We start from the raw sequence: 41,199 nt of genomic DNA on the forward strand, positions 1-41,199 counted from the left end.
GTTCCAGCATCTTATTCACCACCACCTCTATTTTACCTCATACAAATGAAAAAGCCCAGCAATAGCTGGACTTTTTCGACAGACTGAAAGAACCGCCGAAAGGCGGTTCTTTTTCATGCCGTGCTTTGCGCGGCTATTCTTCTGTCGTAATTGCGACCTTGATGACATGGTCGCGCTTGCCCTCGAACAGCGCGTAGGCAGCGTCGATTTCCGAAAGTGGGAAAATATGCGTGATGAGCGGGGTCGTGTCCAACTCTCCCGCTGCAATCAGTTGTAGGATTTCGGCGCAGTCGCAGCTGTCCACGCCGCCGGTTTTGAAGGTCAGATTTTTGCCGTACATATCAGGCAGCGGCAGCACCTGCGGTTGGTCGTACAGCGCAACGATCGTGACGATTGCGTTCGGGCGCGCGCATTCCCATGCCAGCCGGAAGCTGTCGTCCGTGCCCGCGACCTCGAGCACGACATCCGCGCCGCCGTGACCGCTGTTGTGCCGCACAAACTCCAGCGCATGCGCAGGCGAGACGGTCAGCACATCCGGATAGTGTTCCTGCACGAAGCGCCGTCGCACGGGATCGCTTTCGCACACAATGATGCGGCGCGGGTTGCGCAGCATCGTGCAAAGCAGGGTACAGATGCCGGTCGGTCCTGCGCCGATGATGAACACCGTGTCACTGGGTTGGATTTCCGAAATGCGAGCGGCCCAGAAGCCGGTCGCAAGGATATCGCCCGTAAAGAGCGCCTGACGGTCGGATACGCCGTCTGGAATGCGGTTCAGTCCCTGATCGGCATAGGGGACGCGGACGTATTCCGCCTGTCCGCCGTCGATGCGGCAGCCAAGTGCCCAGCCGCCGTCCGGGTCCTCACAGTTGTTGACAAAACCGTTCTGGCAGAAAAAGCAGTGTCCGCAAAAGGTTTCCACATTGACCGTGACCCGGTCGCCGGGTTTAACGGTTTGTACGGCCTCGCCCACCTGCTCGACCACGCCGACCATCTCATGCCCGACGGTAATGCCGGGGACGGCGCGCGGCACCGAGCCGTGCTTGATGTGCAGGTCGCTGGTGCAGATGCTGGACAGGGTGACACGAACGATCGCGTCGCGTACATCGCGCAGAACCGGTTTGGGTTTGTCGAGCAGGGCAAAGTGCCCCGGTTCCACATAGGTGTATGCAAGCATGCTTTTCTCCGCCCCTTTCCGATTGCATTTATTATAGAGCACGGCGCGAATAAAGTCAAATGCAGGCGGTTTTGGGGCGAAGGGAAATGTGTGCGCAGCTGACAGGATGCGGGATTCGTGGTATAATGATGCAATCAAACAGAAAAGGAAGGATTACCATGCCGGATAGGATAACCGTACTTCATTTCAGCCCGACGGGCGGAACGCGCCGCGCGGCGCTGCTTCTGGCACAGCGCATTGCCTCAGAGGTGGAGGAAATCGACCTTACCCTGCCGCAGCTGCCCGAAAAAGAGTTTGCGCCGCAGGATGCGGTGCTGGTTGCCGGGCCGGTTTACGGCGGTCGGCTGCCCGCCCTGATGGTGGAGCGGCTGCGGCGGTTCACAGGCGGCGGCGCGTGTGCTGTTTCCGCAGCCGTTTACGGCGGCCGTGCTTATGAGGATGCATTGGCAGAGTTGGACGATCTGCTGGAAGCGCAGGGCTTTTGCGTGACGGCGGGGACGGCGCTGTTGGCGGAGCACTCCATCGTTCGTGATCTGGCGTCGGGTCGGCCGGATACGCAGGACGAAGCGCAGCTGGCCGAATTCGGCGCACGCATTGCCGAAAAGCTCGATAAGGGAGAGAAGAGCGTGCCGCAGGTGCCGGGCAACCGCCCCTATCGGGAGTGGGCCGGTATGCCGGTTGTCCCTGTGGCGGGTGATGCCTGCACGGGCTGCGGGACATGCGCCAAATCCTGCCCCGCACAGGCGATTTCTTTGGAAAATCCGTCGCAAACCGATCAGACACGGTGCATCACCTGTATGCGGTGCGTGGCGGTCTGCCCGACAAAAGCGCGTACCTTGCCCGCGCAGGTGCAGGGAATGCTGTCGCAGAAGCTTGCGCCGTTCATGCAGAAACGGCCGGAGAATGAACTGTATCTGTAATATGCAAAAACATGCAAACGAGGCTGACCCGGATCGGGTGCAGCCTCGTTTGCTGTAAAGAGGAGAGAGAATCATCCGCGCACCATGTTACGGTAGCGTCCAAGCGCATCGTTCCAGCTGCTGTCGTGCGCGGCATCGCGATGGTCAGGCAGCGAATAGGTTTCCTGCAAATATTTGCCGAGAAAAGCGGAAACTTTGACTGCACCGGCATAGTTGAGGTGATCGCCGCGGTCGCGCGTATCGCGCGCCCAATCGATCGGTACCTCCTTGGGCATGGTGTTGAGATCGAGGTAAGTCAGATCGTTTTCCTCTGCAAATGCTGCGATACTGTTATGCCGCGCCTGATTCCAGTTGATGGTGCTCGGGGTGCTGACCAAGATCAGTTCCGCATTTTTTTCCTTGCACAGCGCAATCATGTCTTGCAGACAGGATTCATTGAGCGTAGGAATGGGAGTGGACGCGTCGGTCGGCAGCATATAGTTCTTGGTGTTTGCAGCGGCCACGGCCGGATTATAACGGAAGCCCTTGAGGTCGTCCGTCCAGGTGTATTCCACCGGACGGCCGAAGTCGTTGACCTTGAGCGATTTCCAGCGGTCGTGATAGCGCAGAATGGAAAACAGGTTTTTGGCGCGGGAGAGCAGATAATCGTTCAACTTATACGGACGGAAAATCGCGTTGGTTTCCAGCACAACGACCGAAGGGCTTTGGCGGTCGAGCGCCTGCCGCAGAAAACGGTAAGAGTCGTAGAGCGGCTGGGCTGGCGTGCTGCAAAGATAGGAGCGGAAACCGCGCTCTTCCCACATCTGCATGGGGGAGATCGAGCTGTAAGCCTCGCTGTCACCTACCACCAGCACGTCGATGGAGTTTTCCTTTTCGCCCAGTATACCTCTGGCCAGCATTTCGGCGTCGTTGACGCCAAACGTCTTGTGGTTGTTCTTGGGCATGAACAGGTAGGAGGCTGCTACCATGAGCGCGCACAGCAGCGCCAGAAAGCAGGCGCTTTTGATAAGGAGCGCAATCTGTTTTTTCAAGTGTAACACACCTCCTTAAAATGCGGCATAAATCGGATCAACCGGCACATAACCGACACCATATGCGCCGAAAATGACCAGAAAGAAGAACGCGGCGTAATAAACCGACCAGCGCAGCACGACCGGACGGCTGGCGATCGTCTCCCGCAGGGGGATGCCGCGCTCCCGCAGGATGCCGACCAGCAGAATGAGTCCGACGGCAACTGCGACGATGACAAAGTCCAGCTTGTCCATGCCGAGGGTCAGGAAGCTGCGGTCGAGGAAAGAACTGAGCGTAAAGTCAATCACCATCGTGTGGAACATCGCCAGTCCGGTGCGCAAGCCGTTGGCACGGAAGAACAGCTCGCCCACGCAGACCAGCAGCGCAGTGCGAACGATCTGCATGATGCGGTAGGGCAGGCAATTGCGGTCAATGTGTAGAAAGCTGGTCACGCGCTGTGCAAGCGGGTCAAACAGACTGCCTGCGAGAATAAGCGCGAAGTGATACAGGCCGAAAAAGATGTAATGCCAGCCCGCGCCGTGCCACAGGCCGTTGCACAGCCAGACAACGCCCAGCGCAAACGAGCCGGAGAGCAGCGGGCCATAGTGGTTGCCCAGACGGCGGCGCGCCGCGCCCGTCAGCTTTTTCAGCGGGCCGGACATGGACAGCGGATAAAAGATATAATCCTTGAACCATGTGCCAAGCGTGATATGCCAGCGCATCCAGAACTCGGAAATGCTGCGGGAGAAAAACGGCTGACGGAAGTTTTCAGGCAGGCGCACGCCGAAGATCTCGGCGCTGCCGATGACAACGTCCATCGTGCCGGAGAAGTCCATGTAAAGCTGGCAGGTGTAGCACACCATGCCCAGTGCGATCACGCCGCCATCATACAGGGCGTAATCGTTGAAAACGGTTTTGATGAGCAGGTTAAGTCGGTCGGCAATGACGATTTTTTTAATCAGGCCGAACAAAATGCGCTGCATGCCGAAGGTCAGGCCCTGCCAGGTGACCGGGCGACCCTCCCACAGCTGCTGCGCGGTCTGCCCATAGCGGCAGATCGGCCCTTCCATGATCTGCGGGAAAAAGCCGAGGAAGAGTGCGAGACGCGCCAGATTGCGGTCGGCGCGGATCGTGCCGCGGTAGACATCGAGCAGATAGGAAAGGGCCTGCAGGGTATAAAATGAGATGCCGATGGGGAGCAAAAACGCGGGCACGGGCAGCGAAACCGGAAGACGCAGTGCGTGCAGCAGCGTATTGAGGTTGGTGCTGAAAAAGGCCGCGTATTTGAGTGTAATCAGGATGCCGACATGCAGGAGCGACGCAAACAGGAGGATACGCCGCTGCCGCCGCATGAAGCGCTGCCGGATGGCTTTGCGTTCGGCGGGGGCGGCAGCGGCAAGACGATAGTCGCGATCCTGCTGTTCGGCAGAAAGCCAAAGGCCAAAATGGTGAATGGATGCAGTAGAAAACAGCAGAAATACCAACAGCTTGCCGCTGACCGACCAGAAAAACACATAGCTTGCCGCCAGCAGCGCAACCCAGCGCAAGCGCTGCGGCAGGATACGGTAAACGAGCACCGCCGCCGGCAGAAAAACAGCCAGATACAGCAGCGAGCAGTAGGATGTCATAGCTTAGCCTTCCTCCTGTAAACGGACGATCATGGTCCACATATCCTCAGCGGAATTAAAGTTGGCGGGGATGATCTCCACGGTCGGGATGGTGATATCAAACGCTTCTTCCAACTCGGCGACCAACGCAAGAATGGTCAGCGAGTCCAGACAGTGCGAGTCGATCAGATTGCGGCAGGTGGCGTAATCCACGCCGGGCTGAAGTTCCTCCAGAATAGCAAGCAGTTGTTCCATGATAATCAGTCCTTTCATATGCGGGTGAGTTGATTTCGTCGGTGGGCAGCGCGTCGCGTACGAGAAGCGAGCGGCCGTCCGGCATCAGCAGCACGATGCGCGGCAGCGCGCGGCTGAGGAAAAGGGAAATGCCTTCGGTCATGCAGTAGGCGCCGGTGTTCAAAAAAGCGAACAGGTCGCCGCATTTGAGGTCGGCCACGGGTAACTGCTTGACCAGAATATCGTTGACTGTGCACAGCGAACCGCACAGATTCCACGGCTGTGCCTCGCCCAGACGCGGGGGATACAGCTTGTGGGGCGGCAGCTGCATGGCCATGCGCTGTCCGTAATAGACCAGATGGTGAATGCCGCCATCCAGAATGGCGTAATTCTGACCTTTGTTATGCTTGACATCGACTACGCGGGTCAGGTAAGTGCCGCAGCTGGCGGCAATGCTGCGCCCGAGTTCGAGTGTGACATGTGCCTTGCAGCGCAGATTTTTCAGCATATCAGAGAAGCCTGCGAGAAATTCGGCCTCGTCAAAGCTTTCGGGGGAGAAATACTGCACCGGGAAGCCGGGGCCGAATTCCAGTTCATGTACGATAAAGCCCAGCTTTTCCGCCAGTGAGCAGGCAAAGTCGCCCAAGGTGTCCAGCTCGCGCTGCAAGCGCTTGAGCGAAGCCTTCTGCGTGCCGGAAAAGTATTGCAGGCCGCGGATCAGCACAAAGGGATGGTCGGCGCGGCTGCGGATGATCTGGATGATCTCCTCCTCTTCCAGCCCGAATTGGCTGCCGCTCGTCAGGCGCAGCAGCACATGAATGGTGACGCGGTAACGCGCGGCCAGTTGGCTGAGCAGCGCAAACTGGCGGGCGGATTCTACCGTGAACAGGCGCGGGCCGGTTTTCTGCGCAATCATGCGCTCAATATCCGACGGAGTTTTGTATACGCCTGAGATAACCTGCTCTTCGGCAGGGATTTGCAGACGGCGGCAAATGGCCGCTTCTCCGGGGGAGCAGACTTCGAACCGTTCCACGATTCCGCACAGCTCGCGCAGCAGAAAGGGATTGGCTTTGATCGCATAGCACAGGCCGACACCGGTCGGCAGGCTGCGCCGCAGAAACGCGACACGCTCCCGCAGGGTCTTCACATCGAACACATACAGCGGCGAGCCGTATTGTGCGGTGAGGTTTTCCATTTGATGTTCGGTCATACAATCTCCTTTCTTGCCATGGCAAGCAGTCGCTTGCGGTCGGTTTTGCCGTTTTCGGTCAGCGGCAGGCTGTCCAGCGGCTCGAGTGTGCGCGGCAGCATGAATACGGGCAGCTTTTGTGACAGCGCACTGCGTACCGCTGTTTTGTCTGCCGTGCCGGTGTAAAAGCCGTGCAGCCGTTCCTTCTGCGCGTCATAGACGCAGCAGCATCGGCTTACGCCGTCGATCTTCTGCACCGCACGTTCGATTTCTTCGAGTTCGATGCGGTGTCCCATGTGTTTGATCTGAAAATCTTTCCGACCGAGGAAGTACAGCTCGCCTTCCGCACTCCATCGCCCGAGATCGCCCGTGCGGTAGATCGGCTGCAAATAGCGGCTGTGGCCGGGGTGTTGGGTGAATACGCGGGCGGTTTGCTCGGGGTTGTTGTAGTACCCGAGTGCAAGCGCCGCGCCGCTGACACAGATTTCGCCCGCCTGATCCGGCGTGTTTATTTCCTGTCCCGCCTCGTCCAGCAGGAACACCCGCTCGTTCGGGAACGCTGTCCCGAGCGGGATGCCCGCTGCATAATCTCTATCACTCTCTATCCTATGGTACGTGCAGTTGCACGTGATCTCGGTGGGGCCGTACAGGTTGACGAAATCCGCGTGCGGCAAATGCTCCATCCAGTTTTTCAGGTGCTTGGGCGGCATCACTTCACCGCTGAACAGCACCTTGTTTACCGTTTCCGGTGTGCGATAGTCCAGTCCGTGGAAGGAGGACACCAGACACAGCGCGGAAACCGCCCAGATGAGCGTGGTGATTCGGTGCGTGCAGAGCGCATCCATCAGCGCGGACGGCTGGGAGAAGAGCCGCCGCGGCAGCAGGACGAGCGTGGCACCGGTGTACAGTGCGGAATAAATATCCTTGACCGAAACATCAAAGTCCAGCGGCGCTTGATTGCCGATGATATCGTCCGGGCCGATCTGAAACAGTTCGGTAAAGGGAGGGATAAAATCCAGCACGGAGCGGTGGCTGACGACCACGCCCTTGGGCGTGCCGGTCGAACCGGAGGTGAAGTTGCAGTACAGTGGGTCGCAGTCGATGGCGCTGCGGCGAATACGCGCCAGCAGCGCGTCGTCAGGCTGCGTTTGCAGCAGTTCTTCCACCAGAAGAATGGTTCCCGCGCCGGGCAGCTGCGCGGCCAGCGCCGCGTGTTCCCGATCGGTCACGATGCAGGGGGCTTGCAGGACCGACAGGATCTGCGTCAGCCGCGGCTGCGGCAGCGCGGGAGAGAGCGGAACATAAAAGCAGCCTGCGTACGCCGCACCAAAAAAGGCATACAGGGCTTCGCGGCTCTTGTCCAGCAGCACCGGGATCGGTGCAGTGGGGGAGAAGTGCGCGGCGAGCGCAGTGCCGCAGCGGCGGCTATGTTCCAGCAGTGTGTCGAAACGGTCTGCACCGTTTTCGTCAATGACTGCGGTTTTTTCCGGCCGCGCGGCGGCGGTGTGCTCTAAAAGTTCCAGGATGTTGTTCATCATTACCTCATCTTTGCTTCGTGCCGGTTTTCGGCGAAATGGTTACTTCTTGTTGGTGGACGGTGTGGAGGCCGCCTTCTGGGAAGAAGTCGTCTGATTGGAGGACTGTGCAGACTTCTGGGAGACAGTGGACTTCTTGGCGCTCTTCTTGGAAGAAACGGTGCCGCCGGACTGCTTGACGGCTGCCTTTTTCTTGGTGGAAGAGCTGGACTTGCTCTTGGCATCAGCATTAGTCTTGCTCTGCGCGGTGTCGATGGCGGTCTGCGTCTGGGTGGTTTCCTCCTGTGCGTTACCGGCATCGGGCTTGTCCATGGAGCAACCGGTCAGTGCCGGAAGCGCCATCAGCATGGCGAGGGAAATGGCGGCAACGCCCTTGGCGGTTTTATGACTCATTGACTTCATTTGTAAGATCTCCTTTGCGGTTTGGTGAAGAGCGGTTGCTCTTGATGATGTTAAGATACAGCAGCATTATTTACAGACCCTTTAGCAAACCTAAAAAAATCTAAAGAAAACAAAAAACAGGACAGACCCGGCAAAGGTCTGTCCTGTGGAATAATAGTTGCTTTTATGGTGTCGGTTGTTTGGGCAGCGTCAGTTCAAATTCGGTGTGCCAGCCGTCATGCGGCGGACGCACCAGCCGAATCGAGCCGCCATGCAGCTCGGCTACTTTTTTTACGATCGCCATACCAAGCCCTGTGCCGCCGCCTGAGGTTCTGGCACGGTTACTGGTGACAAACGGCTCGAATATGGTATCTGCCAGCTCGGGGGGGATCCCAACGCCGGTGTCCGCTATTGTCAGACGAACGGTGTCAGATGTGTCCGTCAGTCCGAGAAACAGCGTCGTTCCGGCGGGATTGTATTGCAGCGCGTTTCCAGTCAGATTTTCAAGCAGCCGTCGAAGCAGGCGGGGATCGAAAGCGGTCATGACCGTTGTATCCGGTAGATCAAGCGACAGAGTAAAGCCGCGGGACTCGATTTCGGGATACTTTTCCGCCAGATAGCTTTTGCAGAATTCGCACAGGTCGGCGGTTTCAGCCTGCAAAACATAGTCCGGATGGTCGAGGCGGACGTAATCAAACAGAGAGTTCATCAGCACGGTGCTGTCCGAAGCTTTGCGGCAGATGGTTTCCAGATACTGCCGCTCCTTGTCGGGCGGCACTACGCCGTCGACCAGCGCCTGTGCATATCCTTGAATGACGGTCAGCGGCGTTTTCAAATCGTGAGACAGGTCGGCAAGCATGCGCTGTTTATCCTCATTGGCGGCCTGCTTTTCCGCGCTGACCTGTTCCAGACGGTCGAGCAGATGGGTAAAGCTGTCGGTCACTTGTCGGAACTCGATGGGAAGCGTATCGATATTGACCTCCACGCGGCGGCCGGCACCGTATGCGACGATCGCCTGATGCAGCGGCAGGATGGCGCGGCGGATCTTGCGGCTGAACAGAATGGCAAGCAGGACGATCAGCACCAGAATGATGGGCAGGGAGAGCAGCGACAGTCGGTTGGCGCTTTCCAGTGCGCGCAGATAGGCGCTTTCAGTAAAGCGTGGGCTGACAAAAACCAGCGTGCGCTCCTCGCCAGCGGTGGTGGAGTAAACCGCTTTGGTGATTTCCCACTGTCCCTGATAGATACCTTGCAGCAGTTCAAACTCCCGGTCAGATAGTTCCTCAGGCCAAGGGAACAGATCCCCTTCGATAATTTGATAATCTTCATCGACGATGCAGTAATTGAGGAAGTCTGTCTCGCCGGTCTCGTAGTTATAATGATGCAGTGCAATATAATAGTATTCGCCGTCCGGCATGTTGGGCATCTCCTGCACGGTATAATACAGGTCGGAATCGTATTCGTTGATCATCCAGAGATCATCCGAATGAAAATGCTCTTTGAATGCATTGTCCGAAGCATAAAGCATACGACTGTCCTCGTCAAACACCATAAACGCGCAGCCGCGGAAGCGACGCATGGGAATGGAGGCAAAGTCGTCTGTCTTCAACGCCTCGTCATATTCCAGCATATTGACGATGGAGGGGAAAGCGTTGTCCAGCCGCATAGAGATCAGGGCATTGACCGCGGTGTTGATTACAAACACAAGCAACGAGCAGATGATAAAATAGGTGATGCAGGTGCGCAAAAAGCTTTTGCCCAGCAGCAGTTTATTGGTCTTCAATTTTGTATCCCAACCCCCTGACTGTTTTAATATATCGCGGATTAGCTGGATCGTGCTCGATTTTAGCACGCAGGTTGGAGATATGCACCATCATGGTACTGTCATCGCTTTCGTAAAAGGTGCCGCCCACGCATTCGTACAGCTGTGCGCGGGTGAATACCCGGCCGGGACAGCGCATCATTTCCGCGATGATCTTCAGCTCGGTGGAGGTCAGCGGAACGGTGAGGCCGTTTTTACGCAGTACAAATTTATCCGTGTCCAGCTCAAGCTCACCCACGGAAAGCACACGCGGCGCAGCGGCGGGCACGCTGTCGGCGCCCAGCTGGTAGTACCGGCGCAGCGCTGATTTGACATAGGCCACTACCTCGAGCGCGTTGAACGGCTTGGTGATGTAGGCATCCGCGCCGATGTTCAGCCCGAGCACCTTGTCTGTATCCATGCTTTTTGCCGACAGAATGATGATGGGCAGGTTGCTGAATTCGCGCACGCGCTGGATCAGCTCATAGCCGTTTAAGCCAGGCATCATGATATCCACCAGCGCCAGCGAGACCCCACCCGCGCGGATCAGCTCGAGCGCCGCGGCACCGTCCGTCACGGACTGCACGGAAAATTCGCTGCCCAGATATAGGGTCAGCAGCTCGATGATATCGCGGTCGTCCTCTGCGATCAGAATGTTATATTTCAAAATTCTCTCTCCGTTTCGCCGCCCGACAGATAGCGCTGCCGGAAAATCCTTTTATTGACAGACACAATACTTGCTTTTTCTAATACTACTATAATCTGTTGCCAATGGCAATAGCGAGAGCGGGAAAAGGATTGACAGAGCCTTTTGGCAGGGTTTAAGATTGATAGAGGAAAGAAAGGATGTATGGAAATGAGGAAATCGTATGAAATTGACATGACGCGCGGGCCGCTGCTCAGTCGGCTGCTGCTGTTTGCGCTGCCGCTGATTTGTTCGGGCGTGCTGCAGCTGCTGTTTAATGCAGCGGATATCGTTGTGGTCGGTCGGTTTGCTGGCAGCCATGCGATGGCTGCGGTTGGCGCTACCAGCTCATTGATCAGCTTGCTGGTCAATTTTTTTATTGGTATTTCAGTCGGCGCAAATGTGCTGGTGGCGCGTTTTTGCGGGGCAAACGACTTTGATGATGCGCAGGAAACCGTGCAGACCGCTTTGATCACTGCGGTGGCAGGCGGCGTGATACTGGTCGTGGCGGGTGTCTGCTTGGCGCGTCCTATACTGGAATGGATGGCAACCCCGACTGAGGTGCTCGATCAGGCGGTTTTGTACATGCGTATCTACTTTATCGGCATGCCCGCGACTATGCTGTATAACTTTGGCGCGGCGATTCTGCGCGCGGTGGGCGATACCCGGCGACCGCTGTATTTTCTGCTGCTGAGCGGCGTGGTGAATGTGGTGTGCAACCTGTTTTTCGTCATTGTGTTGGGCATGGGTGTCGCTGGTGTTGCGACGGCGACCGTCATTGCGCAGGTGATTTCTGCGACGCTGATCGTGTTGTGCCTGATGCGGGTGGACGGCATGTGCAACGTCAATCTTAAGCGGATGCATTTTCATGCGGACAAATTTGCCCGCATCATGCAGGTCGGTTTGCCCGCGGGGCTGCAAAGCGTGATTTTCAATATTTCGAATGTATTGATTCAGTCGTCGATTAACTCGTTCGGTGCGATCGTGGTTGCGGGCAATACCGCGGCCAGCAATATTGAAGGCTTTGTTTATACTTCGATGAATGCACTGTATCAGACTTCGCTCAGCTTCACCAGCCAGAATCTCGGCGCAAAGCAATATCATCGCATTGACAAGGTGTTGGTGCGTTGCTTGATTATGGTTATACTGATCGGCTTGGTGATGGGCAACGGCGTGCATTTGCTGGGAGAAAGCCTGCTGGGCATTTATTCGACCGATGCCGAGGTCATTTCCTATGGTATGATGCGTTTGGGCGTGGTAAGCGTTACCTATTTCCTGTGCGGCATGATGGATGTGGTTGCGGGCAGTGTGCGCGGCCTCGGATATTCCATTTTGCCGATGCTGGTGTCGCTGGCTGGTGCTTGTTTGTTCCGTATCATCTGGATTTTTACTATTTTTCAGTGGCAGCACACGCTGTTCAGCTTGTATGTGTCCTATCCGATTTCGTGGGCGCTCACCATCTGCGCGCATCTGGTGTGCTATTTTGTGGTGCGGCGGCGTGTGTTCCCGAAGGGTGAAATACAAAGCGCCTGATCTCTATCTGAGAAGAAAGCGCGCAAACCTTGTGGTTTGCGCGCTTTTTGCATGCTTTTTGCGCGCTAAATGTGGCTGCACCTGTTCAAAATGACAAAATCTTCGGCGCAGGGCAAAAAAAGCTGTGCAGGAAGCAAGGTCTGTGCTATAATGTGTCGTAAGCTGTCTTGACAGTGCGCTTGACAGATGGCAAATGCGGTAAAGAAGGGGTAGCATGGACAAGATAAAGGAATTTCTCAAACGCAAGGATATCGTGATCTCGGTCAAACGGTATGGCATTGACGCGCTTGGGGCGATGGCGCAGGGCCTGTTCTGTTCGCTGCTGATCGGTACAATCATTGACACGGTGGGCAAGCAGTTGGGCATCTCGTTCCTGACTATGCCGGTTGCGACAATCAATGAGGTATCTTACACCGTCGGCGGACTGGCTTCCGCAATGAGCGGCCCCGCCATGGCAGTGGCGATCGGTTATGCGCTGCACTGTCCGCCGCTGGTGCTGTTTTCGCTCATCAGCGTGGGTTTTGCGTCCAATGCGCTGGGCGGCGCGGGCGGACCGCTTGCGGTGCTGTTTGTGGCAATCATCGCGGCGGAGCTGGGCAAAGCAGTCGCGGGAGAAACCCGCATTGATATTTTGGTCACGCCGCTGGTGACCATTGGCGTAGGTGTGGCGCTGGCTGCATGGTGGGCGCCAGCGCTGGGCGCGGCGGCGATGCAGGTGGGCAGTCTCATCATGTGGGCGACCAATTTGCAGCCGTTCCTGATGGGTATTCTGGTATCCGTGCTGGTTGGCGTGGCGCTGACGCTGCCGATTTCCTCCGCAGCGATCTGCGCGGCGCTTGGGCTGACCGGTCTGGCAGGCGGCGCGGCGGTTGCGGGCTGCTGCGCGCAGATGGTCGGCTTTGCGGTCATGTCATTCCCGGAAAACCGCTGGGGCGGTCTGGTATCGCAGGGCATCGGCACCTCCATGCTGCAAATGGGCAACATCGTGCGAAATCCGCGCATCTGGATCGCGCCCATATTGACTTCGGCCATCACCGGGCCGATTGCAACCTGCCTGTTCCGGCTCGAGATGAACGGCCCTCCGGTGTCCTCGGGTATGGGCACCTGCGGATTGGTCGGACAGATCGGCGTGTATACCGGCTGGCTGGATGATGTGGCAGCAGGGGCGAAGGCGGCGGTCACGGCGCAGGACTGGATCGGCCTGCTGCTGATTTCGTTCGTACTGCCCGCGGTGCTGTGTCCGCTCATCAATCTGGCGCTGCGCCGCATCGGCTGGGTCAAGGATGGCGACATGACGCTGTAACAACTAAAACAAAAAGGCGTGCTGCACAGTAGTGCAGCACGCCTTTTTTATGACTGAAAGCCTTTGCTTTGATCGTGCAGGCGGGAAAGCTCCTGGTTGAGTAAGTCCACTTCGTGCCGGAGGCTGCGCACCTCCCAGGAACGATTGGACAGCGCGTAATTGAGGCTGTTGATCTTCTCGTTCAAGACCTCGATCTGATCCTGTGCGCGGACCAACTCCTGCAGTTTGTTTCTCAGGTTGCTTTCGGTGTCCATCAATTGCTGTTCGAGCGCGCGCTTGTCTGCGTCGCGTGCGCTGCTCTGTGGATGATAATCATAAAATGCGACCAAATAATACCAACGATTCTCCACTAAAATGCCGGTCATGCGCATATACATGGTGCGGTTGGTTTCGTTTAAGCGGATAAGCGTTTGGTTGACCCGTTTGGGGCCTGCGGCTGCTTGCAGACGGTGGGCGGAAAGTTGGATGCGCTGCATCAAATCGCCGCTGACGTGATCGGCCAGACGACCGGAATAGCCCTGCTGATCCAGATGGAACCGATGGAAAATATCTTCTCCCGCGAAAATAATACGGAAATTTTCATCAATCAGGAGGGCGTTCGGATAGTGAACAATGAAAAACTGCTGTAGGATTCGCTGGATCGGAACACCGAGCGGATAGCCGTTCGGCTGGCGGGCGGACACCGGACAGGAATCATATTCCCAGCTGTACATTTCATCCTCGTCGTCCAGCTTGTGCCAAATGCCCGGACAGTCGCGGTTGAGGGAAAAGTGCATCTGCCCGTCGGTGAGCGGGTGGGTGCTGGGCAGCAGGAGACAACCAGAAGGGGAGAGACTGTGATAGAGCGTCTGGATCAGTCTGCTTTGACAGCCGGGACATAAAACCGAGATCAACCGGCGGCAGCACACAAGTTCAATATTCGAGAAAGGCGGATCGAGCAGCGGATCATAGGGAGAGAATACCACCATTTTGCGCACGGCCGGGCAGATTTGGAAACCGCCTTCGACTGGAATCAGGTATTTTTCCCGCAAGGCTTGCGGGATGGACGCAACTTGACGCGCGGTGAAAAATCCGTCGCCTCTTTCTGCGGGTTCTTCCAGATAAGCGGCGTCGGTTGCAAAGATGCGTGCACTGTCCTGACAATGGCTCTTCTCTTGATATTCTGCAATCGTCATAGCGAGGGAGAATGCTTCCTGCCCGCTGGATGCACTGAGCACCCATACACGGATCGGCGTGCCAGCAACATGGATGCGGGGAAAGAGTTCTTCCTGCAAATACTGGAACAATTTGGGGTCGTCAAAAAAGGTGGGAACGGGGGGCTGAATGGCGTGAAGAAACTCCATTCTCCGCTCTCGGGAAGCGGACATCAGCCGGATAAAGGCGGAAACCGAGCGCAAATCATGCTGCTGCATGTAGCTTTGCACGGTCTGACGAATATGCTCCGATGTGTAGCGGGATAGATCCGCGCCCATGGTTCGCTGAAATAAATCATTCCAGCTTTCCATCAGATCATCGGTCAGAGATTGGGTGCTGGAGGCAGCGGGCGCCGGGGGTTCCAGCGGGGCAGCGCCGGTAAGCTGGTCCACCGTGACATTCAATAAAGCGGCGATTTTGACCATATTGCGGGCAGAGGGCTGCGCCTGTCCGTTTTCCCAGCGGGAAATTGCCTGTCGGCTGACGCCGATATTTTCCGCCAGATATTCCTGCGTCAGATGCATCTGCGTTCTGGCGAGCTGGATATAGTTTGCAACTTTCATGGTCAGTGTCACCTCACGCCCCCTATTATAACATTTGAATCAACATTGACAAGTCGGGGGATGGTTCGAATTTGGGAAAAACAGGACGAATATTGCGTAAACTCTGATTGACAAGGTCGGGAATAAGTTTACAAAATGGAAAGTTTCGCTTGCAAAAAATGGTTTCTTCTAATAGGAAAACAAACAAAAATGTAGAATATATATAAATATTGATTTAAACATAAGGAATAACTATGCAAATAGACGAAATTGAGGAAAGCGGTGCGTGGTGCAATCGGCGGTTGCGCAAATGTCAGGTGTGGGTGCTGGAAAGTATGAGAGGGTGGTGCTATGATGACCATGATAAAAAATTCGTTTCCGCAAGGTCCGCTGTAAAGGCGGATAGCAGGAAACGATAGATTTATATAAGCTAATATAAAGAAGGAGCATAGATATGAGAAACTGGAAACTGCGAAGTAAGCTGTTGGCGTGTTTTTGCCCGGTTCTGGCGATGATCGTCCTCATGGGGATCGTGTCTATGATTTGTGTGAATAGGCTGAGCGCCATCAATGTGCAGTATGGGGAGCAGATGGTTCCTGCGGTTAACAGTATGTGGACAGTGCGGCGGAACATGGTATCCGTGCGGCAGGGGTTGCTCAATGAAATGCTGGTTGAAACCAACGGAGAGTTCGAAGAGAACCGGACAGCGCTCGAGAACGATTTGGAATCGCTGAAGGCGGCGCTGACAGAGCTAGACACCTTACTGCCGGAATATCATGATACGATTGAGCAGATCACTGGCTGTATGGAGACAACGACGCAATATCAGAATGAAATTCTGTCGCTCACCAGCACCTTTACCGAAGAGGATGAGGAGCGCGCCTATGATATTTACCGGGATCAGTATACTCCCGCATTCGAGCAGATGGATGAATTGGTCACGCAGCTGATAGAGCAGGTAGAGGCGACCGTCAGCAGTGCACAGCAGAGCGCGGTTCGGGTCAAAACAACGGCTGTGGTGCTGGTGTTGGTGGTGCTGGTGCTGGCGATCCTGATCGCCATTGTGGCCAGCCAGCTCCTGACCAGAGCCATCGTGTCCCCCTTAAAAGAGATTGACATTGCCATGCAGAATGTGGCGGATGGTGAGTTCGAGCGGGCCGTGGTTCTCTACCAGTCCAAGGATGAACTAGGGCGTTTGGCGGATAGCATCCGGCTCACCATTCAAAAGCTGTCTTTCATTATTGATGACCTCGATCAGGGATTGGCGGCCATTGCCGAGGGAGATTTCACTAAGCGCAGCCAGAACGACAGCATCTATACCGGCAGTTACAGCAAATTGGCCGGATATGCCTATAAGACCATCCATGATCTGAATGAAACGCTGTGGAAGATCAATTCGGTAGCGGATGACGTAGCAACCGGAGGCGAACAGGTGGCCGGCGGGGCGCAGGCGCTGAGCAACGGCGCCGCGGAGCAGGCCAGTGCGGTGCAGCAGCTGACCGCTACTATCGACGAGATTTCCCGCCACATCAATAAGAACGCGGAAAGCGCCGCCAAAGCGCGCGAACAGGCGGACAGCGCAAATCACGAGGTGGAAAAGAGCAACCTTCAGATGAAGGAAATGATTCAGGCGATGGACAGCATCAATATCGCCTCGGATAAGATTGGGAAAATTATTAAAACGATTGAAGATATTGCCTTCCAGACCAATATTCTGGCGCTCAATGCGGCAGTGGAAGCGGCACGTGCCGGCGCGGCAGGAAAAGGCTTTGCCGTGGTGGCGGATGAGGTGCGGAATCTGGCGCATAAGTCCTCGCAGGCGGCGCAGAGCACGACCGAACTGATTCAGGAGTCCATCCAAACGGTGGAGAACGGAACCAGTATTGCGCATATGACGGCGAAAAACATGGAGCATGTGGTGTCCGACGTGGCGCAGGCGGTGCATCGGATCGACGAAATCACAAAGGCCACGCAAGAGCAGGCCGCTTCGTTGTCGCAGGTTGCGACTGGCGTAGACCAGATTGCAGGTGTGGTGCAGACCACGTCCGCGACGGCGGAGGAGTCTGCCGCAGCCAGTGAGCAGCTTTTCAATCAGGCCAGCATGCTCAAACAGCTGCTTTCCGTGTTCAAATTCAGCAATAACGCGGGTCAGGGAGAGCGTGTGCAAAGCTGACGGAGGCAAAATCGGTTGAAAAGCAGCGGTACATAACAAACGGGAGACGCCTCATTAAGAAACGCCTCCCGTTTTGTTTGAGTGGATGGTTACAGGGTGCCGAGTGCGGGGAAAAAGCGTGACAATAAATAGAAGAGGATCGGGAAAAGGACGGCAGGCAACAAATTGCCGACCTTGACCTTTTTATCGAACATCAGGTTAAATCCGATGGCGAAGATCAATACCGAACCGATGCAGGATATCTGGCTGATGAGCGCGTCTGTCAGCCACGGACGTATGAACCGCGCCAGCAGTGTGATGCCGCCCTGATAGAGAAGCAGCGGCAGGATGGACAGATACACACCCTTGCCGAGTGATGCCGCGAAAATGACAGCGGAAACACCGTCCAGCACGGCTTTGGCAATCAGGATAGACGGGTTGCCGTTCAGACCGTCCTCCAGTGCGCCGACGATTGCCATCGCGCCCACGCAGAACAGCAGGGATGCGGTCACAAAGCCCTGCACGAACTTTCCGTCCTCGCTGCTGCCGGAAAACCGCGTCTGGCACCATGTGCCGAAGTTGTTGAGCCGTGTTTCGATATCCAGCGCTTCACCAACAACTGCACCCAGCACCAAACTGAGCACCAGAAGCATGGTGTGCTGGGTGGAAAGCGCGCCGTCCTCGATGGTCAGCAGGCCGCTGGCCGCGCCGCCAATGCCGATGAAGAAGGTGCACAGGCCGAGCGCTTGCAGAATGGTGGTTTCAAAACGCCGCGGCAGTCCTCCTTTGAGGAGAACGCCAAGTGTTGTGCCGGCAGCGATCGTGCAGCAATTGACAATGGTTCCCAGTCCGATCATTTCGTGTATTGCTCCTCTGTTGCTTTAGTATACTAAAATTTATTGTACGGCAAAAGCGGAACAAAGTCAATTCTTTTCGGGCGTTCAATTGCGGCGACGGTATTCTTCATAGGCTGCAATTGCAGCGGTAGCTGCGGAGCAGAACAGGAAGATGACCCAGCCCGGGTGCCACAGATCATAAAACACACCTATGCAAACATAAATGGCTGCCACGACTGGAAAAGCAATGGAAGCGAACAGATTGCTGATTGGGTGTCGTTTCTCATCCTCCCTGTCGGAGATATCATCCTCGTCACAGCCAAGCCCGTGCAGCTCGCGATAATAGTTGTCCTTTCGACCGGACAGGATGCACAGTGCCACGCCTGCCGCGATCATGACGAAGAACAGGAAAATACCGGGCTCTTCCAGATGTAGTGTATCCTCGAAAAAGGCGCAGGTGAAAGGGGCGAGAATGAACAGTGCGACCGCTATCGCTATCATAGCATGTTTGTGTGTTTGATAGCGTCCATAGGCCTGTGCAACAGCAGGGTCGGGTTGCGGAGCTGTCGCGTGTGCAGTAGATGTGGCTTTGGCTGTATTGGATTCGGTTTCCGCTGACAAACCAAACTCTTCCCGCAGTTCGTCTGCCGAGCCGATAGACGCGATGACCAGTCCGGTCGCTTCGGCTTCGTTTTTGCCCTCATCCAGCAGGGCGTGATACTTTTCCTCTAAATTTGCCAGCATATCAGCTTTGATACGTTGTGTGTCCGTGTTCTGTGGCAGCGCAGCAAACAGCGCCTCCACATAGTTACGAATTGCTTCCATTTCCCATATCCTCCTTTGCAAAACGGTCGACCACAGCCTTGAGCACGCGCCATTCGGCGCATTTGGCCGTATAGGCACGTTTGCCTTCGTCTGTGATGGTGTAATAGGTGCGCGGACGACCTTGCGTTTCGCTGCCCTGATAGGGCACGATCCAGCCCTGTTTTTCCAGCCGCCCGAACGCAGAATATAGTGTCGTTTCCTTGATTGGGTATTCGCCGCCGCTGCGTCGTTCGATCTCACGGGAGATGGCGTAGCCGTAGGAATCCCCCTCGCACAGCAGACACAGGATCAGCATGTCGTTGTAGCCGCGCATCACGTCGCTTCCCAGCATAGCGCACCTCCTTTTTACTCCATCTGATGAAGTAATCATAACACAACTACTACGACAGGTCAAGTAGATAGCGCAGTTTTGGGGAAATAAAAAGGGCGACCCATCGGGTCGTCCTTTTGCATATCTTCAGCAGTTTTCCAGATCAATAATCAGCTTTTTGCAGTAGGAACAGTGCCACGCACGCGCTTCTGCGCGCTGCGTGGGTGCATGGGAGCCGACGGTCAATCCCCCGCAGGCCCACAGGCCGAACAACATCTGTTTGTCTTTGGGCAGCCATTTGAGCGCCTTGTGGTCGCCCAGCAGTTTGCCGTCAAGCATTTCTTTTCCGCAGTAAGGGCATTGCATCATCGGTCATACCTCCCTGAAAAACACGTCGGTGGATGGAACAGGTCATGGCAGGCAGAAGGGGGTTTTGCGGAAGCGGCCGCCGCCCACGCGCAGCGAGGGAGCGGGATAGGCGAGGGCGTACAGATCGTCCGCGAGCGCGTCGCGGGCAAGGGCGGGTTGGATTGCGTCCGGCAGCGTGCGTTCTGTGACCGGTTTGACGATGACCGGCAGCGCGCAGGTGTTCTTCATGCGCCGCAGGACGTCGCGCCCGCGTGCGCCGACCGCCAGCACGCGCACATAGTCCGCGGCTGGTGGAACGCTGGTCGGCAGGTCGAGCCATGCGCGCATAAGCGCGCGGCGCACCCGCGCAAGCGGGTAGCGACGGGTCTGGGCGGCAGCACAGATTGCGTTGAAGTCTGTGTTGTCGCGGATGGCCGTCCACAGGCGGTTTTCCAGTCCATCATTGCCGCAATAGCGGGCAAGGTCGGCGGGCGTCAGCCGCCGCAGATGCGCAAGAATGGCCTGATCAACCGCATGCCGTGTCACCGGCGCTTCGTCTGCTGCAATGGCGCGAGAGAGCACACCAAAGGAGGCTTGCGGCATCAGCGGACGGCATTCTTCCAGCCTGCCTTGCGTGAGCAGCTTGCGCAGATAAGATGCCGAGGGCAGACCGTCCGCAGGAATTTCGCTGTCATGCGCGCTGCCTGCGCGCAAAATGGCAAGCGGCTGCATGGAGCTGTCCAGTGTATCCAGCGCGCACAGATATTCGACCGCAAGCGTGTTGTTCGGGCTTGCCAGCAGCGCACCGGCTTCCGGGTCGGCCGCTGCGACTGCCTGCTGCATCGCGGCGGCATAGGGCAGGCCAGCTGCAAGCGCCTGCCGCAGCGCGTCGGCAGGTGCACCCTCCGCACGGGACAGGTCGGCCGCACGGCGCAGCAGCGCAAGATCAGCGCGTTCCGCGCCGAAGGAAAGATGGGTGACGCATCCAAGCGCATCCAGCAGCGCGACCGCGCCGAACGCAAACCCGGATGCGGACCACAGACAGGCACTCAGCGGCGTTTCCAGCATCAGATCTGCACCGCACTGCACCGCGGCTTCAGCACGGCGGTACTTTTCCATCACCGCGAGATCGCCCCGCTGGACAAAGTTGCCGCTCATCGCGCACACGATAGCCGTGTCTTCGCCCAGTGCACGGCGGGTCTCGGCTAGATGATGCGCGTGCCCCGCATGGAAGGGGTTATATTCGGCAACAACGCCGCAGACGGTCATAAACAGGCTCCTTCAAATTGCAAATGCACAGGCGCACGGGCTAAAATTTGGCTTGTACATTTGCAGTAAATCGTGTAATATAAGAGTGTAATATTATTATATCGGCTTCCGCGGCTTTGTGCAAGCCGCCAAATACGGCACAAGGGAGTTTTGCAAATGAAAGTTCTGGTTATCAACGCCGGCAGCTCTTCGCTCAAGTATCAGCTGCTCGACACCGAATCCGGCGACGTTATGGCCAAGGGCCTGTGCGAGCGCATCGGCATCGACGGCGTACTGACGCACACCGGCAACAAGTCGGATGAAAAATTTAAGTTTGATATCGCAATGCCGACGCATAAGGAAGCAATCCAGTCGGTTATCAATGTGCTGCTCGATCCCGAAAAGGGCGTTATCTCCTCGATGAGCGAGATCGACGCGGTCGGTCACCGCGTGGTACACGGCGGCGAGTTCTTCTCGGACAGCGTCATCATCACCGAAAAGGTCATCAAGGCGATCGAGGACTGTGTCCCGCTGGCACCGCTGCACAATCCGCCCAACCTGATCGGCATTCAGGCTTGCCGCGACGTTATGGGTCCGGATGTGCCGATGGTTGCGGTATTCGACACCGCGTTCCATCAGACCATGCCGCAGTCGCATTACATGTATGCGATTCCGTATGAGTACTATGAGAAGTACAAGATCCGTCGCTATGGCTTCCACGGCACCAGCCACAAGTATGTTTCCCAGCAGGCTGCTGAGATGCTCGGCCGTCCGCTCGAGGAACTGCGCCTGATCACCTGCCATCTGGGCAACGGCTCTTCCATCTGCGCGATCAACCGCGGCAAGAGCTATGATACCTCGATGGGCTTCACCCCGCTGGACGGTCTGCCGATGGGCACCCGCGCGGGCAATCTGGACCCGGCTATCATCGAGTTCCTGGCAGAGCATGAGAACATCTCTGCGGCGGACGTTATCAATATCCTCAACAAGAAGTCCGGTATGCTGGGCATTTCGGGCGTTTCGTCCGACTTCCGCGATCTGGACGCTGCCATCACTGACGGCAATGCGCGTGCGGCGCTGGCCAAGGAAATGTTCAACCTGTCGGTTAAGAAGATCATCGGCTCGTACATCGCAGAGATGGGCGGCGTAGATGCGATCATCTTCACCGCGGGCGTAGGCGAGAACGACCGCTCGGTCCGCTGGGATGTTTGCGAGCACATGGAGTATCTCGGCATCAAGATCGACCCGGAGAAGAACAAGTACCGCGGCAAGCAGATGGATATTTCCATTGACTGGGCGCGCGTGCGTGTGCTGGTCATCCCCACCAATGAGGAACTGATGATCGCCAAGGACACCGAGCGTCTGGTAAACGAAGCAAAGTAACAAAGAGATCGGAAAAACGGGGCGGGGCAACAAGGCTTTGCCCTGTTTTTCTGCCGTCAGGGAGGACAATATGCAGCAAACCGATCTCCGTCAGGAGAAAAAATACTGTACGCGGCTGGGATGGGCTTTGACGCTGACAATGATATGCGCGCTTGTGTGGCAGATGGGGCTGACGGTTTTGATGTTCGCCGGACGATTGGCGGGCGGCATGAGCACCTATATGCTGCTGGCGCTGGTGGGGTATTACCTGCCTGCGCTGCCGCTGTCCTATTGGCTGTGCCGCCGGATACCGGTAACAAAGCCAGCGCAGCGGCCGCTGACCGTGCGCTTGCTGGGACGCTGGTTTGTCATTGGTATCGGACTGATGTGGGTGGGATCGATTACCGGCTCATGGCTGAATGACTTAGTCTATCAGATAGCGCATCTGGAGACGGTCGATATGGTGACCGAGACCTTTAACGAAATGCCGCTGTCGGTCGTGCTGGTGGGGGCTTGCGTGCTCGGACCGCTGTGTGAGGAGCTGCTGTTTCGCGGCTTGCTGGCAGGACGGCTGGCGCGATATGGCCAGAAGCCGGCGGCGTTCGTATCCGCGCTGCTCTTCGGCCTGTATCATGCCAACCTCTCGCAGTTTTTCTATGCGTTTCTGCTGGGACTGCTGCTCGCCTATGCGTATTTTTACACCGGAAAGCTCAAAACATCGGTCGTGCTGCACATGCTGTTTAATTTTTACGGGTCGTTTGTTGTGTTCCTGCTACCGGAGGACGGCGTGCTGCCCGTGCTGTACGGGCTGAGCTGGCCGGTGCTGACCATTGTGGGCGCGGTGCTGCTGGTGCGTGGCAGAAAGCGTCAGGTGTGGGAGCACGGCCCGTGCGCGCCGTCCATGCGGGTGGTGTTTGGCAGCGTCGGCATGACGCTGGCGATCATCCTCTGTTTTGTGCAGACGGCAACCATGTATGTATTTTAGAAAGGCGGAAACAGGCAATGCGAGTGGATTTGCATATGCACACCGGGTATTCGGCGGATGCCGCATTCCCGCAGACGGTGGAGGATAAGGTGCGCGCCTGCCGCGCGGCGGGGCTGGACATCATCGGCATCACCGATCATCTGGATTTTTATCGCACCCGCGGCCCGCTGGAAAACCGGGACGCAGAAGCATGCCTGCGTGATATACGGGCTGCCAAGGAAGCGGCAGAGGGAATCGAGGTGCTGGTCGGGATCGAGATCGGGCAGATCCATGCCGATCCTGCGGCAGATGCCTTCGTGCGCGGGCATCAGCTGGACATGGTGATCGGCTCACTGCACGCCATGCCGAACGATCTGGATATATATTTCCACGACTACGAGCATCTGGACTGCGATGCGTTTTTGCAGGAGTATTTCGATCAGATGCTGGAGATGGAGGCGCACGGCGGGTTTGACGTGCTGGCGCACATTGACTATCCGCTGCGCGTAATGAAGCACGGCGATTATGTGCCGTCGTTTGACCAGTACATGGACCGCGTGCAGCAGGTGCTGCGCGCCTGTATCGACCACGGTTATGCGCTCGAACTGAATGCTGCAGGACTGGCCAGCTGGCAGAAAAAGGTCGGTCCACCGCAGAATATCCTGTACGAATACCGCCGTATGGGCGGCGAACGCATCTCAATTGGCTCGGATTCGCATACGCTGGACACGGTCGGGCGCGGGGTGGCAGACTGCACGGCGAACGCGCTGGACGCAGGGTTTACCACCGTCACCGTGTTCCGTGGACGCAAGCCGGAACAGGTGCCATTAACAAAGTAAGCAGGGAGAAATTCATGTTGTTTCACAATAAAAACGAAATCACGCACGCTGAAACCACGGTGCAGGGGCGCGCAAAGATCAATTTGACGCTGGATGTGACCGGCCGCAGGGACGACGGCTACCATACGGTCAAAATGGTGATGCAGTCTGTCGAACTGCATGATGAGATTCAGGTGGTAGTCACCCATGGCAAAAAAAAGCCGCGCGGCATTGTGCTCAGCTGCAATCTGCCCTATTTGCCGTTGGACGAGCATAATCTGGCTTACCGCGCGGCGGACCTGTTCTATCAGAAGACGGGTACGCTGCTGGAAACGTGCGAAATCCACATCGAAAAGCGCATTCCGGTGGCCGCAGGGCTGGCCGGCGGCTCGACCGACGCTGCGGCGGTGCTGCGTGCGCTCAATACGCTGCATGAAACCGGCCTGACCGACGACGAGCTGTGCGAGATGGGCCTGAAAATCGGCGCGGATGTGCCGTACTGCCTGCGCGGCGGCACGATGCTGGCGGAGGGCATCGGAGAGGAGTTGACCGCCTTGCCGCCCATGCCGCATTGCTGGGTTGTGCTGTGCAAGCCGCCGTTCGGAGTTTCTACCAAGGAGGTTTATACCGAGATCGACGCGGTGGAACTGAAGGAACGACCGGATACAGCCGGCATGATCCGCGCCCTGGAACAGCAGGACTTCGCGGGTGTTTGTAAGCGCTTGAGCAACGTTATGGAACTGGTGACGGCGACCAAGCGTCGCCAGATCGGAGAAATCAAGGCATTTCTCACGGAAAACGGCGCGGACGGAACGCTGATGAGCGGCTCGGGGCCGACGGTGTTCGGCTTGTTTTCGGATGAGGGCCGCGCCAAGACCGCGGCAAAAATGCTGTCCCGCCGATTTGCGGATACTTTTTTAACCGAAACCGTATAACAAACCCGCCTTCCGGGCATACTGGGGACACCAGATGACGGAAGGCGGTATTTTTATGACAGAACAGACCAAACGGGCGGTGATTGCGGCGGCAACCGCATGCAGTGTGCTGTTGACAGGTGCATTTGCACCGCAGCAGCCAAAGGCCGCATGGTGGTGCACGGCGTTTTCCGTCACTTGCGAGGAAACGGCGGCACTGTCGGAAAACAGCGATTCGGTTACATTTCGGTGCAAATTAGCCGATTGGTGGCGGGAGATCATGGGATAATCCTTGCCGCGCCTGTCCCTCTGTGGTATAATAGCCGCAAAGCGGCAATTCTGTTTTCTATCGGAAAGTTGGCCGCAAACCTACCAACGGAGGAAAAACATGAAGATTATCAATGAAAAGGGCAAGCTGTTCGGCGTGGTGAACATCGTCGATCTGCTCGTGCTGCTGGCGGTGATCGCGGTTGCTGCGGGCGTGGGCTATAAGCTGTTCGCGCCGCAGATTGTGGAGGCGACATCCAAGCAGGTGCCGATGACGGTAGTCGTGCGTGTACGTGGCGCGACCCCGTTTCTGGTGAAGGAGGTGCAGCGCAACGATCAGGTCGGTAAAAAGATCGTCAGCGGCAGCTCGTTTACAGACGCGGTCATTACGGACATGCAGATCGAAGACTATGTGCAGCAGGTGACCACGGCGGACGGAAAGATTGTGGATGCGCTGGACCCGAGCAAGAAGGATCTGGTGTTCACAATCGAAACCACTGTGGCCGAGGATACGGCAGCGCCCTCGATCGGCACGCAGGAGGTGCGCGCAGGCCGCACGTTCATCATCAAGACCAACGACTTTGAGACGACCGGCAATATTGATTCGGTACAGATCGGCGAGTAAGGCCTATGAAAGCGATTTTTCAAAACAGCCTGCTGGTGCGGGCAGTGCTGCGCCTGCGTGAATGGTATCATGAGGGCGCCATCGCGAGCTTTTTCCGGAAGGTTGCAAATGCCTATCCGGATTCCCGCTTCCGCCGGATATGGGACGGTTTTTGCGCCACGCCTATCTGCACGGTGGACAACAGCCGCTATGCACGTGTGATCGCTGCGTTGCGGCGTTTTGTCGAGCGTGTGGGCGATGCGGCGGCGCAAAGCATGATTTATCGGCTTTGCCTTGCTATTTGGAAGCCGGTTTCAACCTTCCTGGGCGGCGGTGTGATCGGCCGGGTGTGCCGCTTCTTCGGCGTGCGCGGTCTGCTGCTGGTATGTTTGGCAATGTATCTGCCGCTGGATTACTTTATCCGCAACTGTATTCCCATTGCATTCATCGGCTCGATATGGGATGAATGCCTGATGCTTGCGGCGTTTGCCTATGTCCTGTGGCATACCGCGATGCGCCGCGCGCCGCTTGGACTGCGTGCAACGCCTGTGGACACCTATCTGCTGTTGTTCATCGGCGTGGGCTTTTTCCTGATGTGCGCGGTGTCGCCCTATCCGTCCATTGCGCTCGACGGATATCGCGCGGTGGTGCAGTACCTGTTCTGGTTCTTCCTTGTCACGCGGCTGATTGAGGATGACCGTGATTTTGCGATTTTTTACGGCGCGCTGCTTGCGATGGCGGTGCCGATCGCGCTGCACGGCATTTATCAGTATATTGTCGCCGCGCCCATTCCAGCGGGCTGGGTGTCCCAGACCGAGGAAAGCGTGCGCACGCGCGTTTATTCGCTCGCCGGCAGCCCGAATATTATGGGTAGCCTGCTGGTGTTGTTCGCGCCTATGGCGGCGGGTCTGGCATATTACTGCAAAAAGATGTGGGTCAAGGTGCTGGCTATCGGCGTAACCGGCATGATGTGCTTGTGCTGCATCTTCACGTTCTCTAAGGGCGCGTGGGGAGGTCTGGCAGTCGCGGTGATCGTGTTTGCCATCTTCCTAGACCGTCGCCTGATTGCGCTGATGGCGGTGGCAGGTGCGGGTGCGCTCATTGCCATTCCGTCGATTGCAAACCGCATCACTTATCTGTTCACGGCGGACTATATGGAGGCCAGCCAGCGTGCGGGCCGTATGGTGCGGTGGGAGACCGGTTTGAACCTGCTGCATGAGTCCAATCCGTGGCTCGGCTTTGGCCTCGGCCGCTTCGGCGGCGCGGTTGCCATGCAGAATAAGATCATCGAAGAGACGGATACCTTCGAGTATTTCTACATGGATAACTACTATCTGAAAACGCTCGTGGAAATGGGCTATATCGGCCTGATTTTCTTCATCGTCCTGCTCATCGGCATGGCACTTTGGTGTCTGCGCTCGATCGGCAGAACGAATTTCAACCAGACCGACCGCACCCGCGTGCTGGCGGTGTCCATGTTCGCGGGTATGTGCGGCGTGCTGGTACACTGCTATTTCGAGAATATCTTTGAGGTGCCGTATATGATGGCCTACTTCTGGAGTATGGCAGCGGCGATTATGTATCTGGGGTATTTTCGTAAAAAGCGAAAAGGATAGTTCGGTGCACACTACTGGTCTATACCACTTTGGGATAAATGATACCAAAAACACATCAAAAGGACGGCAAAACATGCGTTTTGCCGTCCTTTTTTGCGCACTTTACACAATCCTTTTTGCTTTACATGGATTTTACAAACACGGGCTTTTGGATTTTACATTGTCCCCGTAAGATATGCTTGTAACGAAAAACAAGATCTGAATGCAAAGGAGAAATTTAAGTTATGAAAAAGAGTGTATCCCTGCTGCTGGCAGGCCTGATGCTTTGTGGTGCGCTGGCAGGCTGCGGCGGCAATGCAAGTGATGCGAGCGCAAACGGCACGGATGACGCGGCTGCTACCGGTGCTTCCGGTGCGATCACGGTGATTTCCCGTGAGGACGGCTCCGGCACGCGCAGCGCGTTTGTTGAACTGACCGGTGTTGAGGACGACAACGGCGACAACACCACCGCAGAGGCGGAAATCGCAAATAAGACCGACGTGGTGCTGACCAGCGTTGCCGGCAACGAGAGCGCCATCGGCTATGTTTCGCTCGGCTCCCTCAATGACACCGTCAAGGCGATTCAGGTAGACGGCGTAGACGCTACGGTCGAGAATGTCAAGAGCGGCGATTACACGCTGTCCCGTCCGTTCAACATTGCCACCAAGGGCGAGCCGACCGGCGTTGCCAAGGACTTCATCAACTTCATCCTGAGCGCTGACGGCCAGGCAATCGTCGAAGAAGAGGGCTACATCAAGGTAAATGACGAAGCGGAAGCGTTCACTTCGGACGGTTCGGAAGGTCAGATCGCGGTTGGCGGTTCCTCCTCGGTTTCCCCGGTGATGGAAAAGCTGATCGAGGCATATCAGGCGGTAAACCCCAAGGCTAAGATCGAGCTGCAGACCTCTGACTCCACCTCCGGCATGACCGGCGCTATGGACGGCACGTTCGCCATCGGCATGGCTTCCCGTGAGCTGAAGGACGAAGAAGCTGCGGAACTGACCGGCACCGCTATCGCGCTGGACGGCATCGCGGTTGTCGTAAATCCGGCAAGCAGCATTGAGAATCTGACGATGGATCAGATCAAGGGCATCTACACCGGCGAGATCACCGACTGGGCCGACGTAGCTGCGTAAGAATAACCGAACACGGGAATACAGGGCGAAATCCGTTTCGCCCTTTCCCACTGTCTATGGGGTGAAAACATGAACGAATCCGCAACCAGGCAGAAGAGCGAAATGAAAAACCTGCTCGAAAAGGTGATGCACGGCGTGTTTTTTGTCTGCGCGCTTGCGTCTATTCTTGCGGTGGCTCTGATCTGCGTTTTCCTGTTTGTCAACGGCATCCCTGCGATCCGTGAGATCGGCGTGCTGGATTTTCTGACCGGCACGACTTGGAAGCCGGGCAATGACGTTTACGGCATCCTGCCGATGATCGTCGGCAGCATTTACATCACGGCCGGGGCAATCGTGATCGGTGTGCCGATCGGATTGTTGACCGCAATCTTTATGGCGTTCTACTGCCCGAAGCGCATTTACGGTGTGCTCAAGCCGTGCACCGAGCTGCTGGCTGGCATTCCGTCCATTGTTTACGGTTTTTTCGGCATGGTGGTGATCGTGCCGGCGGTGCTCGAGGTGGCACGGTTCTTCGGCGCGAAGATTTCTTCCGGTTCAACCATCCTGTCCGCGTCCATCCTGCTTGGCATCATGATCCTGCCGACCATCATCGGCGTATCTGAAGCGGCACTGCGCGCGGTGCCGAATGCCTATTATGAAGGTGCAGTCGCGATGGGTGCCACCCATGAGCGCGCGATCTTCTCGGTCATGCTGCCCGCGGCAAAGTCCGGCGTTCTGGCCGGTATCGTGCTGGGTATCGGCCGTGCCATCGGTGAAACGATGGCGGTTATCATGGTGGCGGGCAACCAGCCGCGACTAACGGGCAGCCTGCTCAAGGGCATTCGCACGATGACAGCGAACATCGTCATCGAAATGGGCTATGCGACCGGCCTGCATCGCGAGGCGCTGATCGCCACGGGTGTGGTTTTGTTCGTGTTCATTCTGCTGATTAATCTGACCTTCTCGGTGCTGAAAAGGAGGAAGGACGCATGACAACCGAAGCGACTTCTGCGGCAAAAAAAACGGCGGTGCAGACATCGGAAAAGCAGCCGCGCGTATATGGCCGCGGCAAAGCGCGTTTGCAAAAGGGGCTGGTTTACGGCGCGGCGGTTCTGACCTTTGCCGTGCTACTGTTCCTGATCGCATACATCTTAATTAACGGCGTGCCGCATCTCAAGCTGTCGCTGTTTGAGTGGACTTACAATTCGGATAACGTGTCCATGATGCCGGCCATCATCACGACCATAGAAATGACGCTGCTCGCGCTGCTGCTGGCGGTGCCGCTTGGTCTGTTTACCGCTGTGTATCTGAACGAATATGCGTCCCGCGGCAATAAGCTGGTCAATATCATCCGTATCACCACCGAGACGCTGTCCGGTATTCCGTCGATCGTATACGGCCTGTTCGGTATGCTGTTTTTTGTCACGCAGCTGCATTGGGGCTACTCGCTGCTCGCAGGCGCAATGACGCTGGCAATTATGATTCTGCCGCTCATTATGCGCACGGCGGAGGAGGCGCTCATTTCGGTGCCGGACACCTTCCGTGAGGGTTCGTTTGGCCTTGGCGCGGGTCGTCTGCGCACGGTGTTCCGCATCGTGCTCCCCAGCGCAATGCCGGGCATCCTGTCCGGTATCATTCTGGCGATCGGCCGCATCGTGGGCGAAACCGCGGCGCTGATTTTCACTGCCGGTACGATGGCGCAGATCCCGGGGCTGTTCCAGTCCGGCCGCACGCTGGCCATTCATATGTATGTGCTGTCCGGCGAGGGCCTGCACATGAACGAAGCCTATGCGACTGCGGTCGTGCTGCTGGTTGTTGTGCTGCTGATGAACGCGCTTTCGGCCCTTGTTGCCAAAAAGCTGACCAAAAAGTAATCGGAGGAAGCTATGGAACAGAATAAAATTGAGATTCGGGACATGAACCTCTTTTACGGGGATTTTCATGCCCTGCATGATATAGATCTGGATATCAAAGCCAACGAGATCACGGCGTTCATCGGGCCTTCCGGCTGCGGCAAGTCGACGCTGCTGCGCTCCTTAAACCGCATGAACGATCTGGTGGAGGGCTGCAAGATCACGGGTGACATCCGTCTGGATGGTCAGGACATTTACCATGACTGCGATGTGAACATCCTACGCAAGCGCGTGGGTATGGTGTTCCAGAAGCCCAATCCGTTCCCGATGTCCATTTACGACAACATTGCTTACGGCCCGCGCACGCACGGCATCAAGAGCCGCGTCAAGCTGGACGAAATCGTTGAGACCTCGCTGCGTCATGCCGCAATCTGGGACGAAACCAAGGACTGCCTGAAAAAGTCCGCGCTGTCCATGTCGGGCGGCCAGCAGCAGCGTATCTGCATTGCCCGCGCACTGGCAGCCGATCCGGAAGTGCTGCTGATGGACGAGCCGACCTCCGCGCTCGACCCGATTTCGACCGCGAAAATCGAAGACCTTGTACTCGAGCTGAAAAAAGATTATACTATCGTTATGGTCACGCACAACATGCAGCAGGCCACCCGCGTATCCGATACGACTGCGTTTTTCCTGCTCGGCGATATGATCGAGGTGGGGGACACCGAAAAGCTGTTCTCCATGCCGCGGGATAAGCGCACCGAGGATTACATTACGGGGAGGTTTGGCTGATGAGAAACCGTTTCGATTCGCAGCTTTTGGAGCTGAACAACGAACTGATCGCTATGGGCGCGCTGTGCGAAAACGCGATCGCAAGCTCGGTCAAGGCGCTGCTCGGCGGCGATACCAAGCTGGCCGCGTCTGCCATCCGCATCGATCAGGAGATCGACCGCAAGGAGCGCGAGATCGAGTCCATGTGCCTGAAACTCCTGCTGCAGCAGCAGCCGGTGGCGAGCGACCTGCGCCTGATCTCTTCCGTTTTGAAAATGATTACGGATATCGAGCGCATCGGCGACCAGGCGAGCGATATTGCGGAAATTGTCACCTATCTGTCCGGTGCGTGCGGCCATAATGCGCATATCGAGCAGATGGCGCAGGCGACCATTAAGATGGTCACCGACAGTCTGGACGCGTTTGTGCGCCGCGATTTGACGCTGGCGTGGAGCGTAATCGAATATGACGACGTGGTCGATAACCTGTTTGCCGAGTGCAAAAAGGATTTGATCGCGGAGATCTCACAAAACTCCGAGGACGGCGAGCGAGTGCTGGATATCCTGATGATCGCCAAGTATCTGGAGCGCATTGGGGATCACGCGACCAATATTGCCGAGTGGGTGGAGTTTTCCATCACCGGCACGCACAAGGCGCAGGAAAAGTAAGCAATACAGCAAAAAGGTTTGGAAATGGCTGCCGGGGGCGGCCACTGAGGAGGAAACGCAATGATTTATTGCGTGGAGGACGATGCAGGCATTCGGGAACTGGTCGTCTATACGCTGCAAAACACGGGCATGGAAGCCCGTGGTTTGGAGGATGGCAGCGCGCTCTCTGCGGCGCTGCGCGAGAAAAAGCCGCAGCTGATCCTGCTGGATATCATGCTGCCGGGTGAGGACGGCATCAGCATTCTGCGCCGTCTGCGCGGCGCGCAGGAGACGGCAGGTATCCCGGTCATTCTGCTGACAGCGAAGAACACCGAGTATGATAAAGTGGTTGGGCTGGACAGCGGCGCGGATGATTATGTTGCCAAGCCGTTCGGCATGATGGAACTGGTGGCGCGTATCCGTGCGGTGCTGCGCCGCACGCAGGCCGGGACAGACGGCGAAGAAGCCGCCTGTCCGTTGGTAGCGGGCGATATTTGTGTGGATGAGCGCGCACACAGCGTTTTCGTCGGGGAACAGGAGGTACAGCTGACACTCAAGGAGTATCAGCTGCTCTGTCTGCTGATGAAAAACCGCGGCGCGGTACTGACGCGCGACGTGCTGCTGGAGAATATCTGGGGGTACGGCAACGAGAGCGAAACCAGAACGGTGGATGTACACATCCGCACTTTGCGGCAAAAGCTGGGTACAGCGGGCTCGATGATTGAAACCGTGCGCGGTGTCGGCTATCGTATGGGAGAGCACGCATGAGAAAGCGTGTTTTCGGCAGTATTTTTCTCACTGCGCTGGTCACGCTGATCGTCACGGTGTCCCTGCTGCTGGTGGCAGTGCATTCTGGCTTGACGCAGGATTTGCAGGAGCGTCTGAGTAATGAATGCAACTACATCGCTGCTGCGACGGCATCCGGGGATGAGCAGGAGTTGCAGCGCATCGGCAGTGTGTACGCTGACCGGATCACGCTGGTGGATGCGGATGGCACGGTGCTGTATGACAACGAGCGGGACGCAGTGGAGATGGAAAACCATGCTTCGCGTCCGGAAATTGCTGAGGCACTGGAAAAAGGCGTGGGTGAGTTCAGCCGTTTGTCCGATACGCTGGCCGAACAGACCTATTACTATGCGATCCGGCTGGCGGACGGTACGGTCTTACGCGTTTCTTCTACGGCGGACAGCGCTTTTGGCGCGTTATCGACCGCTTCCCCATGGATTGTGTTGATTGTGCTGTTGGCGCTGCTGGTGGCGGCGCTGCTGGCAAGCTGGCTGACCCATGTGTTTCTAGAGCCGATCGTGACGCTCGACCTGCACGAGCCGCTGAAAAACGACGCCTATGATGAGCTTTCGCCATTGCTGCACCGCATGGATAAGCAGAACCACAAGATTGCGTCTCAGCTGGGCGAACTCAAACGGCGGCAGGCGGAATTTGACGATATCACCGCGCGGATGGATGAGGGGCTGGTGCTCTTTTCCGCACAGGGCGATATCCTGTTTGCCAATCGCGCGGTGCGGGCGCTGTTCCCCAAGGACAGCGCAACCGGCGGCTATATGACGCTGTGCCGCGACGCGGAGTATATCCGCGTGGTGGAGGAAGCACTGGGCGGCGAAAGCGCGCACGGCAGGATGGAGAAGGACGGGCGCGTATATTCGCTGACCGCAAGCTCGGTCGCCGGAGAAGGACAGGGGCATGCGGCGGTATTGTTCGTGGTGGATATCACCGAGCGCGAGCAGGCGGAGCGCCAGCGGCAAGAATTTACCGCAAATGTGTCGCATGAACTGAAAACCCCGCTGACCAGTATCATGGGTTTTGCGGAGATCATGGAAAACGGCATCGTCCGACCGGAGGATATCGGCCGATTTGCGGGCAAGATTCGGAGCGAGGCAATGCGTTTGCTGACGCTCATTGAGGATATCATCCGCCTATCTCGGCTGGATGAAGGTGCGCCCGTGCCGTTCGAGCCGGTGGAGCTGAGCGCATTGTGCGGCACTGTGCGTGATCGGCTGACACACAAAGCGGCGGAAAACAAGATCACGCTGCATGTGAAAGGCACTCCGGTGACGGTGTCCGGTCAGCGGCGTACGCTCGAACAGATGATTTTTAACCTTGCGGACAACGCAATCGCCTATAACAAGACACATGGCTCGGTCACGCTGGAAACAGGTGAGGAGAACGACGCGCCATTTGTGCGTGTGTCGGATACCGGTATTGGTATTGCGCCCGCCGATCAGCCGCGCGTGTTTGAGCGGTTTTATCGCGTGGATAAGAGCCACAGCAAGCAGACGGGCGGCACCGGATTGGGACTGTCGATCGTCAAGCACGGCGCGGCGCTGCACCATGCGCAGATCGACCTGCACAGTACGCTCGGCGAAGGCACTGAGATTACATTGCGGTTTCCGAAAGCAGAATAATAAAACATCCCGCAGGGAAGTACCTGCGGGATGTCTTTTTATTAGGACAAACGGTTTTTGAAATCCTCATAGTCGAACATGCGAATGGCTTCGTCCGTGCCGTCCGCGCGGCGAATTGCGATGAGCGGCAGCGGTACGCCGTTGAAGGTATTGGTTTTGACCATGGTGTACAGCGCCATGTCCTCAAACACAACCTGATCGCCCGGGCGCAGCGTGTTGTCGAACGAGTATTCGCCAATCACGTCGCCAGCGAGACAGGAACGACCGGTGAGCAGATAGGTGAACGCTTTTTTGCCCGGCTCGTCCGCACGGAACACCGGCGGGCGGTAGGGCATTTCGAGCACATCCGGCATGTGGCACGCTGCCGAGGTATCCAGAATGGCGATCTCCTTGCCGTTTTTCATCACTTCGAGCACGGTGGAGACCAGATAGCCTGCGTTCAGCACAACGGCTTCACCCGGCTCCAGATAAATCTGCACGTTATACTTTTCGCGCAGATCGTTGATGCATTTGACCAGCAGTTCCACGTCGTAATCGTCGCGTGTGATGTGGTGGCCGCCGCCGAGGTTGAGCCACTTCATGCCCTCCATATACTTGCCGAAGCGTTCTTCGAATGCTTCAACCGTACGTACCAGATCATCCGCGTTCTGCTCGCACAGGGTATGGAAGTGCAAACCGTCGATGCCGGTCAGCAGTTCGGGCTGGAAGTTCGCCTCCGTGATGCCCAGACGCGAACCGGGGCTGCACGGGTCGTAGATCGCGTGTTCCGCGGGCTGGGTCGAGCATTCAGGATTGACGCGCAGACCGCAGCTCTTGCCTGCCGCGCGCGCAAGGCTGCCATACGCCTTCCACTGATGGAACGAGTTGAATACAATGTGGTCGGCGTAGTGTAAAATCTCCTGAAATTCGCCCTCGGCATAGGCGGGGGAGTAAACGTGCGTCTCGCCGCCGAATTCTTCGTGGCCGAGGCGCGCTTCATACAGACCGGACGCGGTCGTGCCGGCCAGATATTCGCGCAGCAGCGGATAGACCGAGAACATAGAAAACGCCTTCTGCGCCAGCAGGATCTTTGCGCCCGTGCGCTCGGCTACGTCGCGAAGGACGGCCAGATTCTGCACCAGACGGTTTTCGTCCACAAGGAAACAGGGCGTGGGCAGTTCGGTAAATTTCATATCAGTCCACCAATGCCGGGTTTTCGTTGATCTGCCACGGCAGACCCCACTTGTTCAGCGCTTCCATGTACGGATCGGGATCGAACTCCTCGACTGTGTACACGCCGGGCTTCGACCATTTGCCGGTCATCAGCATCATGGCGCCGATCATAGCCGGTACGCCGGTGGTGTAGCTGATCGCCTGCGAACCGACTTCGCGGTAGCATTCCTCATGGTCGCAGACGTTATAGATATAGGCGGTCTTTTCCTTGCCGTCCTTTTTGCCGGTGAAGATGCAGCCGATGTTGGTCTTGCCCTTGGTGCGCGGGCCGAGGGTCGCGGGATCGGGCAGCAGCGCCTTAAGGAACTGGATCGGCACGATCTGATGTCCTTCGAACTCGATCGGGGTAGTGGACAGCATGCCGACGTTTTCCAGACACTTCATGTGGGTCAGGTACGACTGGCCGAAGGTCATAAAGAAGCGGATGCGTTTCACATTCGGAATATTCTTCGCCAGCGACTCGATCTCCTCATGGTGCAGCAGGTACATGTCCTTCTGGCCGACCTGATCAAAGTCGTACTCGCGCTTGATGGACATGGCCGGAATTTCGACCCAATGGCCGTTCTCCCAGTAAGAGCCGGGCGCGGAAACTTCGCGCAGGTTGATCTCAGGGTTGAAATTGGTCGCAAACGGATAGCCGTGGTCGCCGCCGTTGCAGTCGAGGATGTCGATGGTGTCGATCTCATCGAACAGGTGCTTTTGTGCATAGGCGCAGTAGGCCTGCGTGACGCCCGGATCAAAGCCCGAGCCCAAAAGCGCGGTCAGCCCCGCCTTTTCAAACTTCTCCCTATACGCCCACTGCCATGAATAGTCAAAGTAGGCGGTGAAGCCCTCTTCCTTGCAGCGCTTTTCGTAGATTTCGCGCCACTTGGGGTCGTCGGTGTCCTCCGGCTCGTAGTTTGCCGTGTCCATATAGTTGACGCCGCACTTGAGGCACGCGTCCATGATGGTCAGATCCTGATAGGGCAGAGCGATGTTCATGACGATATCCGGCTTATACTCGTCGATGAGTGCCACCAGCTCGTCAACATTGTCCGCGTCGACCTTGGCGGTGCGGATCTTGGTGGGCGTGGTGCCCTCCAGCTTTTCCTTGATCGCGTCGCACTTGGATTTGGTGCGCGAGGCGATCATGATTTCCTCAAATATGCTGCTGTTCTGGCAGCACTTGTGAATGACAACCGAGGCTACGCCGCCGCAGCCGATGATAAGTGCTTTTCCCATGACTCATTCCTCCACTTTTTCCAGTAGTTTTTGAACGTAATTCGGTAGATAAAATGCACCCTTGTGCAAATTGGTGTTGTAGTATTTGGTCTCGATGCCGCGCGCGTTCCATGCGTCCGCGTCGAGGTCGTGCACCGGATGCACGCCGCGGGATGAGAAGCCGAACAGCCAGTGTCCGGACGGATAGGTTGGGATGTGCGCCTGAAACAGGCGGGATAGCTCGAACGAATGGACGATATTGCGGTGCGCGCGCTGGCAGGCAAGCGCGTCGCCCTTGTAGAACGGGCTTTCGTGCTGGTTGACCAGAATGCCGTCCGGTTTGAGCGCTTTGTAGCAGTTGCCGTAAAACTCCATCGTGAACAGACCCTCGCCCGGACCAAACGGGTCGGTCGAGTCGATGATGATGAGGTCGTACTCGTCCTCGATGCGGCGGATGTATTTCAGGCCGTCCTGATAGAGAATGTGCACGCGAGGGTCATCCAGACTGCACGCCACAGTCGGCAAAAATTCCCTGCACACCGCGACCACACGCTCGTCGATCTCGACGAGGTCGATGTGCTCGATGTGCGGATAGCGGCACAATTCGCGCACGCAGCCGCCGTCGCCGCCGCCGATGACCAGCACTTTTTTGATCGCGTCGCCCCGCACGGCGAGCGGGACATGCACCATCATTTCGTGATAGATGAATTCATCGCGCTCGGTCAGCATCATGTAGCCGTCGAGCGTCAGAAAGCGGCCGAATTCCTCGCACTCGAATACGTCGATGCGCTGGAAGTCGCTTTGCTCGGTATAAAGCTGCCGGTCGACCTGAATTTGCAGGCCGACAGTCGGCGTGTGCATTTCGGTAAAGGTTAATCGCATGAATTTTGACTCCTTACGTTAGTCATTGGGGCTGATAACGCCCCGGATCACCTGTAAGTTGTTCACATCCGGGTCCTCGGTGCCGAGCAGCATACAGTTTTTCTCTTTTGCATAACGGATATAATCGAGAATTTCACGGGTGATGCGTTCACCCGGCGCAAGAATCGGGATGCCGGGCGGATAGCACATGACGAACTCGGCGCAGATGCGCCCAACCGAGTTGTCCAGTGCGATCGTCTGCTTGTCCGCATAGAAGGCTTCCTGCGGGGCGGCGACTACCTGCGGCGAAATATACTCCTGCCGCATGAGCGTGGCTTTATCGCGCTTGTAGCGGCGGCGGATATCCGCCAGCGCCGCAACCAGCCGTTCCAGATCGCGCTCGCGGTCGCCAACCGAGACATAGGCGAGCAGGTTGCCCAGATCGCCGAACTCGGTCTGAATGTCGTAAAAGTCGCGCAGCACGTCGTATACTTCGATACCGGCAAGACCGACATCGAGTGTGTTGACGGCAAGCTTGGTCACGTCAAAGTCATAGACCGTATCGCCGTTGATGAGTTCGCGGCCATAGGCGTAGTAGTCGCCGATCTGGTTGATCTCGTCGCGCGCATATTCGGTTAGATGCGTGACCTTGCGGAAGATATCCTTGCCGTAGAGTGCAAGGTTTTTACGCGAAATATCCAGACTGACCATCAAAAGGTACGAGCCGGAGGTGGTTTGCGTCAGGTTGATGATCTGTCGGACGTACTCGGCGTTCATCGACGGGCCGCACAGCAGGAAGCTCGACTGCGTCAAGCTGCCGCCTGATTTGTGCATGGAAACCGAGGCGAGATCTGCGCCAGCCGCCATCGCGGACACCGGCATGTTTTCTCCAAAGTAGAAATGTGTGCCGTGCGCTTCATCCGCCAGCACCTTCATGCCCTTTTCATGCGCCAGCCGCACGATCTCCTTGAGGTCGGAGCAGATACCGTAATAGGTCGGGTTGTTGACCAGCACCGCCTTGGCGGATGGGTGCTTTTCGATCGCGGCCTTGACGTCCGCAACCGACATGCCCAGCGAAATGCCCAGCCGGTCGTTCATCTGCGGGTTGACGTAGACCGGGATCGCGCCGGTCAGTACGAGCGCATTGATGACGCTGCGGTGCACGTTTCGCGGCAGGATGATCTCATCCCCGCGCGCAACGACGCTCAAAACCATCGACTGCACCGACGAGGTGGTGCCGCCGACCATCAGGAAGGCATGCGCTGCGCCGAAGGCTTCGGCGGCGAGTTCTTCTGCCTCGCGGATGACGCTGACCGGATGGCACAGATTGTCGAGCGGTTTCATGGAGTTGACGTCGACTGTCATGCACGGCTCGCCCAGAAAGCGTGTTAGTTCAGGGTTACCGCGCCCGCGCTTGTGTCCGGGGACATCAAACGGCACAATGCGCATATCCTTAAAGTGTTCGAGCGCCTCCTTGATGGGCGCACGGGACTGATCCATAGTCAAGCCTTCTTTCGGCGGGAATAATTAGTATATGTTTTTGCCCGAGAAAATCTCGATCATTTCGCGCCGTAGGTCGGAATGGATCTTCAGGCGCGTCTTGGGGGGCAGTTCGTAGATATCGGTGTTGAACAGATAGTTCTGCAAATCGACCTCTTTGAGCAGCATCCGCGTGTGGAACAGGTTGGACTGATAGACGTTGACGTCGTACGCATCATAGCGGTCGAGCGTTGCGGGGTCGATAAAGTCCTGAATCGAGGTGATGTGGTGGTCCATAAACAGCTTTTTGCCCTCGATATCGCGCGTGAAACCGCGCACGCGGTAGTCCATGGTGATGATATCCGAGTCGAACGAGCCGATCAGATAGTCAAGCGTGGACAGCGGCGTGATCTCGCCGCAGGTTGCCACGTCGATATCCACGCGGAAGGTTGCAAGGCAGGTGTCCGGGTGGTATTCGGGGTAGGTGTGCACGGTGACGTGGCTTTTGTCCAGATGCGCCACGATGGTGTCCGGCTCGGGGGCGGGCTTCATATGCTCCTCCGCGATCAGGAAGGTGACTGACGCGCCCTGCGGGTCGTAATCCTGCTTGGAGATATGCAGCACATGCGCGCCGATCATTTCGGTGACGCGCTCCAGAATGCCGGTCAGACGCTCGGAGTTGTACTGCTGATCGATATACGCGATATAGTCGCGCTGTTCGCGCTCGGTTTTGGCGTAGCACACGTCGTAAATATTGAAAGAAAGCGCTTTGGTCAGGTTGTTAAAACCGTAGAGTCTGAGTTTGTTCTGCATATCTTATTATCCTCACATCAATAAAAAATCCTCAAGCAAAAGAAAAGCCCCGCGATCGGCGGGACGTACTTTTCCACTTGAGGAAGGCAATCTCTCTCTTTGTCCGGGCGGTTCCGGACCGTCTGTATCTGGAAGAGGAAAGAGTCTATATAGCAAGAATCTACTTTTACTACTCTTATTGATCGTTTCACAAGTGTGATGCGCCCGCGGCACACGGCTTTTAGTCAGCCAACTTATAAAATTCAATAAGGCAACAAAGTTGCCAAGTGCGGCATTTGACCCGGCTGTCCGTATGGCCTTAGCGCCTTCCGACAGGGGAAGGGCGGTCAAAGAATTCTGCTGAAAGGCTTTGCCTCTCCGAGTGAATATTATTATATCGTACAAAACGCAGGATTGCAAGATTTTCTTACAGGTTTTACGCACCGCAAACCGGTATTTTGCGTGGAAACAAAAAGTTTACAGTCGAACCTTTGAAAAAAAGCGCGAAACGTAGTACAATACTATCAACACAGTCAATAATGGGGAGTCTATGCGCCGTGAAGATAACAGGGTTTCATACAAGTACAAAACGAAAGGGAAAACGCACAGGCGGCAGCCGTGCGCTGCTGCTGGCAGGGCTGGTGATCGTCTCGTTTCTGGCGGGTATGTTCACGCACAGCGCGATCAGCCGCCCGCCGCAGCCGGACGCGGGTTTGTCCTATATTGAGGATATCCCGGTTTACACCGATTATCTGTCCGAGGGCAGCCGCGCGCGTCCGGGCGAAAAACGCGAGATCAAATACCTGGTCATCCATGAAACGGATAACTTTTCTGAAGGGGCGGACGCCGCGGCGCACAATTCCTTCATCCATCAGAATGCAAATGCCGAATCCGGCATCGTTTCGTGGCATTATACAGTAGACGACCACGAGATATATCACCATCTGCCAGACAATGAGACCGCCTATCACGCGGGCGACCAGATGGAGAAAAACGGCGGCAACATGAACGGCATCGGTATTGAGATGTGCGTCAACGAGGACGGCAACTATGAGCAGACGCTCATCAATACCGAAAAGCTGTGCGCGCGCCTGCTGCTTGAATATGACCTCAATCCGGATAAGGCGCTGAAAAAGCATCAGGACTTTTCCGGCAAGGTCTGCCCGGCAAAGCTGATTAACGACGGCCGGTGGGACGAATTCTGCGAGGCGGTCAAGCAGAAGTACGAAGAACTCAAAGCGGCGCAGGCAAATGGTTAGTGCTATACAACTGCGTGCAAAACTGCATCAAAAAGAGAGAGCGATTTGTGGCAAATCGCTCTTTTCTTTTGGGTAAATTGGTGGTATACTGGCAAGGCTTATATTTTTAACTGATAAAGGAGTGAACTGAAATGATCGTTGTACTCAAGCAGAACAGCGACAAGGAACGTGTTGACCGTCTGATGCAGCATTTCATGGATATGGGGCTGCGGATCAACTATTCCGAGGGTGCCAATACCAC

39 protein-coding genes and 1 pseudogene are annotated in these 41,199 nt (G+C 56.6%); 20 read left to right on the top strand and 20 right to left on the bottom strand.

The genetic code is table 11. The features are described from left to right. Positions 1–133: 133 nt before the first annotated feature. On the bottom strand, positions 134–1,174 hold the full coding sequence (locus ABGT74_RS07035; RefSeq protein ID WP_346705005.1) for an alcohol dehydrogenase: 1,041 nt from the start codon (positions 1,172–1,174) through the stop codon (positions 134–136). 158 nt (positions 1,175–1,332) lie between these two features. On the opposite strand from ABGT74_RS07035, the gene ABGT74_RS07040 reads away from it, so the two are divergent. Next, the gene (locus ABGT74_RS07040; protein WP_346705006.1) at positions 1,333–2,094 is read left to right on the top strand and encodes an EFR1 family ferrodoxin; all 762 of its coding nucleotides are present in this window, start codon (positions 1,333–1,335) and stop codon (positions 2,092–2,094) included. A 71-nt stretch (positions 2,095–2,165) separates the two neighbouring features. Here ABGT74_RS07040 and ABGT74_RS07045 read toward each other — a convergent pair whose 3' ends face one another. The 8 genes from ABGT74_RS07045 to ABGT74_RS07080 form a co-directional block, all read right to left on the bottom strand. After that, positions 2,166–3,125, bottom strand: coding sequence for an SGNH/GDSL hydrolase family protein (locus ABGT74_RS07045; protein ID WP_346705007.1), 960 nt, complete (start codon positions 3,123–3,125; stop codon positions 2,166–2,168). Between the two features lie 15 nt (positions 3,126–3,140). Beyond that, positions 3,141–4,733 carry an MBOAT family O-acyltransferase gene (locus ABGT74_RS07050; protein ID WP_346705008.1) on the bottom strand — a complete coding sequence of 531 codons (1,593 nt, stop codon included), beginning with the start codon at positions 4,731–4,733 and terminating at the stop codon, positions 3,141–3,143. A gap of 3 nt (positions 4,734–4,736) precedes the next feature. Continuing rightward, a complete protein-coding gene (locus tag ABGT74_RS07055; RefSeq protein ID WP_346705029.1) occupies positions 4,737–4,901 on the bottom strand; it encodes a phosphopantetheine-binding protein in 165 nt (54 codons plus the stop codon). Beyond that, a complete protein-coding gene (locus ABGT74_RS07060) occupies positions 4,831–6,156 on the bottom strand; it encodes an alanine racemase (RefSeq protein WP_346705009.1) in 1,326 nt (441 codons plus the stop codon). Before ABGT74_RS07060 ends, ABGT74_RS07055 begins: the two co-directional genes overlap by 71 nt. After that, on the bottom strand, positions 6,153–7,670 hold the full coding sequence (locus tag ABGT74_RS07065; protein WP_346705010.1) for an amino acid adenylation domain-containing protein: 1,518 nt from the start codon (positions 7,668–7,670) through the stop codon (positions 6,153–6,155). The genes ABGT74_RS07060 and ABGT74_RS07065 overlap by 4 nt, the downstream gene beginning before the upstream one ends. A 42-nt stretch (positions 7,671–7,712) precedes the next feature. Beyond that, positions 7,713–8,072 (bottom strand): hypothetical protein, encoded by a 360-nt coding sequence (locus tag ABGT74_RS07070; RefSeq protein ID WP_346705011.1) that lies wholly within the window; start codon positions 8,070–8,072, stop codon positions 7,713–7,715. Between the two features lie 163 nt (positions 8,073–8,235). Continuing rightward, positions 8,236–9,834 carry a HAMP domain-containing sensor histidine kinase gene (locus tag ABGT74_RS07075; RefSeq protein ID WP_346705012.1) on the bottom strand — a complete coding sequence of 533 codons (1,599 nt, stop codon included), beginning with the start codon at positions 9,832–9,834 and terminating at the stop codon, positions 8,236–8,238. Beyond that, positions 9,821–10,519, bottom strand: a complete 699-nt coding sequence (locus tag ABGT74_RS07080) for a response regulator transcription factor (protein WP_297282826.1) — start codon at positions 10,517–10,519, stop codon at positions 9,821–9,823. The genes ABGT74_RS07075 and ABGT74_RS07080 overlap by 14 nt, the downstream gene beginning before the upstream one ends. A 189-nt stretch (positions 10,520–10,708) precedes the next feature. Here ABGT74_RS07080 and ABGT74_RS07085 point away from each other — a divergent pair, with 189 nt between their 5' ends. Then, complete coding sequence (locus tag ABGT74_RS07085; protein WP_346705013.1) at positions 10,709–12,070, top strand: MATE family efflux transporter; 1,362 nt, start codon at positions 10,709–10,711, stop codon at positions 12,068–12,070. Positions 12,071–12,284: 214 nt separating this feature from the next. Further along, entirely contained in the window at positions 12,285–13,373 is a 1,089-nt protein-coding gene (locus ABGT74_RS07090; RefSeq protein ID WP_297282824.1) for a PTS sugar transporter subunit IIC, read from the top strand. Positions 13,374–13,420: 47 nt separating this feature from the next. Here ABGT74_RS07090 and ABGT74_RS07095 read toward each other — a convergent pair whose 3' ends face one another. Then, positions 13,421–15,142 (bottom strand): CheR family methyltransferase, encoded by a 1,722-nt coding sequence (locus ABGT74_RS07095; protein ID WP_346705014.1) that lies wholly within the window; start codon positions 15,140–15,142, stop codon positions 13,421–13,423. Between the two features lie 421 nt (positions 15,143–15,563). Between ABGT74_RS07095 and ABGT74_RS07100 the strand changes: the two genes are divergently transcribed. Continuing rightward, positions 15,564–17,282, top strand: a complete 1,719-nt coding sequence (locus ABGT74_RS07100; RefSeq protein ID WP_346705015.1) for a methyl-accepting chemotaxis protein — start codon at positions 15,564–15,566, stop codon at positions 17,280–17,282. Positions 17,283–17,371: 89 nt separating this feature from the next. Here the strand turns inward: ABGT74_RS07100 and ABGT74_RS07105 are convergent, their stop codons facing one another. The 5 genes from ABGT74_RS07105 to ABGT74_RS07125 all read right to left on the bottom strand — a co-directional run bounded on the left by ABGT74_RS07105 (position 17,372) and on the right by ABGT74_RS07125 (position 20,849). Continuing rightward, positions 17,372–18,118: a DUF554 domain-containing protein gene (locus ABGT74_RS07105; RefSeq protein ID WP_346705016.1), complete on the bottom strand. Its 747-nt coding sequence runs from the start codon at positions 18,116–18,118 to the stop codon at positions 17,372–17,374. Positions 18,119–18,202: 84 nt separating this feature from the next. Further along, a complete protein-coding gene (locus ABGT74_RS07110; RefSeq protein ID WP_346705017.1) occupies positions 18,203–18,922 on the bottom strand; it encodes a permease prefix domain 1-containing protein in 720 nt (239 codons plus the stop codon). Next, on the bottom strand, positions 18,906–19,253 hold the full coding sequence (locus tag ABGT74_RS07115; RefSeq protein WP_346705018.1) for a PadR family transcriptional regulator: 348 nt from the start codon (positions 19,251–19,253) through the stop codon (positions 18,906–18,908). The genes ABGT74_RS07110 and ABGT74_RS07115 overlap by 17 nt, the downstream gene beginning before the upstream one ends. Before the next feature lie 126 nt (positions 19,254–19,379). Next, positions 19,380–19,601 carry a PF20097 family protein gene (locus ABGT74_RS07120; protein WP_297282818.1) on the bottom strand — a complete coding sequence of 74 codons (222 nt, stop codon included), beginning with the start codon at positions 19,599–19,601 and terminating at the stop codon, positions 19,380–19,382. Positions 19,602–19,643: 42 nt separating this feature from the next. Continuing rightward, on the bottom strand, positions 19,644–20,849 hold the full coding sequence (locus ABGT74_RS07125) for a nucleotidyltransferase family protein (RefSeq protein WP_346705019.1): 1,206 nt from the start codon (positions 20,847–20,849) through the stop codon (positions 19,644–19,646). Between the two features lie 156 nt (positions 20,850–21,005). Here ABGT74_RS07125 and ABGT74_RS07130 point away from each other — a divergent pair, with 156 nt between their 5' ends. The 14 genes from ABGT74_RS07130 to ABGT74_RS07195 all read left to right on the top strand — a co-directional run bounded on the left by ABGT74_RS07130 (position 21,006) and on the right by ABGT74_RS07195 (position 34,155). Beyond that, entirely contained in the window at positions 21,006–22,211 is a 1,206-nt protein-coding gene (locus ABGT74_RS07130) for an acetate kinase (protein WP_297282816.1), read from the top strand. A gap of 70 nt (positions 22,212–22,281) precedes the next feature. Continuing rightward, positions 22,282–23,175, top strand: coding sequence for a type II CAAX endopeptidase family protein (locus ABGT74_RS07135; RefSeq protein ID WP_346705020.1), 894 nt, complete (start codon positions 22,282–22,284; stop codon positions 23,173–23,175). Between the two features lie 17 nt (positions 23,176–23,192). Further along, positions 23,193–23,993 carry a histidinol-phosphatase HisJ family protein gene (locus tag ABGT74_RS07140; protein WP_346705021.1) on the top strand — a complete coding sequence of 267 codons (801 nt, stop codon included), beginning with the start codon at positions 23,193–23,195 and terminating at the stop codon, positions 23,991–23,993. Between the two features lie 14 nt (positions 23,994–24,007). Further along, a complete protein-coding gene (gene ispE / locus ABGT74_RS07145; RefSeq protein WP_346705022.1) occupies positions 24,008–24,907 on the top strand; it encodes a 4-(cytidine 5'-diphospho)-2-C-methyl-D-erythritol kinase in 900 nt (299 codons plus the stop codon). Positions 24,908–24,962: 55 nt separating this feature from the next. Further along, positions 24,963–25,175: a hypothetical protein gene (locus ABGT74_RS07150; RefSeq protein WP_297282812.1), complete on the top strand. Its 213-nt coding sequence runs from the start codon at positions 24,963–24,965 to the stop codon at positions 25,173–25,175. 99 nt (positions 25,176–25,274) lie between these two features. Next, positions 25,275–25,778 carry a DUF4330 domain-containing protein gene (locus ABGT74_RS07155; RefSeq protein WP_297282811.1) on the top strand — a complete coding sequence of 168 codons (504 nt, stop codon included), beginning with the start codon at positions 25,275–25,277 and terminating at the stop codon, positions 25,776–25,778. 5 nt (positions 25,779–25,783) lie between these two features. Next, on the top strand, positions 25,784–27,373 hold the full coding sequence (locus ABGT74_RS07160) for an O-antigen ligase family protein (RefSeq protein WP_346705023.1): 1,590 nt from the start codon (positions 25,784–25,786) through the stop codon (positions 27,371–27,373). A 224-nt stretch (positions 27,374–27,597) separates the two neighbouring features. Then, complete coding sequence (locus tag ABGT74_RS07165; protein WP_346705024.1) at positions 27,598–28,488, top strand: substrate-binding domain-containing protein; 891 nt, start codon at positions 27,598–27,600, stop codon at positions 28,486–28,488. A gap of 102 nt (positions 28,489–28,590) precedes the next feature. Beyond that, positions 28,591–29,460 carry a phosphate ABC transporter permease subunit PstC gene (gene pstC, locus ABGT74_RS07170; protein WP_346705030.1) on the top strand — a complete coding sequence of 290 codons (870 nt, stop codon included), beginning with the start codon at positions 28,591–28,593 and terminating at the stop codon, positions 29,458–29,460. Continuing rightward, positions 29,457–30,341 carry a phosphate ABC transporter permease PstA gene (gene pstA, locus ABGT74_RS07175; protein WP_297282808.1) on the top strand — a complete coding sequence of 295 codons (885 nt, stop codon included), beginning with the start codon at positions 29,457–29,459 and terminating at the stop codon, positions 30,339–30,341. The genes pstC and pstA overlap by 4 nt, the downstream gene beginning before the upstream one ends. 12 nt (positions 30,342–30,353) lie before the next feature. Further along, the gene (gene pstB, locus ABGT74_RS07180) at positions 30,354–31,109 is read left to right on the top strand and encodes a phosphate ABC transporter ATP-binding protein PstB (protein ID WP_297282807.1); all 756 of its coding nucleotides are present in this window, start codon (positions 30,354–30,356) and stop codon (positions 31,107–31,109) included. Beyond that, complete coding sequence (gene phoU / locus ABGT74_RS07185) at positions 31,109–31,756, top strand: phosphate signaling complex protein PhoU (protein WP_297282806.1); 648 nt, start codon at positions 31,109–31,111, stop codon at positions 31,754–31,756. The genes pstB and phoU overlap by 1 nt, the downstream gene beginning before the upstream one ends. 60 nt (positions 31,757–31,816) lie before the next feature. Continuing rightward, entirely contained in the window at positions 31,817–32,503 is a 687-nt protein-coding gene (locus ABGT74_RS07190) for a response regulator transcription factor (RefSeq protein WP_297282805.1), read from the top strand. After that, complete coding sequence (locus ABGT74_RS07195) at positions 32,500–34,155, top strand: ATP-binding protein (protein ID WP_297282804.1); 1,656 nt, start codon at positions 32,500–32,502, stop codon at positions 34,153–34,155. Before ABGT74_RS07190 ends, ABGT74_RS07195 begins: the two co-directional genes overlap by 4 nt. A gap of 41 nt (positions 34,156–34,196) precedes the next feature. Here ABGT74_RS07195 and nspC read toward each other — a convergent pair whose 3' ends face one another. The 5 genes from nspC to speD are packed head-to-tail and all read right to left on the bottom strand — an operon-like array spanning position 34,197 to position 39,720. After that, positions 34,197–35,327 (bottom strand): carboxynorspermidine decarboxylase, encoded by a 1,131-nt coding sequence (nspC, locus tag ABGT74_RS07200; RefSeq protein WP_297282803.1) that lies wholly within the window; start codon positions 35,325–35,327, stop codon positions 34,197–34,199. 1 nt (position 35,328) lies between these two features. Continuing rightward, on the bottom strand, positions 35,329–36,588 hold the full coding sequence (locus tag ABGT74_RS07205; RefSeq protein ID WP_346705025.1) for a saccharopine dehydrogenase family protein: 1,260 nt from the start codon (positions 36,586–36,588) through the stop codon (positions 35,329–35,331). Positions 36,589–36,591: 3 nt separating this feature from the next. Continuing rightward, on the bottom strand, positions 36,592–37,449 hold the full coding sequence (gene speE, locus ABGT74_RS07210; RefSeq protein ID WP_346705026.1) for a polyamine aminopropyltransferase: 858 nt from the start codon (positions 37,447–37,449) through the stop codon (positions 36,592–36,594). 18 nt (positions 37,450–37,467) lie between these two features. After that, positions 37,468–38,928, bottom strand: coding sequence for an aminotransferase class I/II-fold pyridoxal phosphate-dependent enzyme (locus tag ABGT74_RS07215; RefSeq protein WP_346705027.1), 1,461 nt, complete (start codon positions 38,926–38,928; stop codon positions 37,468–37,470). A 27-nt stretch (positions 38,929–38,955) separates the two neighbouring features. Next, positions 38,956–39,720, bottom strand: a complete 765-nt coding sequence (gene speD / locus ABGT74_RS07220; protein WP_297282799.1) for an adenosylmethionine decarboxylase — start codon at positions 39,718–39,720, stop codon at positions 38,956–38,958. A gap of 536 nt (positions 39,721–40,256) precedes the next feature. Here speD and ABGT74_RS07225 point away from each other — a divergent pair. Then, positions 40,257–40,958, top strand: a complete 702-nt coding sequence (locus ABGT74_RS07225) for an N-acetylmuramoyl-L-alanine amidase (protein WP_346705028.1) — start codon at positions 40,257–40,259, stop codon at positions 40,956–40,958. 131 nt (positions 40,959–41,089) lie between these two features. Next, positions 41,090–41,199 (top strand): annotated as a pseudogene (locus tag ABGT74_RS07230) (3-deoxy-7-phosphoheptulonate synthase); the annotation flags it as partial.

Origin of the sequence: uncultured Agathobaculum sp., assembly GCF_963927765.1 — a bacterium.
Lineage (GTDB): Bacteria > Bacillota > Clostridia > Oscillospirales > Butyricicoccaceae > Agathobaculum.

Bases quoted from the DNA above. Each gene is read 5' to 3' on its own strand.
- ABGT74_RS07035 (WP_346705005.1), bottom strand. From the start codon at position 1,174: ATGCTTGCATACACCTATGTGGAACCGGGGCACTTTGCCCTGCTCGAC.
- ABGT74_RS07040 (WP_346705006.1), top strand. From the start codon at position 1,333: ATGCCGGATAGGATAACCGTACTTCATTTCAGCCCGACGGGCGGAACG.
- ABGT74_RS07050 (WP_346705008.1), bottom strand. From the start codon at position 4,733: ATGACATCCTACTGCTCGCTGCTGTATCTGGCTGTTTTTCTGCCGGCG.
- ABGT74_RS07060 (WP_346705009.1), bottom strand. From the start codon at position 6,156: ATGACCGAACATCAAATGGAAAACCTCACCGCACAATACGGCTCGCCG.
- ABGT74_RS07065 (WP_346705010.1), bottom strand. From the start codon at position 7,670: ATGAACAACATCCTGGAACTTTTAGAGCACACCGCCGCCGCGCGGCCG.
- ABGT74_RS07070 (WP_346705011.1), bottom strand. From the start codon at position 8,072: ATGAAGTCAATGAGTCATAAAACCGCCAAGGGCGTTGCCGCCATTTCC.
- ABGT74_RS07085 (WP_346705013.1), top strand. From the start codon at position 10,709: ATGAGGAAATCGTATGAAATTGACATGACGCGCGGGCCGCTGCTCAGT.
- ABGT74_RS07090 (WP_297282824.1), top strand. From the start codon at position 12,285: ATGGACAAGATAAAGGAATTTCTCAAACGCAAGGATATCGTGATCTCG.
- ABGT74_RS07100 (WP_346705015.1), top strand. From the start codon at position 15,564: ATGAGAAACTGGAAACTGCGAAGTAAGCTGTTGGCGTGTTTTTGCCCG.
- ABGT74_RS07105 (WP_346705016.1), bottom strand. From the start codon at position 18,118: ATGATCGGACTGGGAACCATTGTCAATTGCTGCACGATCGCTGCCGGC.
- ABGT74_RS07110 (WP_346705017.1), bottom strand. From the start codon at position 18,922: ATGGAAGCAATTCGTAACTATGTGGAGGCGCTGTTTGCTGCGCTGCCA.
- ABGT74_RS07115 (WP_346705018.1), bottom strand. From the start codon at position 19,253: ATGCTGGGAAGCGACGTGATGCGCGGCTACAACGACATGCTGATCCTG.
- ABGT74_RS07120 (WP_297282818.1), bottom strand. From the start codon at position 19,601: ATGATGCAATGCCCTTACTGCGGAAAAGAAATGCTTGACGGCAAACTG.
- ABGT74_RS07125 (WP_346705019.1), bottom strand. From the start codon at position 20,849: ATGACCGTCTGCGGCGTTGTTGCCGAATATAACCCCTTCCATGCGGGG.
- ABGT74_RS07130 (WP_297282816.1), top strand. From the start codon at position 21,006: ATGAAAGTTCTGGTTATCAACGCCGGCAGCTCTTCGCTCAAGTATCAG.
- ABGT74_RS07135 (WP_346705020.1), top strand. From the start codon at position 22,282: ATGCAGCAAACCGATCTCCGTCAGGAGAAAAAATACTGTACGCGGCTG.
- ABGT74_RS07140 (WP_346705021.1), top strand. From the start codon at position 23,193: ATGCGAGTGGATTTGCATATGCACACCGGGTATTCGGCGGATGCCGCA.
- ispE (WP_346705022.1), top strand. From the start codon at position 24,008: ATGTTGTTTCACAATAAAAACGAAATCACGCACGCTGAAACCACGGTG.
- ABGT74_RS07150 (WP_297282812.1), top strand. From the start codon at position 24,963: ATGACAGAACAGACCAAACGGGCGGTGATTGCGGCGGCAACCGCATGC.
- ABGT74_RS07155 (WP_297282811.1), top strand. From the start codon at position 25,275: ATGAAGATTATCAATGAAAAGGGCAAGCTGTTCGGCGTGGTGAACATC.
- ABGT74_RS07160 (WP_346705023.1), top strand. From the start codon at position 25,784: ATGAAAGCGATTTTTCAAAACAGCCTGCTGGTGCGGGCAGTGCTGCGC.
- ABGT74_RS07165 (WP_346705024.1), top strand. From the start codon at position 27,598: ATGAAAAAGAGTGTATCCCTGCTGCTGGCAGGCCTGATGCTTTGTGGT.
- pstC (WP_346705030.1), top strand. From the start codon at position 28,591: ATGAAAAACCTGCTCGAAAAGGTGATGCACGGCGTGTTTTTTGTCTGC.
- pstA (WP_297282808.1), top strand. From the start codon at position 29,457: ATGACAACCGAAGCGACTTCTGCGGCAAAAAAAACGGCGGTGCAGACA.
- pstB (WP_297282807.1), top strand. From the start codon at position 30,354: ATGGAACAGAATAAAATTGAGATTCGGGACATGAACCTCTTTTACGGG.
- phoU (WP_297282806.1), top strand. From the start codon at position 31,109: ATGAGAAACCGTTTCGATTCGCAGCTTTTGGAGCTGAACAACGAACTG.
- ABGT74_RS07190 (WP_297282805.1), top strand. From the start codon at position 31,817: ATGATTTATTGCGTGGAGGACGATGCAGGCATTCGGGAACTGGTCGTC.
- ABGT74_RS07195 (WP_297282804.1), top strand. From the start codon at position 32,500: ATGAGAAAGCGTGTTTTCGGCAGTATTTTTCTCACTGCGCTGGTCACG.
- nspC (WP_297282803.1), bottom strand. From the start codon at position 35,327: ATGAAATTTACCGAACTGCCCACGCCCTGTTTCCTTGTGGACGAAAAC.
- ABGT74_RS07205 (WP_346705025.1), bottom strand. From the start codon at position 36,588: ATGGGAAAAGCACTTATCATCGGCTGCGGCGGCGTAGCCTCGGTTGTC.
- speE (WP_346705026.1), bottom strand. From the start codon at position 37,449: ATGCGATTAACCTTTACCGAAATGCACACGCCGACTGTCGGCCTGCAA.
- ABGT74_RS07215 (WP_346705027.1), bottom strand. From the start codon at position 38,928: ATGGATCAGTCCCGTGCGCCCATCAAGGAGGCGCTCGAACACTTTAAG.
- speD (WP_297282799.1), bottom strand. From the start codon at position 39,720: ATGCAGAACAAACTCAGACTCTACGGTTTTAACAACCTGACCAAAGCG.